The organism is Streptomyces sp. Pv4-95, assembly GCF_045782725.1.
Classification (GTDB): domain Bacteria; phylum Actinomycetota; class Actinomycetes; order Streptomycetales; family Streptomycetaceae; genus Streptomyces.
In genome coordinates, this window is sequence record NZ_CP127172.1 from 6,126,588 (window position 1) to 6,184,258 (window position 57,671).

At 71.6% G+C, this 57,671-nt stretch carries 47 protein-coding genes (2 of these 47 cut by a window edge); 30 read left to right on the forward strand and 17 right to left on the reverse strand.

The window, feature by feature from the left end; translation table 11 throughout:
- The 4 genes from QOM21_RS26815 to QOM21_RS26830 all read right to left on the reverse strand — a co-directional run.
- A protein-coding gene (locus tag QOM21_RS26815; RefSeq protein WP_407553573.1) for a DUF4126 domain-containing protein crosses the window boundary here: on the reverse strand, window positions 1-62 show its start. Its footprint begins 559 nt before the window's first position; the window shows 62 of its 621 coding nt (coding positions 1-62); its start codon is at window positions 60-62; its stop codon lies off the left edge, out of view.
- A 358-nt stretch (window positions 63-420) separates the two neighbouring features.
- Window positions 421-1,035: a TetR/AcrR family transcriptional regulator gene (locus tag QOM21_RS26820; protein WP_407553574.1), complete on the reverse strand. Its 615-nt coding sequence runs from the start codon at window positions 1,033-1,035 to the stop codon at window positions 421-423.
- An 83-nt stretch (window positions 1,036-1,118) separates the two neighbouring features.
- Window positions 1,119-3,326 (reverse strand): YhgE/Pip family protein, encoded by a 2,208-nt coding sequence (locus tag QOM21_RS26825; RefSeq protein WP_407553575.1) that lies wholly within the window; start codon window positions 3,324-3,326, stop codon window positions 1,119-1,121.
- Entirely contained in the window at window positions 3,298-4,209 is a 912-nt protein-coding gene (locus QOM21_RS26830; RefSeq protein WP_407553576.1) for an ATP-binding cassette domain-containing protein, read from the reverse strand. Before QOM21_RS26830 ends, QOM21_RS26825 begins: the two co-directional genes overlap by 29 nt.
- A gap of 193 nt (window positions 4,210-4,402) precedes the next feature.
- Here QOM21_RS26830 and QOM21_RS26835 point away from each other — a divergent pair, with 193 nt between their 5' ends.
- From QOM21_RS26835 to QOM21_RS26845, 3 genes are all read left to right on the forward strand, one after another.
- Window positions 4,403-4,888, forward strand: a complete 486-nt coding sequence (locus QOM21_RS26835) for an SAV_6107 family HEPN domain-containing protein (protein ID WP_407553577.1) — start codon at window positions 4,403-4,405, stop codon at window positions 4,886-4,888.
- Window positions 4,889-6,128: 1,240 nt separating this feature from the next.
- Complete coding sequence (locus tag QOM21_RS26840; protein ID WP_407553578.1) at window positions 6,129-6,884, forward strand: methyltransferase; 756 nt, start codon at window positions 6,129-6,131, stop codon at window positions 6,882-6,884.
- A 258-nt stretch (window positions 6,885-7,142) separates the two neighbouring features.
- Window positions 7,143-7,553: a DUF3040 domain-containing protein gene (locus QOM21_RS26845; RefSeq protein WP_407553579.1), complete on the forward strand. Its 411-nt coding sequence runs from the start codon at window positions 7,143-7,145 to the stop codon at window positions 7,551-7,553.
- Window positions 7,554-8,261: 708 nt separating this feature from the next.
- On the opposite strand, the gene QOM21_RS26850 is transcribed toward QOM21_RS26845, so the two are convergent.
- The 4 genes from QOM21_RS26850 to QOM21_RS26865 all read right to left on the reverse strand — a co-directional run bounded on the left by QOM21_RS26850 (window position 8,262) and on the right by QOM21_RS26865 (window position 14,165).
- A complete protein-coding gene (locus QOM21_RS26850) occupies window positions 8,262-10,697 on the reverse strand; it encodes a DUF3488 and DUF4129 domain-containing transglutaminase family protein (protein WP_407553580.1) in 2,436 nt (811 codons plus the stop codon).
- Window positions 10,694-12,082 carry a DUF58 domain-containing protein gene (locus QOM21_RS26855; RefSeq protein WP_407553581.1) on the reverse strand — a complete coding sequence of 463 codons (1,389 nt, stop codon included), beginning with the start codon at window positions 12,080-12,082 and terminating at the stop codon, window positions 10,694-10,696. Before QOM21_RS26855 ends, QOM21_RS26850 begins: the two co-directional genes overlap by 4 nt.
- The gene (locus tag QOM21_RS26860; protein WP_407553582.1) at window positions 12,082-13,104 is read right to left on the reverse strand and encodes an AAA family ATPase; all 1,023 of its coding nucleotides are present in this window, start codon (window positions 13,102-13,104) and stop codon (window positions 12,082-12,084) included. Before QOM21_RS26860 ends, QOM21_RS26855 begins: the two co-directional genes overlap by 1 nt.
- A 509-nt stretch (window positions 13,105-13,613) precedes the next feature.
- Window positions 13,614-14,165, reverse strand: coding sequence for a beta-class carbonic anhydrase (locus tag QOM21_RS26865; RefSeq protein ID WP_407553583.1), 552 nt, complete (start codon window positions 14,163-14,165; stop codon window positions 13,614-13,616).
- A 418-nt stretch (window positions 14,166-14,583) separates the two neighbouring features.
- Between QOM21_RS26865 and rsmH the strand changes: the two genes are divergently transcribed.
- From rsmH to QOM21_RS26950, 17 genes are all read left to right on the forward strand, one after another.
- Window positions 14,584-15,543 carry a 16S rRNA (cytosine(1402)-N(4))-methyltransferase RsmH gene (gene rsmH / locus QOM21_RS26870; protein ID WP_407553584.1) on the forward strand — a complete coding sequence of 320 codons (960 nt, stop codon included), beginning with the start codon at window positions 14,584-14,586 and terminating at the stop codon, window positions 15,541-15,543.
- Window positions 15,540-16,157 carry a septum formation initiator family protein gene (locus QOM21_RS26875; RefSeq protein ID WP_407553585.1) on the forward strand — a complete coding sequence of 206 codons (618 nt, stop codon included), beginning with the start codon at window positions 15,540-15,542 and terminating at the stop codon, window positions 16,155-16,157. Before rsmH ends, QOM21_RS26875 begins: the two co-directional genes overlap by 4 nt.
- Window positions 16,154-16,309, forward strand: coding sequence for a hypothetical protein (locus QOM21_RS26880; RefSeq protein ID WP_407553586.1), 156 nt, complete (start codon window positions 16,154-16,156; stop codon window positions 16,307-16,309). Before QOM21_RS26875 ends, QOM21_RS26880 begins: the two co-directional genes overlap by 4 nt.
- Entirely contained in the window at window positions 16,306-18,333 is a 2,028-nt protein-coding gene (locus QOM21_RS26885; protein WP_407553587.1) for a peptidoglycan D,D-transpeptidase FtsI family protein, read from the forward strand. Before QOM21_RS26880 ends, QOM21_RS26885 begins: the two co-directional genes overlap by 4 nt.
- 18 nt (window positions 18,334-18,351) lie before the next feature.
- A complete protein-coding gene (locus tag QOM21_RS26890; protein ID WP_407553588.1) occupies window positions 18,352-20,094 on the forward strand; it encodes a UDP-N-acetylmuramoyl-L-alanyl-D-glutamate--2,6-diaminopimelate ligase in 1,743 nt (580 codons plus the stop codon).
- Between the two features lie 62 nt (window positions 20,095-20,156).
- On the forward strand, window positions 20,157-21,602 hold the full coding sequence (gene murF / locus QOM21_RS26895) for a UDP-N-acetylmuramoyl-tripeptide--D-alanyl-D-alanine ligase (protein ID WP_407553589.1): 1,446 nt from the start codon (window positions 20,157-20,159) through the stop codon (window positions 21,600-21,602).
- Between the two features lie 5 nt (window positions 21,603-21,607).
- Entirely contained in the window at window positions 21,608-22,672 is a 1,065-nt protein-coding gene (gene mraY / locus QOM21_RS26900; RefSeq protein ID WP_407555836.1) for a phospho-N-acetylmuramoyl-pentapeptide-transferase, read from the forward strand.
- Entirely contained in the window at window positions 22,654-24,156 is a 1,503-nt protein-coding gene (gene murD, locus QOM21_RS26905) for a UDP-N-acetylmuramoyl-L-alanine--D-glutamate ligase (protein WP_407553590.1), read from the forward strand. Before mraY ends, murD begins: the two co-directional genes overlap by 19 nt.
- Before the next feature lie 64 nt (window positions 24,157-24,220).
- On the forward strand, window positions 24,221-25,570 hold the full coding sequence (gene ftsW / locus QOM21_RS26910; RefSeq protein ID WP_407553591.1) for a putative lipid II flippase FtsW: 1,350 nt from the start codon (window positions 24,221-24,223) through the stop codon (window positions 25,568-25,570).
- A 6-nt stretch (window positions 25,571-25,576) separates the two neighbouring features.
- Window positions 25,577-26,668, forward strand: coding sequence for an undecaprenyldiphospho-muramoylpentapeptide beta-N-acetylglucosaminyltransferase (gene murG / locus QOM21_RS26915; RefSeq protein WP_407553592.1), 1,092 nt, complete (start codon window positions 25,577-25,579; stop codon window positions 26,666-26,668).
- Between the two features lie 21 nt (window positions 26,669-26,689).
- Window positions 26,690-27,517: a cell division protein FtsQ/DivIB gene (locus QOM21_RS26920; protein ID WP_407553593.1), complete on the forward strand. Its 828-nt coding sequence runs from the start codon at window positions 26,690-26,692 to the stop codon at window positions 27,515-27,517.
- A gap of 283 nt (window positions 27,518-27,800) precedes the next feature.
- Window positions 27,801-29,018 (forward strand): cell division protein FtsZ, encoded by a 1,218-nt coding sequence (gene ftsZ / locus QOM21_RS26925; protein WP_393892289.1) that lies wholly within the window; start codon window positions 27,801-27,803, stop codon window positions 29,016-29,018.
- A 12-nt stretch (window positions 29,019-29,030) separates the two neighbouring features.
- Window positions 29,031-29,795 carry a peptidoglycan editing factor PgeF gene (gene pgeF, locus QOM21_RS26930; RefSeq protein ID WP_407553594.1) on the forward strand — a complete coding sequence of 255 codons (765 nt, stop codon included), beginning with the start codon at window positions 29,031-29,033 and terminating at the stop codon, window positions 29,793-29,795.
- Window positions 29,747-30,517 carry a YggS family pyridoxal phosphate-dependent enzyme gene (locus QOM21_RS26935; protein WP_407553595.1) on the forward strand — a complete coding sequence of 257 codons (771 nt, stop codon included), beginning with the start codon at window positions 29,747-29,749 and terminating at the stop codon, window positions 30,515-30,517. Before pgeF ends, QOM21_RS26935 begins: the two co-directional genes overlap by 49 nt.
- A gap of 123 nt (window positions 30,518-30,640) precedes the next feature.
- Window positions 30,641-31,261 carry a cell division protein SepF gene (sepF, locus tag QOM21_RS26940; RefSeq protein ID WP_393892292.1) on the forward strand — a complete coding sequence of 207 codons (621 nt, stop codon included), beginning with the start codon at window positions 30,641-30,643 and terminating at the stop codon, window positions 31,259-31,261.
- A gap of 67 nt (window positions 31,262-31,328) precedes the next feature.
- Complete coding sequence (locus QOM21_RS26945) at window positions 31,329-31,622, forward strand: YggT family protein (protein WP_393892293.1); 294 nt, start codon at window positions 31,329-31,331, stop codon at window positions 31,620-31,622.
- Between the two features lie 49 nt (window positions 31,623-31,671).
- Window positions 31,672-32,793, forward strand: a complete 1,122-nt coding sequence (locus tag QOM21_RS26950; RefSeq protein WP_407553596.1) for a DivIVA domain-containing protein — start codon at window positions 31,672-31,674, stop codon at window positions 32,791-32,793.
- 300 nt (window positions 32,794-33,093) lie between these two features.
- On the opposite strand, the gene ileS is transcribed toward QOM21_RS26950, so the two are convergent.
- On the reverse strand, window positions 33,094-36,231 hold the full coding sequence (gene ileS, locus QOM21_RS26955; protein WP_407553597.1) for an isoleucine--tRNA ligase: 3,138 nt from the start codon (window positions 36,229-36,231) through the stop codon (window positions 33,094-33,096).
- A gap of 604 nt (window positions 36,232-36,835) precedes the next feature.
- Between ileS and QOM21_RS26960 the strand changes: the two genes are divergently transcribed.
- From QOM21_RS26960 to QOM21_RS26980, 5 genes are all read left to right on the forward strand, one after another.
- The gene (locus QOM21_RS26960; RefSeq protein WP_407553598.1) at window positions 36,836-37,714 is read left to right on the forward strand and encodes a TraR/DksA family transcriptional regulator; all 879 of its coding nucleotides are present in this window, start codon (window positions 36,836-36,838) and stop codon (window positions 37,712-37,714) included.
- Between the two features lie 166 nt (window positions 37,715-37,880).
- Window positions 37,881-38,486, forward strand: a complete 606-nt coding sequence (gene lspA / locus QOM21_RS26965; RefSeq protein ID WP_407553599.1) for a signal peptidase II — start codon at window positions 37,881-37,883, stop codon at window positions 38,484-38,486.
- Between the two features lie 98 nt (window positions 38,487-38,584).
- Window positions 38,585-39,526: an RluA family pseudouridine synthase gene (locus QOM21_RS26970; RefSeq protein WP_407553600.1), complete on the forward strand. Its 942-nt coding sequence runs from the start codon at window positions 38,585-38,587 to the stop codon at window positions 39,524-39,526.
- Window positions 39,527-39,542: 16 nt separating this feature from the next.
- A complete protein-coding gene (locus QOM21_RS26975; RefSeq protein ID WP_407553601.1) occupies window positions 39,543-40,028 on the forward strand; it encodes a GNAT family N-acetyltransferase in 486 nt (161 codons plus the stop codon).
- Between the two features lie 72 nt (window positions 40,029-40,100).
- Window positions 40,101-41,696 carry a Na+/H+ antiporter gene (locus tag QOM21_RS26980; protein ID WP_407553602.1) on the forward strand — a complete coding sequence of 532 codons (1,596 nt, stop codon included), beginning with the start codon at window positions 40,101-40,103 and terminating at the stop codon, window positions 41,694-41,696.
- 39 nt (window positions 41,697-41,735) lie between these two features.
- Here QOM21_RS26980 and QOM21_RS26985 read toward each other — a convergent pair whose 3' ends face one another.
- Window positions 41,736-42,827, reverse strand: a complete 1,092-nt coding sequence (locus tag QOM21_RS26985) for a mechanosensitive ion channel family protein (protein WP_407555838.1) — start codon at window positions 42,825-42,827, stop codon at window positions 41,736-41,738.
- Window positions 42,828-42,951: 124 nt separating this feature from the next.
- Between QOM21_RS26985 and QOM21_RS26990 the strand changes: the two genes are divergently transcribed.
- Complete coding sequence (locus QOM21_RS26990) at window positions 42,952-43,563, forward strand: dienelactone hydrolase family protein (RefSeq protein WP_407553603.1); 612 nt, start codon at window positions 42,952-42,954, stop codon at window positions 43,561-43,563.
- A 43-nt stretch (window positions 43,564-43,606) separates the two neighbouring features.
- Here QOM21_RS26990 and QOM21_RS26995 read toward each other — a convergent pair whose 3' ends face one another.
- From QOM21_RS26995 to QOM21_RS27020, 6 genes are all read right to left on the reverse strand, one after another.
- Complete coding sequence (locus QOM21_RS26995) at window positions 43,607-45,250, reverse strand: alkaline phosphatase D family protein (protein WP_407553604.1); 1,644 nt, start codon at window positions 45,248-45,250, stop codon at window positions 43,607-43,609.
- A 114-nt stretch (window positions 45,251-45,364) separates the two neighbouring features.
- On the reverse strand, window positions 45,365-46,294 hold the full coding sequence (locus QOM21_RS27000) for a thioredoxin domain-containing protein (RefSeq protein WP_407553605.1): 930 nt from the start codon (window positions 46,292-46,294) through the stop codon (window positions 45,365-45,367).
- Window positions 46,295-46,386: 92 nt separating this feature from the next.
- Window positions 46,387-47,097: a hypothetical protein gene (locus tag QOM21_RS27005; RefSeq protein ID WP_407553606.1), complete on the reverse strand. Its 711-nt coding sequence runs from the start codon at window positions 47,095-47,097 to the stop codon at window positions 46,387-46,389.
- Window positions 47,098-47,252: 155 nt separating this feature from the next.
- Window positions 47,253-48,098, reverse strand: coding sequence for a thioredoxin domain-containing protein (locus tag QOM21_RS27010; RefSeq protein ID WP_407553607.1), 846 nt, complete (start codon window positions 48,096-48,098; stop codon window positions 47,253-47,255).
- A 97-nt stretch (window positions 48,099-48,195) separates the two neighbouring features.
- Entirely contained in the window at window positions 48,196-48,855 is a 660-nt protein-coding gene (locus QOM21_RS27015; RefSeq protein ID WP_407553608.1) for a hypothetical protein, read from the reverse strand.
- 112 nt (window positions 48,856-48,967) lie between these two features.
- Complete coding sequence (locus QOM21_RS27020; protein ID WP_407553609.1) at window positions 48,968-50,326, reverse strand: DUF2252 domain-containing protein; 1,359 nt, start codon at window positions 50,324-50,326, stop codon at window positions 48,968-48,970.
- Between the two features lie 291 nt (window positions 50,327-50,617).
- Here QOM21_RS27020 and dnaE point away from each other — a divergent pair, with 291 nt between their 5' ends.
- Window positions 50,618-54,160 carry a DNA polymerase III subunit alpha gene (dnaE, locus tag QOM21_RS27025; RefSeq protein WP_407553610.1) on the forward strand — a complete coding sequence of 1,181 codons (3,543 nt, stop codon included), beginning with the start codon at window positions 50,618-50,620 and terminating at the stop codon, window positions 54,158-54,160.
- A 100-nt stretch (window positions 54,161-54,260) separates the two neighbouring features.
- Here the strand turns inward: dnaE and QOM21_RS27030 are convergent, their stop codons facing one another.
- The gene (locus QOM21_RS27030) at window positions 54,261-54,434 is read right to left on the reverse strand and encodes a hypothetical protein (RefSeq protein ID WP_398556169.1); all 174 of its coding nucleotides are present in this window, start codon (window positions 54,432-54,434) and stop codon (window positions 54,261-54,263) included.
- A 272-nt stretch (window positions 54,435-54,706) separates the two neighbouring features.
- Between QOM21_RS27030 and QOM21_RS27035 the strand changes: the two genes are divergently transcribed.
- The 3 genes from QOM21_RS27035 to QOM21_RS27045 form a co-directional block, all read left to right on the forward strand.
- Window positions 54,707-56,011 (forward strand): NYN domain-containing protein, encoded by a 1,305-nt coding sequence (locus tag QOM21_RS27035; protein ID WP_407553611.1) that lies wholly within the window; start codon window positions 54,707-54,709, stop codon window positions 56,009-56,011.
- Between the two features lie 132 nt (window positions 56,012-56,143).
- Window positions 56,144-57,115: an ABC transporter ATP-binding protein gene (locus QOM21_RS27040; protein WP_407555839.1), complete on the forward strand. Its 972-nt coding sequence runs from the start codon at window positions 56,144-56,146 to the stop codon at window positions 57,113-57,115.
- Between the two features lie 73 nt (window positions 57,116-57,188).
- On the forward strand, window positions 57,189-57,671 hold the 5' portion of the coding sequence (locus tag QOM21_RS27045; protein ID WP_407555840.1) for an ABC transporter permease. 348 nt of this gene lie beyond the right edge of the window; only the first 483 of its 831 coding nucleotides appear in the window; the start codon lies at window positions 57,189-57,191; its stop codon lies beyond the right edge, outside the window.

The following is a 57,671-nucleotide window of genomic DNA, read 5'->3' on the forward strand; positions in this document are numbered from 1 at the left end:
ACGGCATAGGCGTTGATCCCGCTCGCCCAGCCACTGGTGAACACCAACGGGAGTACGGACACACGGGCGATCGTAGGGCAGCCCTGGTGCGCGGTGCTCAGCTTTGAGTATCCGTACTCAGGCCCCGAGATGAGTAGGTACGCGGATGGGCCGGCGGCCCCGCGGAAGGAAGAGTGGGGACCACGGAAGGGAAGCGGCGCCGCACCGCCGACACGGGGCGGCGGAACGGCGCGGCTCCCGGACGTGACGGGGGAAGTACGGGGGCTCCACGGGGGAGCACGGGGGAGCACGGGGGAATCGCTGTCCTGGTCGGATCGATGGGGGAACGATCCGCGCCAGGGCAGCGCTCTCTTTTGTGCCGGGCACCCGTACGGTGCGCGCCGTACCTGGCCGTACGGCGCGCACTGGCGTCACCCGCCCTCAGGCGGGGCGGCCGCTGACCCGCCCCTGGAGCAGTCGCGACAGCGACGCGTGGACATCGTCGATCGACCGGTCCGGCTGGTAGGACTGCCAGTCCAGAGCGGCCACCAGCACCATGCCGAACAGCGCGGACGCGGTGAGCGGGATGTCGATGTCCTCGCTCAGCTCCCCACCGGCGACGGCCTCCCGCAGGACGCCCTCCACCACCGTGATGGCCCGCTCACGCACCACCATCAGGGTCGACTGCCAGGCGCGGTTGGTGCGCCACAGCTCCGCGACGTAGAGCTGGGTGAGCGCCGGGTAGCGGGAGATGAAGTCCAGACCGGCCCGGATCATCGCGTCCAGCGCGTCGATCCGGGTGCCGCCCCGGTCGGCGACCTCCTCGGAGGCCGCCTGCAAGGAGGACGCCAGCAGTTCGATGCCGTGCCGGAGCAACTCCTCGAAGAGCACGTTCTTGCTGGCGAAGTTGTAGTAGACGGTGCCCTTCGCGACGCCCGCCCGCTCGGCGATCTCGTCCACCGTGGTGGACGAGAAGCCCTGTTCCGCGATGAGGGTGACCGCGGCGTCGAAGAGTTTGCGCCGGGTGGCATCGCGGCGTGTAGTGGAGCTGTCCATGGGGGCGATTGTGCCGGTCCCCGCGGTGTGATGCGCGCCGCGCGGCTGCTCCGGCAGGGCCGTGGCGGGCGACGGACGGGAGTTCACAGGCTCAACTCCGGGTGCAGATCCTTCATTCGCACGACCTGCCGCCCGCGGGCCGACAGGGACGTCAGCGCGAGCGCCCCGGCGGTGAACGCCAGCAGCACCAGACTGCCCTGCCACACCGGTTCCAGGCCGCCGCCCGTGATGAGCCGGCGCAACCCCTCCACGACGTAACTCATCGGCAGGAAGGGATGGATGGCGCCGAAGAAGCCGGGGCTGGTCTGCACCGGGTACGTGCCCCCGGCCGACGTCAGCTGAAGCATCAGCAACGCCAGCACCAGGATCCGCCCCGCGGGCCCGAACTGGGCGTTCAGCCACTGCACGATCGCCGAGAAGCAGGCCGTCACCAGGACGAGGAAGCCGACCGTGCCGGCCGCCCGCACCATCTGCAGACCGAGCGCGAAGTGCAGCACGGACATCAGGGCCGCGGTCTGCAGCACCCCGAGGGCGAACACCGGCAGCCAGCCGGAGACCGCCACCCTCCAGGAGGACGCGCCCATCGCCAGGGCCCTGCGGTTGAGCGGCTTGATCAGCATGTACGCCACCATCGCGCCCACCCACAGCGACAGCGGGATGAAGTACGGGGCGAAGCCGGTGCCGTAATTCGGCGCCCGGTGGGCGGAGTCGGACGCCAGCTGCACCGGGTCGGCCATCACCCGGGTGCGTGCGTCGCGCTCCTTCTTGTCGTAGTCGGGAATCCGCGCGGCCCCGTCGTGCAGCCCGCCGGCCAGCTTCGACGAGCCGTCGGACAGTTTGAACATGCCGCCGTCCAGCGTCTGCGCGCCGTCCTTGAGCCTGCCCACACCGGAGTCGAGATCGCCCGCACCGGTGGCCGCCCGGCCGGTGCCGTCGTGCAGGTCGCGGGCGCCGTCGGCCACCTTGTCCGCGCCGTCGGCGAGCTTGTCCGTGCCGGCCGCCAGCTTCTGCGCGCCCGCGGAGACCTTGTGCGCACCGTCGTTGAGGTCGTTGATCTTCTTGACCGCGGCGTCCATGTCCGCGCCGAGGGTCGGGCCGTGTGCGGCCAGCTCGGCGGCCAGGGAGTGCAGGGTGTCCAGGTCCTTGCCGAGCCGGTCCAGATTCTTCTGGTCGTGGACGTACCCGCTGACCTCCTCGGCCTTGTCCGCCGCGGTCGCCGCCTGCTCCTTGATCTGCTTCAGCTCGGCGCACGAGACGTCGAGGCTCACCCCGCCCTCGCAGCGCAGGCGGTAGAAGGTGGCCAGGTGATCGGAGATCCCCCGGGAGAGCCTTGCCCCGGAGTCGGCCGCCGCGGGCAGCTTGTCCAGGTGGTCGTTGATCGCCTGCGAGCCGTCGGCGACGAGCTGCGCCGCCTCGCCGATCTCCTTGCCGTGGGCCCGGATGAACGGCCCCACCTTGCCGTCGATGCGGTTGACCGTGTCGGCGAGCTGCTGGGTGCCGTCGGCCACCTGCCCGGATCCGTCGGCGAGCTTGTGCGAGCCGTCGGCCGCCGTGCCGGCGCCGCGGGCGAGATCCGAGCTGCCCCGGGTGAGCCGCCCGGCGCCCGCGTCGAGGTCGCCCAAGCCCTTGACCAGCTCACCACTGCCGTTCTTGGCGGTGCCCAGTCCGTCGGACAGCTTGCCGGTGCCGTCCTTGGCCCGGCCGATGCCGTCCTCCAGCTTGTCGGCGCCGTCCGCGGCCTGTTCGGTCTTGCCGTGCAGCGTGGAGAACGAGACGAAGATCTTGTCGAGGAAGGTGCGGGAGGACTTCGTGGACGCCGCCGAGCGCACCTCGGAGAAGACCGTCCGGGAGATCTGCCCGACGATGTAGTTGTTGGCGTCGTTCGTCCGCACCTTGAGGGCGCCGGTCTCCGGGTTGTCCCCGGAGCTGGAGGCGATCCGCCGGCTGAAGTCCTTCGGGATCGACAGCGAGAGGTAGTACGAGCCCTCCTCGACGCCCTGGTCGGCGTCGTCCGCGTCCGCGGTACGCCAGTCGAAGGTGTCGCTGTCGCGCAGCCCGTCGACGATGCTGTCGCCCGCCGAGATCCGCTTCCCGTCGACCTCCGCGCCCGTGTCCTCGTTGACCAGCGCCACCGGTATCCGGTCCAGCCGGCCGTACGGGTCCCAGAAGGACCACAGGTACAGGGCGCCGTACAGGAGCGGCAGCAGCAGAAGGGCGGCCAGCGCGGCGCGCGGCAGCTTCCCCCGGCCGAACCGCTTCAGCTCAAGAGCGGCGAGCTTCGGCGAGCGCATCGGCGCTGGTCCCCTCGGTGTCGTCGTGTGTGTGGTCCGCGGTGGCGTCGGTGCCCTCGGCCTCCGGGGCCGGGGCGGCGTCCGCCGCCGCGTCGGTGCCGGTGGTGGCACCCGTGCCGGCGGTGGTCGTGCCGGTGTCGGGGGTGACCGGGCCGTCCGCCGGGGCGTTCGGCTCCTGTCGGCCGGTGCGTACCAGCACCAGGCCGGCGGCGTCCTCCGGCGGCTCGCTGCACACCGCGACGACGGTCGTGCCGGCCGCCGCCAGGCTGCCCAACAGCGCCCAGGCCGCCGCCCGGTCGCCGTCGGAGAGCTTCAGGTCGGTGTCGTCCACGGCGAGCAGCCGGGGACCGCCGATCAGCGCGAGCGCGACGGACAGCCGCAGCGCCTCCAGCCGCTCCAGATCACGCACGGACGTCCGGATCCCCTTGGGCAGCGCGTCCAGATCCAGGCCCGCCGCTTCGAGCGCGGCGTCCACCAGGGCACGGGCCTGCGCCCTGCGTTCCTTGCGCGGCCGCAGCAGTCCGCGCAGCGCACCACCGAACCGGCCCTGGAGCAGGGCGCGTTCGCGAAGATGCTCGCCCACCGTCAGCACCGGATCGAGTTCGGCGACCCCCGGCACATGGGCGAGCGCGGTGACGGACCGGACGGCGGCCATCTTCCTGGGCAGCGGCAGGCCGCCGATGTCCGCGGTGCCCGCGGCGGACTTCATCCGGCCGGTGAGTGCGAGCAGCAGGCACGTACGGCCCGAGCCCGAAGGTCCCTGCACCGCGATCAGCGAACCGGGTTCCGCCGCGATGTCGATGCCCTGGAACGCCCATCCGCGGGGGCCCTTTACCCCGAACCCCGCGGCCGTGACCGACGCCCCGTGCGGGGTGCTGTCCACGATCCCCTCCTTGAACTGACTGGTCAGTTCAAAAATATGCACCCCGCACCCACTTCCGCAAGGGGGTGGGGGGAACCTGGCGGGATTCCGTCCCCTTTCCGAAGAAAGGGCAGGTCAGCGCCGATTGTCAGTGCCGTACCCCACGATGGGGTCATACGGTCCCGAACCGGCATGCGACGACAGGAGGTTCGTCATGGCAGCTCGTCCCACAGCGGGCAGCTCCGCTGCGTACGGTCCCCCGAGTGATGTCCACCCCGTCCTGAGGCGGACAACAGCGCCACCCGCCGCTCTCGACCTGCTCACGCAGGCCCAGCACGGTCTCGACGAAGCGCATACCCTCGAATCCGCCAATGAACGGTTCGCCACGGCCCATCTGGCCGCGCTGCGTACCGCGGCCGCCGTTCTCGCCGTGCGCGGCAGGCCCGAGAGCACCATGCGCCGCAGGCAGCGTATCCGCAGCGCTTGGGAGGTCCTCCCCGAGGTCGCTCCCGAACTCTCCGAATGGAGCGCCCTGTTCGCCGCCGGCGCCGCCCGCCGCGCCAAGGCCGAGGCGGGCATAGCGGGCGCGGCGAGCAGCCGCGACGCGGACGACCTGCTGAGGGACGTCGCCATGTTCCTCCGCCTCGTGGAGCGGATGCTCCTCCTCCAGCCCTCCCTGCCACCCCAGCGAGCCGGCTGACGGGGCGGAGCGGTCGGATCGGCCGCATTCGCCGGAGTGGCCGCAGCGGCCGGAGTGGCTGGAGTGGCTGGACTGCGGTTGATGGGGGCTTGGCGGAGGGGGGTGACCGGGGGAGGGGGCGATCGCGGGCGACGTGCGGGGCGGTGCATGGGTCGGCGTCTTGGGGCGTGACGTCCGGCGGCTGAGCGACCGCGGGGTGCGTCGGGGGATCGTCCCCGGTGTACGTCGGCGGGAGCTGACCGACCCTGGCGGTGCGCCGTGCGCGGCTCACCGGCCCGGGTTGGGCGTCCTGCGCGGGGCCGGAGCCTCGGGCACTGAGGTGGGGGACCCGAGGTGCGGGCCCGAGGCCCGAGCCGAGGGGGAGCCCGAGGTGCGAGCCCGCGAGGGGCGGGGCATGCGCGGGGCGCCACGTGCGGGGTACGGCGTGGCGCCTGACGTGGTCTGACGTGGACCGACTCGGTCTGAGAGGGCTGGCATGGGCGCTGGCGTGGGCTGACTCGGCCTGGCGTGGGCCGGGATGGGCCCTGGCAGGGCCTGGCGTGGGCTTCACGCCTTGGCGCGGGCCTGACGCCTCGATGCGGGGCTGGCGTGTGCGCGGGGTCAGAGCGGTGGTGGGGCGGGGTGGGTGGGCGCGGGGGGGAGAGAGGGAGGGGGGAGAAGAGCTAGGGGGGAGAAGAGCTAGGGGGGAGAAGAGCTGGCGGAGGCGGTCCGGCGGGAGGCGTCGCGCGGGGCTTCGAGGTGCCCTGCCCCCACCGCGTGCTCGCCCACTGCCCGCCCGCTCACGTTCGCCCTGCCACTGCCACTGCCACTGCCACTGCCGCTGCCGCTGCCGCTGCCACTGCTCCTGCCCCTGCCCTCTGCCTTCGGGTGTGCCCGCTGCCCGCCGCCCGCTGTTCGGTCTGCCCAGAGGCTGGCCCCGTGGCCCCGTGGCCCCGTGGCCCGGTGGCCCGCAGCGTCGTGGCCCCGCGCCCGATCGCCCGCCACGTCTGCGGGTCACCCGTTCCCCCTGCGGGGCACCCGTTTCCCCTGCGGGTCACCCGCTCCCCCCTGCCGGCCCCCTGCGGGCCACCCGCCCCAGCCGGTCCACCCGGCCCCCGTATGCCCGTCGTCCCTGCTGCCCGTGTCATCCCAGATGGGGGCATGGGCGGCACGGAGGGCGCCCCAGGCGGCGGACGGCGCGGAACGCAATAGGGTGGTGGGCGCCTGGACCGTTCATGCCCCCTCCGAGGAGCCACCCGCCGTGTCTGACCCGCTGCGCCCGCGCGCATCCCTTCGTACCGCCGTGGTCTGGGAGGTCCTCAAGGACGCCCTGGAGGGCCGGGTCAAGGCCGCCGGGCGCGACGCCCTTGACGTCCTCGACACCGGTGGGGGCACCGGCAACTTCGCCGTACCGGTGGCCCGCCTCGGCCACCGCGTGACGGTCGTCGACCCGAGCCCCAATGCTCTCTTCGCCTTGGAGCGCCGGGCCGCGGAGGCGGGCGTCGCCGACCAGGTGCGCGCCGTGCAGGGCGACGCCCACGGGCTGTTCGACGTCGTCGAGCGGGGCGGCTACGACGCCGTGCTCTGCCACGGCGTGCTGGAGTACGTCGACGACCCGGCGGAGGGCGTGCGCAACGCCGTCGCCGCGCTGCGTCCCGCCGGGACCCTCAGCCTCCTCGCCGCCGGCCTCGGCGGCGCCGTCCTGGCCCGCGCCCTTGCGGGGCACTTCGACGAGGCCCGGCAGGCCCTCACCGACCCGGCCGGACGCTGGGGCGAGGGCGACCCGGTGCCGCGCCGTTTCACTGCCGAGCAGCTCACCGACCTGGTCTCCGCCACCGGCCTGCAGGTCGGCGCCGTGCACGGCGTCCGGGTCTTCGCCGACCTGGTCCCGGGGGTGCTCGTCGACACCGAACCGGGTGCCATGGAGGCGCTGCTGAAGCTGGAAGCCGAGGCCGCGGAACAGCCCGCCTTCCATGCCGTCGCGACCCAGCTGCACGTCCTCGCCGAGCGCGACTGATCTACCCGCTCCGCGCGCTCGGCGCGTGCAGTCGGCCACAGGCCACCCGATCAGCCCCTTCTCCCCGTATGATCGGGGTACGACGTTCCGGCATGACGGATAGGCGGGTGGGGAATGCAGGCAGCATCACCACGTGCCGCCGTGGCGGCCCGGACTGTGAAGTGGCGTAGAGGGGCGGGTTTCACGGGGGCGATTCCCTGCCTATCCTGAAAGGGTCGCACCCGGTCGCCCCCCGCGACCGACGAGTAGGAGGACTCCGTGCCGCTCTCGGAGCACGAGCAGCGCATGCTCGAGCAAATGGAGCGAGCGCTGTACGCCGAAGATCCCAAGTTCGCGACAGCGCTTGAGGGAAGCGGGCTGCGTACGTACACCCGGCGACGGGTCTACCAAGCGGTCGCGGGCTTCCTGGTGGGTATCGCGCTGCTCATGGCCGGAATGGTCGCGCAGCAGATCTGGATCAGTGTGGTGGGCTTCCTCGTCATGCTCGGCTGCGCGGTGCTGGCAGTCACCGGATGGCGTAAGGCCCCCAAACCGGGTGAGCAGCAGTCCGGCGCGGGTTCCAAAGGCACGCCCGGCGCGCCCACGGGCCGCCAGGCCAGGCAGCGGCGCTCGATGATGAATCGCATCGAGGACCGCTGGCAGCGTCGCCGCGACGAACAGGGCCACTGACCCCTACTTTTCGCCTTCTTTCGCGCCTCTCAGCTCTACGTGCCGCGGCCGCCCGACAGGATCGGGCGGCCGCGGCACGTTGTTTTGGGCCCGAGGTGTCCCACGCGCCTCCGGGCCCCCGTCCCCGCCAACCGAAACGCTTGTTGGGGCTCACGCGTCCCCGGGAAGGCACCTCGTCGATGGCTACGGGCGGACGGGCGACCGGCGACGGGCTCGGTGGCCGGTCTTGAGCAGCCGGCGGAAGGGCGGGCCTGCAGCAGGCGGCTCGGGGCCTTGTCCCCACCCGTCTGCCTGGTGATCAGCGCAAGCCGCCACGGCCCGCCTCGCACTCGGGCGCAGCCTCGGCTCAGTACGCCCGAGCGGCTCGGCCGGGCCCGTCCCGCTCGGTTTGTAGCACGGCACTCCGGGGGTGCTTCGGCTTGACCGATGTCCCGAACGCGGAGCACCCGGCTTCCCGCCCGCCCGCCCGACCGCCCGCCGCGCCGCCCCGACCGCCCGCCTGTGCCCCGTGCTACCGCCGCTCCCCGTGGAGGCTGCGCGCCCCAGCCCCCAGCACCACCGCCCGCACCCGCGCCAGGCGAACTTGAACGGGACCAGCGCCTGTCACCTGCCGCCCCAGGGGCCACCCCAATCCGACGTCGGGGGGCCGGCAGGGACCTGAATGGCCCCAGGCCGGCCGCCCAGCCTCGTCGCACCCCTTCGCAGCTCCTAGGCCCGCTGCCGGCGCGGACGCAGGGCGGCTGCCGTGCGGCGGGCCCTGGTGACCGGGCGGCTGGTGGCGCAGCGGGCGAGGAGCGTCGTCCAGCGGGCGGATACGGCCCACAGCAGGCGTATCGCGGAGCGCGGGGCGAGCAGGGCGCGCAGGCGCATGCCGCGGCTCGCCTCGGCCCGCAGTCCGGCCCGTACTTCCTCCACGGCCGCGACGAGGCCGGTCGCCGGCAGCGGCTGCGGGGCGTACAGAACCTGTTCGACGGCCGTGGCCACCCGCTGGGCGGCATCGGCCGCGCCGGGTGCCAGCTTCCCGATGCGGACGATCCGGGTGGCCGCTCTGCGCGGGGTCAGGGACTCGTCGGGCAGGATGCCGAAGTCCCACGCGGTGTCGAGCAGCTCCCGCCACGCCGCGAGGGTGCGGGCCGCGATATCTCCGCCGAAGCCGTCCCCCGCCAGCCTCCGCCCCCGTCTGCGCACCCGCCACACGAGCGGGACGAGGGGCAGCAGCAGGGCGAGTGCGGCGCCGATCGCGATACCGATGACCGCCGGGACCGACAGTCCGGAGGACGGCGGGCGGGGGCCCGATTCCGCCGGCACGGTCACACACCCCGTCGTCGCCCCGTTCTGCTCCTGGTCCGGGCCGCAGGACGGCTCGGTGGACGGCTCCTGCGACGGGGCGTCGGACGGGGCCGTGTCGGGGGCCGGGTCGACGGGATCGGCCGCGCCGGAGTTGTCGGGGTAGGTGTAGTCCGGGATGCTGCCCCGGCTCGGGGTCGGCTCGAAGCGGGTCCAGCCGATACCTGCGAAGTAGAGCTCCGGCCAGGCGTGCGCGTCCTTGAGCCCTACGGACGTCGTCCCGTCGGGCTGTTTGGTGCCCGGGGTGAAGCCGACGGCGACCCGGGCCGGTATGCCCAGAGTTCGCGCCATCGCCGCCATCGAGAAGGAGAAGTGGACGCAGAAGCCCTCCTTCTGTTCCAGGAACCGTGCGATGGCCTCGGAGCCGCTGCCGGCACGGACGTCGGTGTTGTAGCTGAAGCCGCCGTCGAGGGAGAACCACTCCTGGAGCTTCACGGCCTTGGCGTACGGCGTCGGGGCGCCCCTGGTGACCTGCCGGGCCGTGGCCCCCACCACGGGCGGCAGGGAGCGCGGCACCTTGGTGTACTCCCGCCGCAGCGCGGCGGGCGGTGACGGCGCGGCGGACAGCTGCCGGGCGGTGGGCCGCACCTGGAGGCTCTCGACCTGATACTGCACGCCTCGGGTGTTCTGGCCGCGGTCGCCGACGAGGGTGCGGCCCGCCGGCTCGAAGCGCCAGCGCCCGGGGATGTCCACCTTGGCCGCCGGGTAGGGGAGCGGCAGCCAGTTCTGCGCGTACCACTCGGCGGTGGAGATGGAGGTGTTGATCCGGTCGACGGTCACCCGGGAGGAGAGTCCGGGCGGGGCGGGCAGCTCGTCCGGGACGTCGGTGACCGTGCGCTCGGACGGCTTCCAGGCCGTGCCGTCGAACTGGTCGAGGGCGACGATCCGCAGATACAGGTCGCTGGTGTTGTCCGCGGTCGTGCGGTAGTTGAGGACTTCTTTGTCCGACGGTTGGTTGAGGCTGTTCTGGAGTGACACCAGGGGATTCACGGCGGAGATCGTGCCTCCGCCGCCTCCGGGGCCCCCGGCGCCGCCGGCCGGGCCGAGCAGCCCCCCGCCCAGTGAGGGCAGCGCGGCGGGCACGACCAGCGAGATGCCGAGCACCAGCGCGCCGATCCGGCGGCCCGTACGGACCGGGGCCGTCGCCGGACCGTCGACCCCGGATACGGGGCCCTGCCTGCCGACCTGGCCGGGCCCGCCCGTCCCGCCGAACACGCGCCCCCACTGCGAGAGCCGGTCGCGGCCCTCGGCGAGAAGCAGCAGCAGATAGCCGGTGGCCGCGACCAGGAACCACAGCCAGCCCGCGCCGCCCTGGGACAAGCCCGCCGCCACCGAATAGAGCGCGAGCAGCGGAAGCCCCGCGGGCGCCGCACTGCGGTAGGTGACCGCCAGGGCGTCCACGATCAGGCCGATCACCAGCACTCCGGCGATCAGCAGCAGCCGGATGCCGGGAGTGACGGGGGCGGGGATGGCGTACCGCCCGACGTCGTGGACGCCGTCCCGCACCAGCTGAGCGAAGGCGGTGACCGCGTCCGGCCCGGGCAGCAGCCCGAGGACCGCCTGGTCGCGGGCGCAGAGCAGGGTCAGCAGCAGCACGCCGACCAGCGCCTGCGCGCCGATGGTCAGGGGCCTGGCCAGGGGCACCCGCCGGGTCAGCGCGCCCACGGCGGTCATGATCGCCAGCAGGATCGCCGCCTGGATCATCCAGGTGACCGGATCCACCAGCGGCAGCAGCGCGCAGGCCGCCGCCAGCGTCGCCACCATCGCGCACAGCGCCAGTCGCGCCCGGCCGCTCATGCCCTGCCCCCTGCCGCCGTCCGCGGAGCCGTCGCCGCGGTGGTGGAAAACCCGGCCTCCGCTCTCGGCTCGGGGTGCACCCCGGCCCGGTCCGCGGACCGCCAGAGGTCGGCCAGGGAGGTTCCCGGGGCCACCGGCAGCGCCGTCCAGCCCGCCTCGCGGAGCATCCGCAGCCGGTCGGCCGACCGTACGCCGCCGTCGGAGAACCGGAATCCGCCCACCCCTCGGGACCAGGCGTCCCCGTCCAGGACGAACGCGACGGCCGTGCCGCTGCGCTGCCGCATCCGCGCGGCGACCGCCGCCTGCTCCTCGTCCAGCTCGCCGAAGAAGCCCACCAGCAGCCCTTCCGTGCCGCCGCGCAGGGCGTCGTAGGCCGCGGAGAGGCCGCCCTCCTCGGATTGCTCCACCATGGCGAGGGTGTCGAGGAGCAGGCCCGCGGCGTCTGCGGCCTCGGTGCCGCCGGCACCGTCCGGGCCGGGCACCGCGGTGCCGGTGTCGGTCAGCAGCCGCACGGAGAACCCGCGTTCCAGCAGGTGCAGGGCCATCGAGGCGGCGCCTGCGACCGCCCACTCGAAGGGCGAGTCGGGCCCGGTCCCCGCATGCGCGCTCAGACGCGTGTCGAGAAGCACCGTGCAGCGGGCCTTCTGCGGCTGCTCCTCCCGGCGGACCATCAGTTCGCCGTGGCGCGCGGTGGACCTCCAGTGGACCCGCCGGAGGTCGTCGCCGTGGCGGTAGCCGCGGGGGATGAGGTCGTCCTCGCCGGTCAGGGCGGGCGAGCGCTGCCGCCCGTCGCCGTAGCCGGCCGCCTCGCCGGCGAGCCCGACCGCTGGCAGCGGCTCGACCCGCGGTACGACCGTGAGGGTGTCGAAGGTGGTGAAGGAGCGGGTCAGTTCGCACATACCGAACGGGTCGGAGAGCCGCAGCTGGAGCGGTCCCAGCTCGTAGCGTCCGCGCAGGTCGGAGCGGACGCGGTAGGAGACCTCGCGGAGCCCGCCGGCCTCGACCCGGTCCAGGATGAAGCGCGGCCGTGGCCCCAGGACGTAGGGGACGCGGTCCTGGAGCATCAGGACGCCGGTGGGCAGCCGCGAGACGTTCTCCAGGCGCAGCCCGACGCGGGTTTCGGACGCCGCGGAGACCCGCGCGGGGGAGAGCGACCGGCTGCCGGCGATGCGGTAGCGGGTGCGGTGCAGCACGACGACGCACACCAGGGGCAGGGCCGCGAGCAGCAGCCCGACCCGCAGCAGATCGGCCTGCCCGAGGAGGTAGGAGCACAGCGCGGCGGCTATGCCCGCCGCCAGGAACGACCTACCGCGGGTCGTCATCCCCCGGAAGGCCGCCCGGAGTCCGCTCCGCTCCGGCATCCCTTCCCTCCCCCCGTCGGACATCACAACCCCCGGGCGCCGGGAGGCTGCTGACCGCGCATCTGCCGCCACGGCTGGGCGGTCGGCTCGGGCACCGGGACCCGCTGCAGGATCTCCAGCACGAGCTGCTCGGCCGTACGGCGGTTCAACTGGGCCTGCGCGGTGGGCAGCAGCCGGTGCGCTAGCACCGGCACCGCCAGCGCCTGGACATCGTCGGGCAGGGCGTACTCCCGGCCGGAAAGCGCTGCCGCGGCCTTCGCCGCCCGCAGCAGATGGAGCGTCGCACGGGGCGAGGCCCCCAGTCGCAGCTCGGGGTGGGTGCGGGTGGCGGCGACCAGGTCGACGGCGTATCTGCGCACCGCCTCCGCGGTGTGGACCGTACGCACCGCGTCGATCAGCTTCAGGATGTCGTGGGCGTGGGCGACCGGCTGGAGGTCGTCCAGGGGCGAGGCGCCGCCGTGCACATCCAGCATCTGCAGCTCGGCCGCCGGGCTCGGATAGCCGATCGACACCCGGGCCATGAAGCGGTCCCGCTGCGCCTCGGGGAGGGGGTAGGTGCCCTCCATCTCCAGTGGGTTCTGCGTCGCGACCACCATGAAGGGGCTGGGCAGCTCATAGGTCTGCCCGTCCATGGTGACCTGCCGCTCCTCCATCGACTCCAACAGGGCCGACTGGGTCTTGGGCGAGGCCCGGTTGATCTCGTCGCCGATCACGATCTGCGCGAAGATCGCGCCCGGCTTGAACTCGAAGTCCTTGCTCTGCTGGTCGAAGATGCTGACACCGGTGATGTCGGACGGCAGCAGGTCGGGCGTGAACTGGATGCGCCGCACCGAGCAGTCGATGGACCGGGCCAGCGCCTTGGCGAGCATGGTCTTGCCCACGCCGGGCACGTCCTCGATGAGCAGATGCCCCTCGGCGAGCAGCACGGTCAGCGAGAGCCGTACGACCTCCGGCTTGCCCTCGATCACAGCCTCCACCGACCGGTGAACCCGCTCCGCCGTGGTGGTCAGATCGCTCAGGCTCGCTCGTTCGTCATACGTCGTCACTCGGCCCTCCTCGGCCCCTTCCCCGAGCTCACCTGGAGCAAAGGGGATTCCCCACTTCCGGGCCGGTGTCCTCTGTGCGGACCCGGCCCGCCCCGAAAGTGCCCGCCGCGCCGGCCTCGGCCGATGCGACGTCACGTACGCATTCTTGCTGTCCATCCGGCCTCGCGTCATGGCCTGTGGACAACTGGGGCGGCGATACCGTCATCTTCCCGGTCAACACGGCGATGGCGGTGCATCAGGTCATACGGGACGAGCGCTCGATGGCGACACCGCCCGGCGGAGTCGCCCGAGATCGCGCCGGGGCCGGTCCGGAGCCCCCCGGCGCCCCCGACAGTGACCCGGACCGATGCGCCGAGGCACTCGGCCGCTCCCCACCACGCCCCCGTTCGGCCCATCCCGTACCGCCGCGACGCCCGCCCCGGCGCCGCAACGCCGACGGGCCGGTGGGGACAGGGCTCTCCGCCCCGCCCACCGGCCCGTCGGCACCAGTTCGGTTCTGCGGGTCCCGTTCAGTCCTGCGGGTCGATCTCCCGCAGCAGCCCGGTCGTCACGTCGAAGACGAAGCCGCGGACGTCGTCCGTGTGCAGCAGGAAGGGGGAGGTGCGCACCCGCTGCATGGACTGCCGGACATCCTCGTCGAGGTCCTTGAACGCCTCGACCGCCCAGGTGGGCCGCTGGCCGACCTCGGCCGCCAGCTCGTGGCGGAAGTCCTCGGTCAGGCTCAGCAGGCCGCAGCCGGTGTGGTGGATGAGGACGACCGACCGGGTCCCCAGCGCGCGCTGGCTGATCGTCAGGGACCGGATGATGTCGTCGGTGACCACGCCGCCGGCGTTGCGGATGGTGTGGCAGTCACCCAGTTCCAGCCCCAGGGCGTCGTGCAGATCGATGCGCGCGTCCATGCAGGCCACCACGGCGACCTCGAGAACGGGCCTGGCATCCATGCCGGGGTCCTTGAAGGCGGCGGCGTAGCGCTCGTTCGCCTCGACGAGGCGGTCGGTGACCGAGGCGCCGGTCCGGTCTGCGGCACGGTCAGTGGGCTGGGGCGAGGCAGGTATGGACATGGCCCAACGGTAATCCGCCGCGGTTCGTCGGGCCGTCTGTGAGGACGGGCATAGGGGTCAACATCACCCCCTGTGAGGTAATCCACACGGGTGGTGGACGGTGCCGCCATCCGGGTGAGAACGCCCTCGCGAAGCCGTCGCGGGACGCGCGGAACCGGTTGATTGACCGAGGCAGCCGGTCGACTAAAGTGGCGCGAAGTGGGAGGCGTGACGCTCTCCTTGGATCCCGAATCCCTTGCGTGCGCGCGTGCGTACGTGCGGCTCGGCCTCCTCCCGCTCCAACGGTCATCCGACGTCACTTCCCCGTCGCCGGAGGGCCACTTCCCCTTCAGAGCGGGCGGGGACCAAGCGGTGCGTGCGGCCTTTCCCCAGCCAGCGGCCGGGGGCCCCACCTGCCGCCCAGCCCATCGGAAGGCGCATGAGCAGCAACACTCGCCACGTCCCCGTCATGCTCCAGCGCTGTCTGGACATGCTCGCCCCCGCGCTCGCCGAGCCCGGTGCGGTCGTCGTCGACTGCACCCTCGGCCTCGGAGGGCACAGCGAGGCGCTGCTCTCCACGTTCCCGGCGGCCCGGCTCGTCGCCCTCGACCGCGACACCTCCGCCCTCCGGCTCGCCGGGGAACGACTGGCCCCTTTTGGGGAGCGCGCCACCCTGGTGCACGCGGTCTACGACGAGCTCCCGGAGGTCCTCGACCGCCTCGGGCTGCCCCGCGTCCAGGGCGTCCTGTTCGACCTCGGCGTGTCCTCCATGCAGCTGGACGAGGCCGACCGCGGCTTCGCCTACGCGCAGGACGCACCCCTGGACATGCGGATGGACCAGACGACCGGCATCAGTGCCGCGGACGTCCTCAACACCTACGCGCCCGGTGAACTCGTGCGGATCCTGCGCGCCTACGGGGAGGAGAAGCAGGCCAAGCGGATCGTCGAAGTCGTCGTACGCGAACGGGCCAAGGAGCCCTTCACCAACAGCGCGCGGCTGGTCGAACTGATCAGGGACGCCCTGCCGCAGGCGGCCAAGCGCACCGGCGGCAACCCCGCCAAGCGGACCTTCCAGGCCCTGCGCATCGAGGTCAACGGCGAGCTCGCCAGTGTCGAGCGTGCCATCCCGGCCGCCGTGAAGTCGCTGTCCGTCGGTGGCCGGATCGCCGTGCTGTCCTACCAGTCGCTGGAGGACCGCCTGGTCAAGCAGGTCCTCGCGGCGGGTGCGACCAACACCGCACCCCCCGGCCTGCCGGTCGTCCCCGAGCAGTACCAGCCCCGCCTGAAGCTGCTCACGCGCGGCGCGGAACTCCCCACCGAGGAGGAGATCGCCGAGAACCGGCGGGCTGCCCCCGCCCGTCTCCGCGGCGCCGAACGCATCCGCGAGGACATCGCGTGAGGGGCCCGGGGCGGTCGCGCGGAGGGCCGGGACGCCTCTCCGCGCTCTTCCCCTCCAGCGCCGGCTCCGCCGCGCGCACGCCCTTCGTGCTTCTCGTCGTCGTGCTGCTCGGCTCCGGGCTGATCACGCTGCTGCTGCTGAACTCCGCCCTCAACCAGGGGTCGTTCGAACTCAGCAACCTGGAGAAGAAGACCGACGAGCTGACGGACGAACAACAGGCCCTCCAGCAGCAGGTGGACGGCTACTCCTCCCCGGGCGCCCTCGAACGGCGCGCCCGGGAGCTGGGGATGGTGCCGGGCGGCAATCCGGCGTTCCTCCTCCCGGACGGCACCGTCCTCGGCAAGCCGGGCAAGGCCGGCGCCGCGATGTCCCCGATGGGAGCCGGTGGCGCCCAGAGGCTCGCCCGGCCCCTCGGTCCCGGCGCGCCCGCGGTGTCCGTCCACCGCACCTCCTCCGCCCCGTCGGGCTCCGTGGCCGCGGCCGGCCGCCTGCTCGCGGAGCCCGCTCCGGGCCCGCCCGCCGCGCACCGCCTCGCGCCCGGAGTCCCGACCGGGGCCGCGCCGGACCGCGTGGCGGCCCCGCCCTCCGACGACCTTCGGCAGGTGAAGCCGTGACGCGCGAGTCCGCCCACCCGTACGACGTCCGCCCTGCCCGAGCCACCACCCCGGCCTCGGCCGCCCGCCCCTGCCCGGCCGCCGGTGCGCTGCGGGCCAGGACCGCCCCGCGGCCCGGCAACGTCGCGCACGCCCCGGAGCACGCCGTATGACGGAGCCCAGGGACCCCCGACGCCGCGTGCCGCGCCCTGTCCAGCGTGGGCAGGCCGGTGGCCGCCCACGGCCAGGACGCCCGGCCGCGCAGTCCGGAGCGGCCAAGCGGCCCGCACCCAAGCCCGGCGCCGCCCGGGCCGGCGCGGGCAGGCAGCCCGCAGCCCGCCGGCCCTCGGGCCCCCGCCCGGCCGTGATCCGCCTGGGCAGTCCGCGGCCCCGTCTCCGCCTGGTCTCCCTGGCGCTGACGCTGGTCATGCTGGCCTTCGTCGTACGGCTCTTCCAGGTGCAGGCGGTCGACTCCGGGGCGTTCGCCGCCAAGGCCAACGAGAACCGCTACGTCCCGGTCAAGCTGGCCGCGGAACGCGGCGCGATCACCGACCGGCAGGGCGTGGACCTGGCCACGACGGTGGACGCCTACGACATCACCGCCGACCCCAGCCTGCTCGCGCCCGACAAGACCGAGATCAAGGACGCCCCGCAGCAGGCCGCGGCCCTGTTGGCGCCGATCCTCGACGAGGACCAGGCCACGCTCGCCGCCAAGCTCGCCAAGCCCAAGGCGCGCTACGTCCTGCTCTCGCGCCAGCAGACACCGCAGGTCTGGAAGCAGATCAGGGACCTCCGCAAGGCCCTCGACGCCAAGGCGGCCGCCGCTCCCCGCAGCGCTCCGCGTCCCAACGTCCTGGTCGGGATCTTCGCCGACAAGCACAGCAAGCGGGTCTACCCCAACAAGAACCTCGCCTCCGGCGTCCTGGGCTTCGTCAACCGCGAGGGCAGGGGCGGCGGCGGCCTGGAGGCCCGGCTCGACAAGAACCTCACCGGCAAGGACGGCAAGCTCGTCTACGCCCAGTCCGGTGGCCGCCGGGTGCCCACCGCCGACGCCCAGGAGCACCCGGCCGTCCCCGGCACCGACGTCCAGCTGACCCTCCACCGCGACATCCAGTGGGCGGCGCAGCAGGCGATCAGCAAGCAGGTCGCGAAATCGCGGGCCGACCGCGGCTACGTCGTCGTCCAGGACACCAAAACCGGCGAGATCCTGGCACTGGCGAACTCTCCCGGCTTCGACCCCAACGACATCTCCGAGGCCGATCCCGAGGCGCTGGGCAACGCCTCGCTCTCCGACGCCTTCGAGCCGGGCTCCACCAGCAAGGTCATGTCGATGGCCGCCGTCCTGGAGGAGGGCGTCGCCACTCCCGCCACCCGCGTCACGGTGCCCAACCGGCTGCACCGCGGGGACCGGCTCTTCGCGGACGACATCGATCACCCGACCTGGCACCTCACGCTCAACGGCGTGCTCGCCAAATCCAGCAATATCGGCACCATCCTCGCGGCCGGCCAGCTGGGCAGGACCCAGCGCGCATCCAACCAGGTGCTCTACTCCTACCTGCGGAAATTCGGGATCGGTAAGCCCACGGGACTCAACTTTCCCGGCGAGACGGACGGCATCCTGGCCAAGCCGCAGGACTGGAACACCTCGCAGCAGTACACGATCCCCTTCGGCCAGGGACTGTCCCTCAACGCCGTCCAGGCCGCCTCCGTCTACTCCACGATCGCCAACGGCGGCGAGCGGGTCGCCCCCTCCCTCGTCCGCGGCACCACCGGGCCCGACGGCCGGTACGTGCCGGCGCCCAAGCCGGCCAAGACCCGCGTCGTCAGCCCGAAGACCGCCACCACGCTCGCCACCATGCTCGAATCCGTGGTGGACGACGAGGAAGGCACCGGCTCCAAGGCGAAGATCCCCGGCTACCGCGTGGGCGGGAAGACCGGCACGTCCAACCGGGTGGATCCCAAGACGGGCAGCTACCGCGGCTACACGGCCTCCTTCGCCGGCTTCGCACCCGCCGACAAGCCACGGATCACCGTCTACTGCGCCATCCAGAACCCCACCAGCGGCAGCTATTTCGGTGGCCAGATCTGTGGCCCCATCTACCAGCAGGTCATGCAGTTCGCACTGAAAACCCTCCAGGTTCCGCCGACCGGCGCCAAGCCCCCGCGGCTGCCGGTCACCTTCAAGCCAGGCGAATGAAATCGAGGCAACCCTGCCGTGACGACGATCACTCCCGACGGCACTCCCGACGGCACGCCGGAAACCGTGAACCGCTACTCCACGCGGCCCTCGCTTCGCCCCGGGCCCGTTCTGCCCGGTACGCTCACCGCCGTGTCACACGCTGATCAGTCCACCCAAGCCCAGAACGCTCAGAAGGGAAGTCCCGGCACTTATCCGGGAGCGCCCCGACCCGAGCGGGTCCGCCCCACCCCCCTGGCGGACCTCGCCGAGCAGCTGGGCACCCCGGCCCCGGCCGGCAGTGCAAGCGATGTTTCGGTCACCGGCATCACGCACGACTCCCGGGCGGTCCGCCCGGGCGACGTCTACGCGGCCCTGCCGGGCGCCCGGCTGCACGGCGCCGACTTCGTCGCCCAGGCCGCCGACCTCGGCGCCGCCGCGATCCTGACCGACCCCTCGGGCGCGGACCGCGCCGCCGAGACCGGCCTGCCGGTCCTGGTGGTCGACAACCCGCGCGCCCGTATGGGCGGCCTGGCGGTGTCGATCTACGGAGCGCCCGGCGAGGATCTTCTCCAGATCGGCATCACGGGCACCTCGGGCAAGACCACCACCGCCTACCTCATCGAGGGCGGGCTGCGCGCCGCCGCCGCGAAGGCGGAGGGCTGGCTGACGGGCCTGATCGGCACCGTCGAGACCCGCATCGGCGACGAGCGGATGAAGTCCGAGCGCACCACCCCCGAGGCGACCGATCTGCAGGCGCTGTTCGGCGTCATGCGCGAGCGGGGCGTCCGCGCGGTCGCCATGGAGGTTTCCAGCCACGCGCTGGTGCTGGGCCGGGTCGACGGCTGCGTCTTCGACGTCGCGATCTTCAACAACCTCAGCCCGGAGCACATGGAGTTCCACTCCGGCATGGAGGACTACTTCCAGGCCAAGGCCCGGCTCTTCACCAAGGCCCGCAGCCGTGCCGGCGTCGTCAACCTCGACGACGAGTACGGCAAGCGGCTGGCCGACGGCGAGTCCGAGGTCCCGGTCACCACCTTCTCCGCCGAGGGCCACCCGGACGCGGACTGGCGGGCGGCGGACGTCGAGGTCGGCGCGCTCGGCTCGACCTTCACCGTGCTCGGCCCGGACGGTCAGCGGCTGCGCGCCGCGTCGCCGATCGCCGGCCCCTTCAACGTCGCCAACGCGCTCGCCGCCATCACCTCGCTGGTGGTCGCCGGCATCGACCCGCAGACCGCCGCCGACGGCGTCGCCGCGGTCCCCGGCGTCCCCGGCCGCCTGGAGCGCATCGACGCCGGCCAGCCCTACCTCGCGGTCGTCGACTACGCGCACAAGACCGACGCCGTCGAATCGGTGTTGCGCGCGCTGCGCAAGGTCACCGACGGCAAGCTGCACGCCGTCCTCGGCTGCGGCGGCGACCGCGACCCGCACAAGCGCGTCCCGATGGGCTCCGCGGTGGCCCGCCTCGCCGACACGGCCGTGCTGACGTCCGACAACCCCCGCAACGAGGACCCGCTCTCCATCCTCGCCACCATGCTCGCGGGCGCCGCCGAGGTGCCCATCCACGAGCGCGGCACGGTGCTGGTCGAGGAGGAGCGGTCCGCCGCCATCGCCGCCGCCGTCGCCCGCGCCGAGCCCGGCGACACCGTCATCGTCGCGGGCAAGGGCCACGAACAGGGCCAGGACATCGCCGGAGTGGTACGCCCCTTCGACGACCGACAGGTGCTGCGCGAGGCCATCGAGGCTTCCTTGACGTCACAGCAGCCGAAACACCAGGGATGACACACCGCCATGCGCGCACAACCCTTTGACTGGCACCACCTGCCTCTTGCCGGGGGTGACCTGTGATCTCCCTGTCCCTCGCCGAGATCACGAGCATCGTCGGCGGGCAGCAGCACGACATACCGGATACCGGCCTCCAGGTCACCGGGCCCGTCGTGATGGACTCCCGCCAGGTGGCCCCCGGGGGCCTGTTCGTCGCCTTCGCGGGTGAACGCTTCGACGGCCACGACTTCGCCGCCGGCGCCGTCGACGACGGCGCGGTGGCCGTCCTGGCCACCCGCCCCGTGGGCACCGAGGACCGCCCCGTCCCGGCGATCGTCGTCGACGATGTCGTCGCCGCCCTCGGCGCGCTCGCCAGGGCCGTCGTCGAACGCCTGGGCACCACCGTCGTCGGGCTCACCGGCTCGGCCGGCAAGACCAGCACCAAGGACCTGATCGCCCAGCTTCTGCAACGGCACGGCCCCACGGTCTGGCCGGAAGGCAACCTCAACAACGAGATCGGGCTGCCCCTCACCGCCCTGCGCGCCGAGAGCAGCACCCGCCATCTCGTCCTGGAGATGGGTGCCCGCGGCGTCGGACACATCCGCTATCTCGCCGAGCTGACCCCACCCGAGATCGGCGTGGTGCTGAACGTCGGCACCGCGCACATCGGCGAGTTCGGCGGCCGCGAGCGGATCGCAGAGGCGAAGGGCGAACTCGTCGAGGCGCTCCCCGAGAACGGCCTGGCCGTCCTCAACGCCGACGATCCGTACGTACGTGCCATGGCCTCCCGTACGAAGGCGCGCACGCTGCTCTTCGGCGAGGCCGCGGACGCCGACGTACGTGCCGAGAATGTCCGGCTCACGGCCCAAGGCCGGCCTGCCTTCACGCTTCACACACCCTCCGGGTGCAGTGATGTGACCATGCGGCTGTACGGTGAGCACCACGTGTCGAACGCGCTCGCCGCGGCCGCCGTCGCCCATGAGTTGGGCATGCCCGTGGACGAGATCGCCGTGGCGCTCTCCGAAGCCGGCACGCTCTCCCGCTGGCGGATGGAGGTCACCGAGCGCGCGGACGGCGTGACGGTCGTCAACGACGCCTACAACGCGAATCCCGAGTCCATGCGAGCGGCGCTGCGTGCGCTGGTCGCGATGGGCACAGCCCACAAGGCGACGGGCGGTCGTACGTGGGCGGTGCTCGGTGAGATGGCCGAGCTCGGCGAGGACTCACTCGCCGAACACGACGCGGTCGGACGGTTGGTCGTCCGGCTCAACGTCAGCAAGCTCGTGGCAGTCGGCGGCAGGGAAGCGGCCTGGCTCGACATGGGCGCCAAGAACGAGGGTTCGTGGGGTGAGGAGTCGGTGCACGTGTCCGACGCGCGGGCGGCGGTCGACCTGTTGCGCAGCGAGCTGCGACCGGGAGACGTCGTGCTGGTGAAGGCGTCCAGGTCGGTGGGGCTGGAGCGGGTCGCATCAGCATTGCTGGACGAGGGCGTACCGGTCGCCGAGGGCGGAGCCGCGACCCGATGAACTCGATGAAGCAGATCCTCTTCTCCGGAATGATCGGGCTCTTCCTGACCCTGATCGGCACCCCGGTACTGATCAAGCTGCTGGCGAAGAAGGGCTACGGACAGTTCATCCGTGACGACGGCCCGCGCGATCACCACAGCAAGCGCGGTACGCCCACCATGGGTGGCATCGCCTTCATCCTGGCCACGATCATCGCGTACGCGCTGACCAAGGTGATCACGAGCAGCGACCCCACCTTCTCCGGTGTGCTGGTGCTGTTCCTGATGGCCGGCATGGGCCTGGTCGGTTTCCTCGACGACTACATCAAGATCGTCAAGCAGCGTTCGCTGGGCCTGCGAGCCAAGGCCAAGATGGCCGGCCAGCTGATCGTCGGTATCGCCTTCGCGGTGCTGTCGCTGCAGTTCGCGGACCTGCGGGGGCAGACCCCGGCGTCCGACCGGCTGTCCTTCACCCAGGACTTCGGCTGGCAGGTCGGCCCGGTGATCTTCGTGATCTGGGCGCTGTTCATGATCCTGGCGATGTCCAACGGCGTGAACCTCACCGACGGCCTGGACGGTCTGGCCACCGGTGCCTCGGTGATGGTCTTCGGTGCCTACACCTTCATCGGCATCTGGCAGTACCAGGAGTCCTGCGCCAACCAGATCACCGCAGGACCCGGCTGCTACGAGGTCCGCGATCCACTCGACCTCGCCGTCGTCGCCTCGGCGCTGATGGGTGCCTGCTTCGGCTTCCTGTGGTGGAACACCTCGCCCGCCAAGATCTTCATGGGCGACACCGGCTCGCTCGCCCTGGGCGGCGCGCTCGCCGGCCTGGCGATCTGCTCCCGCACCGAGCTGCTGCTGGCCATCCTCGGCGGCCTCTTCGTCCTCATCACCATGTCCGTGGTGATCCAGGTCGGATCGTTCCGCCTGACCGGCAAGCGGGTCTTCCGCATGGCGCCACTCCAGCATCACTTCGAACTGAAGGGCTGGAGCGAAGTGCTGGTGGTGGTCCGGTTCTGGATCATCCAGGGCATGTGCGTGATCGTCGCCCTGGGCATCTTCTACGGCGGTTGGCAGGCCGCGAAGTGACCGCGCACGACCCGCAGGACTTCGCCGGCTCGCACATCACCGTCGCCGGCCTGGGCGTGAGCGGCATCAGCGCCGCCCGCGCCCTGGCCGGCCTCGGCGCCCATGTCACCGTCGTGGACGGCGGCGACGGCGAGAAGCAACGCGCCGCCGCCCGCGAGCTGGAGGAAGAAGCAGCCGCGGGCGGGGTGCAGGGGAGCCTCACCGTCCGCCTCGGCGACGGCGCGACGCTCCCCGAGGGCACCGCCCTCGTCGTCACCTCGCCCGGCTGGAAGCCGGACAGCCCGCTGTTCGCGGCGGCCGCCGCGGCCGGTGTGGACGTCGTCGGGGACGTCGAGATCGCCTGGCGCCTGCGCGGATCGCGGGGCGAGACCCCCGCGGACTGGCTCGCCGTCACCGGCACCAACGGCAAGACCACCACGGTCCGGATGCTGGCCTCGATCCTGGAGGCCGAGGGGCTGCACACCGCCGCCGTCGGCAACATCGGCACCCCGATCATCGACCTCGTCCTGGGCCAGGGGCAGCACGGCCAACAGCCCTACGACGTCTTCGCCGTGGAGCTCTCCAGCTACCAGCTGCACTGGGCGCCGTCGCTGCGCGCGCACTCCGCCGCGGTCCTCAACCTCGCCCCCGACCACCTCGACTGGCACGGCTCCATGGAGGCGTACGCCGCAGACAAGGGCCACATCTACGAGGGCAACACCGTCGCCTGCGTCTACAACGTGGCCGACAAGGCGACCGAGGACCTGGTCAGGGCCGCCGACGTCGAGGAGGGCTGCCGCGCGATCGGCTTCACCCTCAACACCCCCGGCCCCTCCCAACTCGGTGTGGTCGAGGGCATCCTCGTCGACCGCGCCTTCGTGGAGAACCGGCAGCAGCAGGCCCAGGAACTCGCCGAGGTCACCGACATCGCCCCGGGCTCCGGCAGCGCGGCCCCGCACAACATCGCCAACGCCCTTGCGGCGGCGGCCCTGGCCCGCGCCTACGGCGTCCGGCCCGCGGCGGTACGCGACGGCCTGCGTGCCTTCCACCCGGACGCGCACCGCATCCAGCACGTCGCCGACATCGACGGCGTCACCTACATCGACGACTCCAAGGCCACCAACACCCACGCCGCCGAGGCGTCCTTGGCGGCGTACGAGCACATCGTGTGGATCGCGGGCGGCCTGGCGAAGGGCGCGACCTTCGACGAGCTGGTGCAGCGGTCGGCGGCGCGGCTGCGCGGCGTGGTGCTGATCGGCGCCGACCGGGCGCTGATTCGCGAAGCCCTGGCGCGACACGCACCCGATGTCCCGGTGGTCGACCTCGACCGGACCGACACTGGGGCGATGCCCGAGGCGGTCCGCGAAGCGACCCGGCTGGCCGAGCCCGGCGATACGGTCCTGCTGGCGCCGGCCTGCGCCTCGATGGACATGTTCGTGAACTACAACAAGCGGGGCGACGCCTTCGCCGACGCGGTCGGTGAACTGACCGCGCGGGATCACTGAGCCAACCGTTTCTCCCCGCTGTCGTCGACAACCGGCGGCGAGCGAACCCGTGGAGGGAACGAGGATGACGGCCCGATCGGCGAAGACGGCGCCGCCGCATCCGGCGCGCCGGACCTCCCCACCCCGCCCGCCGCGCGCGGGCCGCTTCCCGGGCGGCCCGCGACGACTCCACACCCGCGCCAAACGGGCCTGGGACCGGCCCCTGACGGCCTACTACCTCATCCTGGGCGGCAGCCTCCTGATCACCGTGCTGGGCCTGGTGATGGTCTACTCCGCCTCCCAGATCAAGGCCCTGCAGTCCGGCCTCTCCCCGACGTTCTTCTTCCGCAAGCAGCTGCTCGCGGCCGCTCTCGGGGCCGGCCTGCTGCTGCTCGCCTCCCGACTGCCCGTCAAACTGCACCGCGCGCTGGCCTATCCGCTGCTGGCGGTGTCCGTCTTCCTGATGTGCCTGGTGCAGATTCCGGGCATAGGGGTCGCGGTGAACGGCAATCAGAACTGGATCAATCTGGGCGGCCCTTTCCAGATGCAACCGAGCGAGTTCGGCAAACTCGCGCTGGTTCTGTGGGGCGCCGACCTGCTGGCGCGCAAGCACGACAGGAAGCTGCTGGTGCAGTGGAAGCATCTGCTGGTGCCGCTGATCCCGGCGGCCTTCCTGCTGCTCGGGCTGATCATGCTGGGCGGTGATATGGGCACCGCCATCATCCTCACGGCGATCCTCTTCGGGCTGCTGTGGCTGGCCGGCGCCCCCACCCGGCTGTTCGTCGGGGTCCTCGGCGCCGCGGCCGTCATCGGAGCCCTGCTGATCAGGACCAGCGCCAACCGGATGTCCCGGCTGGCCTGCATCGGAGCGACCGATCCGGGCCCCGGCGACCAGTGCTGGCAGGCGGTTCACGGCATTTATGCCCTGGCGTCCGGCGGATTCTTCGGTTCCGGGCTCGGCGCCAGTATGGAAAAATGGGGTGAACTCCCGGAACCGCACACCGACTTCATCTTCGCCATCACCGGGGAGGAACTGGGTCTGGCGGGGACGCTGTCGGTGCTCGCACTCTTCGCGGCTCTAGGCTATGCGGGTATCCGCGTGGCCGGACGCACGGAGGATCCCTTCGTCAGGTACGCCGCGGGAGGTGTGACCACCTGGATCACGGCTCAGGCCGTGATCAACATCGGTGCGGTGCTCGGCCTGTTGCCGATCGCCGGTGTCCCGCTCCCGCTGTTCTCCTACGGAGGCTCCGCGCTGCTGCCGACGATGTTCGCCATCGGGCTGCTGATCGCCTTCGCGCGTGACGAGCCCGCTGCACGGGCGGCGTTGGCGGCGTTGGCCACGCGGAAGCCGGTTTTCGGAAGAAAACCGGCTGGGGTGAGATGGAAGACGATGAGACGGCCCGTCAAGAAGCGGCCGTCCGGAGAGCGGTGAATTTCGGTGCATGTCGTACTCGCCGGTGGGGGGACCGCCGGCCACATCGAGCCCGCGCTCGCCCTCGCGGACGCCCTGCGGAGGCAGGACCCGACCGTGGGTATCACGGCTCTCGGCACGGAGAAGGGTCTGGAGACCCGGCTCGTCCCGGAGCGGGGCTACGAACTCGGTCTGATCCCGGCCGTGCCGCTGCCCCGCAAGCCCACCCCTGAACTGATCACGGTCCCCGGGCGGCTGCGCGGCACGATCAAGGCCGCCGAGCAGATCCTGGAGCGCACGAAGGCGGACTGCGTCGTCGGCTTCGGCGGCTATGTGGCGCTGCCGGGCTATCTGGCCGCCAAGCGCCTCGGCGTGCCGATCATCGTCCACGAGGCCAACGCCCGTCCCGGCCTCGCCAACAAGATCGGCTCGCGGTACGCCAAGTTCGTCGCCGTCAGCACCCCGGACAGCAAGCTGCGCGGTGCCCGCTACGTCGGCATCCCGCTGCGGCGCACCATCGCCACCCTGGACCGCGCCGCGGTCCGCCCCGAGGCGCGTGCGGCCTTCGGGCTCGACCCCAACCTGCCCACCCTGCTGGTGTCCGGCGGTTCGCAGGGCGCGCGCCGCCTCAACGAGGTCATCCAGGCCGCGGTGCCCGCGCTGCAGCGCTCCGGCATCCAGGTGCTCCACGCGGTCGGCCCGAAGAACGAACTGCCGCACGTGGACAACATGCCCGGTATGCCGCCCTATGTGCCGGTACCGTATGTGGACCGGATGGATCTCGCGTACGCGGCGGCCGACATGATGCTCTGCCGCGCGGGCGCGATGACCGTCGCCGAACTGTCCGCCGTCGGGCTGCCGGCCGCCTTCGTCCCCCTGCCCATCGGCAACGGCGAACAGCGGCTCAACGCCCAGCCGCTGGTCAACGCCGGCGGGGGACTGCTGGTCGATGACGCCCAGCTGACCCCCGAGTGGGTGCAGAACAGCGTGCTCCCGGTGCTGGCCGATCCGCACCGGCTGTACGAGATGTCCCGCTCGGCCTCCGAGTTCGGCCGCCGGGACGCCGACGAGCTGCTGGTCGGCATGGTGTACGAGGCGATCGCCCAGCGCGACAAGTAGCCGACGAGGAGAGCAGGGAGCGTGGCCGGACCGACGACCGCCCGGCGCGGCGAGAGAGACCGCAAGAAGTCGCCGTCCGGCCCGCCCTCCTCCGGGGAGCCTTCCGGGGCGCGCGGTTCGCGGTGGCCGCGCCGCCCCTTCCGCGCGCCGGGGCGGCGCGGTCTGATGATCATTCTGGCCCTCCTGGTGCTGCTCGGCGCGTTCGTCGCCTGGGCCCTCTACGGCTCGAACTGGCTTCGCGTGCAGCGCGTGAAGGTCACCGGCGTCACCGTCCTGACGGCCGATCAGGTCACCGCTGCGGCGGACATCCCGATGAACGCTCCGCTGGTCTCCGTGGACGCCGACGAGATGGCGGCCCGGCTGCGCGCGCGCCTGCCGCGCATCAGGACGGTCGCGGTCGTGCGATCCTTGCCGCACACCATCGGTCTGAAAGTGACCGAAAGGAAGCCGGAACTCCTGATGCGATCGGGCGGAAAGTTTGTCGAAGTGGACGCCGAAGGGGTCCGTTTCGCCACCGTGGGCACGGCCCCACGCCATGTTCCGCTTCTGGAAATGGCCGCATCGGACTCCCCGAGTCTGCATCGGTTCGGAATCGACCGGTTGCGTCGTGCCGCGGTCGGCATCGCGCGGGACCTGCCCGAGGCCGTGCGCAAGGACGTACGGCAGATCCGCGTACAGTCCTATGACTCCATCACCCTCGAACTCGCGGGGGGCCGCACCGTCGCCTGGGGGAGCGGCGAACAGGGCGCCCGGAAGGCGAAGGTGCTCACCGCACTGCTGAAAGCGGCGGGTGACGCGCGCCACTTCGACGTCTCGGTGCCCAGTGCCCCTGCGGCATCAGGGAGTTGACGTCCGTAGCCGCAGGCCAGCACCCTGGATGGCTACGGCTATGGGTGATCACATAGGGTGAAAAGAAAAACGGGAGGTTCGGCGTGTTCGTTGAACGCGCGCGCCTTGTCGACTTAGTGTCTCGTTCCAAAGGGACTATGGAACCAAGGAACACAGGCACGGGTAACCCTAAACTTCAACGTTAGGGTTCGGGTCGGCGATACGAACCGTCCCTTCGGCATCAGTCGGCGTCCACACGGAATGTGCGGCGACGACACGTAACTCGAGGCGAGAGGCCTTCGACGTGGCAGCACCGCAGAACTACCTCGCAGTCATCAAGGTCGTCGGCATCGGCGGCGGTGGCGTGAACGCCATCAACCGGATGATCGAGGTCGGGCTCAAGGGCGTCGAGTTCATCGCGATCAACACCGATGCGCAGGCGTTGCTGATGAGCGACGCCGACGTCAAGCTCGACGTCGGCCGCGAAATGACGCGCGGACTCGGCGCGGGCGCCAACCCGGATGTGGGGCGCAAGGCGGCCGAGGACCACCGCGAGGAGATCGAGGAGGTCCTCAAGGGGGCCGACATGGTCTTCGTGACCGCGGGTGAGGGCGGCGGCACCGGCACCGGCGGCGCACCCGTCGTCGCCAACATCGCCCGCTCCCTGGGCGCCCTGACGATCGGTGTGGTCACCCGGCCCTTCACCTTCGAGGGCCGCCGCCGCGCCAACCAGGCCGAGGACGGCATCGCCCAGCTGCGCGAAGAGGTCGACACCCTCATCGTCATCCCCAACGACCGGCTGCTGTCCATCTCGGACCGCCAGGTGAGCGTGCTCGACGCGTTCAAGTCGGCGGACCAGGTGCTGCTGTCGGGTGTCCAGGGCATCACCGATCTGATCACCACCCCGGGCCTGATCAACCTCGACTTCGCCGACGTCAAGTCCGTGATGTCCGAGGCCGGCTCGGCGCTCATGGGCATCGGTTCGGCGCGCGGCGACGACCGCGCGGTGGCCGCCGCGGAGATGGCGATCTCCTCGCCGCTCCTGGAGGCGTCCATCGACGGCGCCCGCGGGGTGCTGCTCTCCATCTCCGGTGGCTCCGACCTCGGTCTCTTCGAGATCAACGAGGCCGCGCAGCTGGTCAGCGAGGCGGCCCACCCCGAGGCGAACATCATCTTCGGCGCGGTCATCGACGACGCGCTCGGCGACGAGGTCCGGGTGACGGTCATCGCCGCGGGCTTCGACGGCGGCCAGCCGCCGGCCCGGCGTGACTCGGCGGCCGCCAAGCGCGAGGAGCCCGCGCCGGCCCCCAGCCGTCCGGCCGCTCCGGCCGAGCCGCGTTCGTCGTCCTTCGGCGGACTCGGTGCGGTGCCCGTACGGGACGAGGAGCCGGTTCCGGCCGAGTCCTCCTCCCCGCTGGGCGAGGTGCCGACGCCCCCGGCCAACGCTCCGCAGGTTCCCCCGGCCCGTCCGTACTCGGACACCGCCGCCGAGGAACTGGACGTCCCGGACTTCCTGAAGTAACCGAAGAACCACGTGATAGGGCAACAGCACCACGAGAGCGGCGCGCACTTCGCCTTCACCGACAGGTGGGGCGGGGTGAGCGCCGCTCCGTATGACCAGCTCAATCTGGGCGGCGCGGTCGGCGACGACCCGCGGTCGGTGGGGGCCAACCGCGAACTCGCAGCCAAGGACCTCGGGCTCGACCCGGCCGCGGTGGTCTGGATGCAGCAGGTCCACGGCCGGGACGTCGCGGTGGTCGACGGTCCGTGGCGCATGGCGGACATCCCTTGTGTGGACGCGGTGGTGACCGCGCGTCGGGGCCTGGCGCTCGCCGTTCTGACCGCGGACTGCACTCCCGTTCTGCTCGCCGACCCGGTCGCCGGGATCACCGGGGCCGCACACGCCGGACGTCCGGGACTGGTCGCCGGCGTCGTGCCGGCCGCGGTCGAGGCGATGACCGAACTCGGCGCGGAACCGGCCCGGATCATCGCCTTCACCGGGCCCGCGATCTGCGGACGCTGCTACGAGGTCCCCGCGGACATGCGGGACGAGGTCGCCGCGGTCGTGCCGCAGGCGCGGTCGACGACCAGCTGGGGAACCCCGGCGGTCGACGTCACCGCGGGAGTGCGGGCCCAACTCGCCGCCGCAGGTGTACCGGTTCGTGAGGATTCCCACATGTGTACGCGGGAATCGGCGGATCATTTCTCTTATCGGCGCGACCGCACCACGGGGCGGCTCGCGAGTTATGTATGGCTCGGGGAGACTCCCGGCCGGGGCACGGGGGAGGCCGAGCTGTGACCGAGGACCGCAAGACGCAACTGGCCGGGAACCTCGCGCGGGTGCAGGACCGTATCTCCACCGCCTGCGCCAAGGCCGGCCGCCCTCGGGACGACGTCACGCTGATCGTGGTCACCAAGACCTACCCCGCGAGCGATGTCCGGCTGCTCGCGGAGCTGGGGGTGCGGCATGTCGCGGAAAACCGCGATCAGGATGCGGCACCCAAGGCCGATGAATGTGCCGATCTGTCCCTTACTTGGCACTTCGTCGGTCAATTGCAGACCAACAAGGTGCGGTCGGTCGCCGGGTACGCGGGAGTGGTGCAGTCGGTCGACCGCGCCAAGCTCGCCACCGCGCTGTCCAAGGAAGCCGTTCGCTCCGGGCGTGAGTTGGGCTGCCTGATCCAGGTGGCCCTCGACGCGGAGCCGGGGGTCGCCAGGGGGGACCGCGGAGGGGTCGCACCGGAGGGCGTCGAGGCGCTCGCCGAGGTGATCGCCGGGGCCCAAGGTCTGCGGCTGGACGGAGTGATGACCGTCGCGCCGCTGGCCGGGCCCTACGCGGGGCGCCAACTCGCCGCTTTCGAGCGATTGATGGAAATCTCATCCGACCTGCGCGCAACCCATCCTGCTGCCAACATGGTGTCAGCAGGTATGAGCTCGGACCTCGAGGACGCGGTGGCGGCCGGGGCGACACATGTGCGCGTCGGCACTGCGGTACTCGGAGTCCGACCACGGCTCGGGTAACGTCGCCAAGCAAGTCGGACCACAGCACAAAATATGGTCATTTCCGCAAAAAGCGGGCAGACCGAGTGGATCCAAGGCACCTGCTGACGGAGCCGATCCACCACAGAGCGGAGGACGCAGAGAATGGCCGGCGCGATGCGCAAGATGGCGGTCTACCTCGGCCTCGTGGAGGACGATGGGTACGACGGCCGGGGTTTCGACCCCGACGACGAGTTCGAGCCCGAGCTTGACCCGGAGCCGGATCGGGGGCGGCGCCCACAGCACCAAGTACCCGCTGAAACGCGCCCGGAACGGGACGAACCAGTCCGAGCTGTCCAGCCTCCGGCGCAGCGTGAACCAGCCCCTCTCGCCACGGAAAACGGACGACCCGCGCGAATCGCCCCCGTGGCATCCATCACACCCGAACGCCCGAATTTGGAGAAGAACGCCCCGGTGATCATGCCCAAGGTTGTGTCCGAGCGGGAGCCCTACCGCATCACCACGCTGCACCCCCGGACGTACAACGAAGCCCGTACCATCGGGGAACACTTCCGTGAGGGCACTCCGGTGATCATGAATCTCACGGAGATGGATGACACCGACGCGAAGCGACTTGTCGACTTTGCGGCCGGTCTGGTCTTCGGTCTGCACGGCAGCATTGAACGGGTGACGCAGAAGGTGTTCCTGTTGTCGCCTGCTAACGTCGACGTCACGGCGGAGGACAAGGCCCGTATCGCAGAGGGCGGGTTCTTCAACCAGAGCTGAGACGCAACACCGGGCACACCAGGGCCGCGAGGTCCGACACGGAGCAAGGGGAGAGGGACGCGCGAAGATGAGTGTCGCTGGTCAGGTGATCTATATCGCGCTGTACTGCTTCCTGATCGTGTTGATCTTCCGGTTGGTGATGGACTATGTGTTCCAGTTCGCCCGTTCATGGCAACCCGGTAAGGCGATGGTGGTCGTTCTTGAGGCCACCTACACTGTCACTGATCCGCCACTCAAGCTTCTGCGGCGGGTCATTCCGCCGCTGCGTCTCGGGGGCGTGGCGCTCGACCTGTCCTTCTTCGTACTGATGATCATCGTCTACATCTTGATCACCGTCGTGAGGTCGGTGTTGTTGGTGTGAACGAGACGGTCTTGCCGATTGCCGACGACTACGTTGAGGTGAAGTAGAGATGCCGTTGACCCCCGAGGACGTGCGGAACAAGCAGTTCACGACCGTCCGCCTCCGAGAAGGCTATGACGAGGACGAGGTCGATGCCTTCCTCGATGAGGTCGAAGCCGAACTGACCCGTCTTCTGCGGGAGAACGAGGACCTGCGCGCCAAACTTGCCGCTGCCACGCGCGCTGCCGCGCAGAACCAGCAGCAGCAGGGCATGCGCAAGGGTCCGGACCAGCAGGACCAGCAGCAGCAACAGCAGCGACCGGGTGCACCGGTGCCCGCTGCCATATCGGGCCCGCAGCCGGTCCCGCCGCAGCAGCAGCAGGGGATGGGTGGCCCTCCCCAACTGCCCGGTGGTGCACCGCAGCTGCCTCCCGGCCCCGGCGGTCACGGACCGCAGGGTCCGCACGGCCCCGGTCCCATGGGCCCCGGCGGCCCGCTGGGTGGCCCGATGGGCGGCCCCGGTGGTCCGCAGCAGCAGCTGCAGCAGGCGCAGCAGCAGCAACAGCAGCAGGGTGGCCCCGGCGGCGACAGCGCCGCGCGCGTTCTGTCGCTGGCACAGCAGACCGCCGACCAGGCAATCGCGGAGGCCCGTTCCGAGGCCAACAAGATCGTCGGCGAGGCGCGCAGCCGCGCCGAGGGCCTGGAGCGGGACGCCCGCGCCAAGGCCGACGCGCTGGAGCGGGACGCGCAGGAGAAGCACCGCGTGGCGATGGGTTCGCTGGAGTCGGCCCGCGCCACCCTGGAGCGCAAGGTCGAGGATCTGCGCGGCTTCGAGCGCGAGTACCGCACGCGGCTGAAGTCCTACCTGGAGAGCCAGCTGCGCCAGCTGGAGAACCAGGCCGACGACTCGCTGGCCCCGCCGCGGACGCCCGCGGCCGCCTCGCTGCCGCCGTCGCCCTCGATGGCGTCGGCCGGTGCGGGCACCATGGGCGGCAACCACACCATGGGTGGCGGTCAGTCGATGGGCGGCCACGGCGGCCCCTCCAACGGTGGTCCGTCCTACGGCGGCCAGCAGCAGATGTCGCCGGCGATGACCCAGCCGATGGCGCCGGTGCGGCCCCAGGGCCCGCAGCCGATGCAGCAGGCACCGTCGCCGATGCGTGGCTTCCTCATCGACGAGGACGACAACTGACGCCCGTGTAGGCGCCCAGTCGGCAAGGGCCGGGCCCCGAGGGAGATTTCCCTCGGGGCCCGGCCCTTTTGCCTTTGTGTCCCGGTTGGCAGCTTTCTTACGGTTCGGGTGTTTTGGGTACGGCGTTGGGGCGGTGTCGGGCGTGGCGTGGCTGCGGCCCCGCGAGCGATGCCCGGCGTCCACGGCCCCCGGTACGGGAGTCTCGATACGAGCGTCCCGCCAAGCGAGTCCCCGCCATGAGAAAGCCCCCCGGCGCGGGTGCGCCGGGGGGCTCGGTGCGGCGGGTGCCGCGGTGGTCGCTCAGGCCTTGCGCAGCAGGAAGGTGAGGGACAGGCTCTCGTCCGTGAACGGTTCGCCGTAGCCGTCCGCGGCCTCGCCCTCGGCGAAGTCGGTGGCGAGCACCTCGTCGGAGATCAGTCCGGCGTGGTCGGCCAGCGCGGTGCGCACGTCGGCGTCGGTGGACTGCCAGCGCAGCGCGATCCGGTCGGCGACGTCCAACCCGCTGTTCTTGCGGGCCTCCTGGATCAGCCGGATGGCGTCGCGGGCCAGGCCGGCCCGGCGCAGCTCCGGGGTGATCTCCAGGTCCAGGGCGACCGTGGCTCCGGAGTCGGAGGCCACCGACCAGCCCTCGCGCGGGGTCTCGGTGATGATGACCTCGTCGGGGGCCAGCGCCACGGTCTCGCCGTCGACCTCGACGCTCGCGGTGCCGTTGCGCAGCGCCAGCGACAGGGCCGCGGCGTCCGCCTCGGCGACGGCCTTGGCGACCGCCTGGACGCCCTTGCCGAACCGCTTGCCCAGGGCACGGAAGTTGGCCTTGGCGGTGGTGTCGACCAGCGAGCCGCCCACGTCGGAGAGCGAGGCCAGCGAGCTGACGTTGAGCTCCTCCGCGATCTGCGCGCGCAGGTCCTCGGTGAGGTCCGCGAAGCCGGTGGCGCCGACCAGCGCCCGGGACAGCGGCTGGCGGGTCTTCACCCCGGACTCGGCGCGGGTGGCGCGGCCCAGCTCGACCAGGCGGCGCACCAGCGCCATCCGGGCCGACAGCGTCGGGTCGATGCGGTCCTGGTCGGCGACCGGCCAGTCGGAGAGGTGGACGGAGTCCGGGGCGTCCGGGGTGACCGGGACGATCAGGTCCTGCCAGACCCGCTCGGTGATGAACGGCGTGAGCGGGGCCATCAGCCGGGTGACGGTCTCGATGACTTCGTGCAGGGTGCGCAGCGCGGCGGCGTCGCCCTGCCAGAACCGCCGGCGCGAGCGGCGGACGTACCAGTTGGACAGGTCGTCGACGAAGGCGGAGAGCACCTTGCCGGCCCGCTGGGTGTCGTAGGCCTCCAGGGACTCGGTGACCTGCTCGACCAGGGTGTTGAGCTCGCCGAGCAGCCAGCGGTCCAGCAGCGGGCGGTCGGCGGGGGCCGGGTCGGCGGCGGACGGCGCCCAGCCGGTGGTGCGGGCGTACAGCGCCTGGAAGGCCACGGTGTTCCAGTAGGTCAGCAGCGTCTTGCGGACGACCTCCTGGATGGTGCCGTGGCCCACCCGGCGGGCGGCCCAGGGCGAACCGCCGGCGGCCATGAACCACCGGACGGCGTCGGCGCCGTGCTGGTCCATCAGCGGGATCGGCTGGAGGGTGTTGCCCAGGTGCTTGGACATCTTCCGGCCGTCCTCGGCGAGGATGTGGCCCAGGCAGACGACGTTCTCGTAGCTCGACTTGTCGAAGACGAGGGTGCCGACCGCCATCAGCGTGTAGAACCAGCCGCGGGTCTGGTCGATGGCCTCCGAGATGAACTGCGCCGGATAGCGCTTCTCGAAGAGCTCCTTGTTGCGGTGCGGGTAGCCCCACTGCGCGAACGGCATCGAACCGGAGTCGTACCAGGCGTCGATGACCTCCGGGACGCGGGTGGCGGTCTCCTGGCAGGTCGGGCAGGCGAAGGTGATGTCGTCGATGAACGGGCGGTGCGGGTCGAGGCCGGACTGGTCGGTGCCGGTCAGCTCGGTCAGCTCGGCGAGCGAGCCGACGCAGGTGAGGTGGTCCTCCGCGCAGCGCCAGATGGGCAGCGGGGTGCCCCAGTAGCGGTTGCGGGAGAGGGCCCAGTCGATGTTGTTGTTGAGCCAGTCGCCGAACCGGCCGTGCTTGACGGAGTCCGGGTACCAGTTGGTGTTCTCGTTCTCCCGCAGGAGGGCGTCCTTGACCGCGGTGGTGCGGATGTACCAGGACGGCTGGGCGTAGTACAGCAGCGCGGTGTGGCAGCGCCAGCAGTGCGGGTAGCTGTGCTCGTAGGCCAGGTGCCGGAAGAGCAGGCCGCGGGCCTGCAGGTCGGCGACCAGGGCCTCGTCGGCCTTCTTGAAGAACTGGCCGCCGACGAGGTCGAGGTCCTCCTCGAAGGTGCCGTCCGGGCGGACCGGGTTGATCACCGGCAGGTCGTACGCCTTGCAGGTCTTGAGGTCGTCCTCACCGAAGGCGGGGGCCTGGTGGACGAGGCCGGTGCCGTCCTCGGTGGTGACGTACTCGGCGTTGACGACGATGTTGGCGCCGTCGAGCTCGACGAGGGCGAAGGGGCGGCGGTAGCTCCAGCGCTCCATCTCGCGGCCGGTGAACGACTGACCGGTGGCGGTCCAGCCCTCGCCGAGGGCCTTCTCCAGCAGCGGCTCGGCGACGACCAGCTTCTCGGTGCCGTCGGTGGCGACGACGTAGGTGACGTCGGGGTGGGCGGCGACGGCGGTGTTGGACACCAGGGTCCAGGGCGTCGTCGTCCAGATCAGCAGGGCGGCCTCGCCGGCCAGCGGCCCGGAGGTCAGCGGGAGCCGGACGAAGACCGAGGGGTCGACGACCGTCTCGTAGCCCTGCGCCAGCTCGTGGTCGGACAGGCCGGTGCCGCAGCGGGGGCACCACGGGGCGACGCGGTGGTCCTGGACCAGCAGGCCCTTGTCGAAGATCTCCTTGAGCGACCACCACACCGACTCGATGTAGTCGGGGTCCATGGTGCGGTACGGGTCGTCGAGGTCGGTCCAGTAGCCCATGCGGGTCGTGAGCGCGGCGAAGGCGTCGGTGTGGCGGGTCACCGACTCACGGCACTTGTCGTTGAACTCGGCGATGCCGTACGCCTCGATGTCCTGCTTGCCGTTGAAGCCCAGCTCCTTCTCCACGGCGAGCTCGACCGGGAGGCCGTGGCAGTCCCAGCCGGCCTTGCGGCCGACGTGGTAGCCCTGCATCGTGCGGAACCGGGGGAAGACGTCCTTGAAGACGCGCGCCTCGATGTGGTGGGCGCCGGGCATGCCGTTGGCGGTCGGGGGACCTTCGTAGAAGACCCACTCGGGCCGTCCCTCGGACTGCTGGAGGGTACGGGCGAAGACCTTCTGCTCCTGCCAGAACTCGAGCACGGCGTGCTCAAGGGCGGGGAGGTCTACCTGGGCGGGCACCTGGCGGTACTGGGGCTGCGGACTCATCGGGGGTTTCCTCCGGCGGACACCTGCTGCGTTCTCCGTCCGGAGGGACGAGAGCGTGCTCCCGCGGTACCACCCTCCTTGGCGGCGCTTGCGCACCGCCCCCTCATTGGGGTCGCGCTGCCGGTTCTACTCGCCCTGGGACACTGCGGGCTTTCTTCCGGCGGCTCCGGGCTGATCTTCGCGTCGCGCACGCCCCCGGGCTCGCACCGTCCCCGGGTCGCTCCTGGCTGCGTACGACGCTACTCGTCCCATCAATGCCTCTCGCTGGGGCCAGTGTACGGGCCCGCGGCGACAGCGGCCGACCGGTTTTCCGCTGCCCGCGGGGACGGACCGGCGCAGCGCGCGCCGTACGTGACCCGAATGGCGATAGGCCGGGTGCCGCAGTGGGCGGGTCGGGTGCTCCCGTCGTCGTGCCCGCGCCCGGTCGCGGGCTCACCAGGCGGATTAGGGGCTGCGGAGAGGGGCACAACCGGGACACACCGGAGTTCCGGGCGGTGCGGCCGCGCATGCCCGGCGGTGCGTCCCGTTGCCGCAGGCCCTGCGGCGATTTATCGTTCCCGTCACGATTCGCGAACAAGATCACATATGTGAAGGGGTCGCGGCCATGGTGGCGAAGAAGACCGCCGCGGAGAAGAGCACGGCGCCTGCCGGCGAGGCCGTCGCGAAGCAGCCCGAGCCCGAGCAGCACGCGCCGACCCCGGAAGCGGCGGAGAAGGCCGCGCCCGGGAAGACCGCGCCCAAGAAGGCCGCGGCGAAGAAGACGGCCGCGAAGAAGACGGCCGCGAAGAAGACGGCGGCGAAGAAGACCGCGGCCAAGAAGACCACGGCGAAGAAGACGGCGAAGAAAGCCCCGGCCGAGAAAGCCCCGGCCAAGAAGGTCGCCACGCATGCCGCCGGCACCGCGGCGGCCACGGAGACGAGGGCCGCCGATGTGACGGCCGCAGAGACGACCGCGGTCAAAAGGGCCGCGGAGCCCGCGAAGAAGACGGGAGCCAAGACGGTGGTGGGGAAGAAGACCGCGGCGGTGCACGCCGGGGCACACGACCAGGACTCCGCGGTGCCCAAGGCCCGCAAGGCCGCGGCGCCGGACGAACTCGCCGTACGGCCCGGCGAGGACCCCTGGACCCCGCAGGAGGTCGCGGAGGCCCGGTCCTCGCTGATGGGTGAGGTGGAGCGGCTGCGGAGCGAGATCACCGCGTCCGAGGACGCCATCGCCGGGCTGATGCGGGACTCCGGAGACGGAGCCGGCGACGACGAGGCGGACACCGGCAGCAAGAACATCACCCGCGAGCACGAGCTGTCGCTGGCCTCCAACGCCCGGGAGATGCTGTCGCAGACCGAGCGGGCGCTGGGCCGGCTCGACGCGGGCACCTACGGCCTCTGCGAGAACTGCGGCAAGCCGATCGGCAAGGCGCGGATGCAGGCGTTCCCCCGGGCGACGCTGTGCGTGGAGTGCAAGCAGAAGCAGGAGCGGCGCGGCTGACGTCGGCGGATCGGTCGCGGGGGCGGACCGGGACCGCCCCCGCGACCGTACGGGTGTGCCGTACCCTCGTGCGCAGAGCCTGTCGTGGCCCCGGCCGGGGCTCCGCGACAGGCTCTCAGCCAGGCGTGGCCTGGCCGCGGATTCGAACGGGCTGAGGGACTCACACGTGGCAGAGGCGGAGCGCATCACCGGTACGCCGGAATCCGAGCCGGGTTCCGGAGCGGATCCCGCTGCGGGATCCGAAGGGGGAGAGCCGGCGGTGGAGCCGGAGCAGGGCGCGGGCCGGGGCAAGCGGCGGATCGTCGCGCTGCTGGTCGTGGCCGCCGTGGTCTATCTGCTGGACCTCGGCAGCAAGCTCCTGGTGGTGGCGAAGCTGGAGCACCACGCCCCCATCGAGGTCGTCGGGACGCTGCTGCAGTTCGAGGTGATCCGCAATCGCGGCGCCGCGTTCGGCCTGGGCGAGGCCCTGACGATCTTCCTGACGATCATCGCGGCGGCCGTGATCCTGGTGATCGCGCGGATCGCGCGCAAGCTCTACAGCCTGCCCTGGGGCATCGCCCTGGGGCTGCTGCTCGGCGGTGCCTTCGGCAACCTCACCGACCGGATCTTCCGCTCGCCCGGCGTCTTCGAGGGCGCGGTGGTCGACTTCATCGCCCCGGCGCACTTCGCGGTCTTCAACCTCGCCGACTCCGCGATCGTCTGCGGCGGCATCCTGATCGTCATCCTGTCCTTCCGCGGCCTGGACCCGGACGGCACGGTCCACAAGGACTGAGGGGCCCGTGGCCCGCCCCGCAGGCCCTGTGGGCCCGGCCGCGGGGCGGGGGACCGCCGCCGGGCAGGGGACCGTGGCGGGACTGCCATACTCGTGGGGTGAGCACCATTCCCGAGATCCGCACCCTGCCCGTACCGGACGGCCTGGAGGGCGAGCGCGTCGACGCCGCGCTGGCCCGCATGTTCGGCTTTTCCCGTACGAAGGCGGCCGAGCTCGCCGCGGCCGGAAAGGTCCGGGTCGACGGATCCGAGGTGATGAAGTCCGAGCGGGTCCACGGCGGGGCCTGGCTGGAAGTCGAGATGCCCCGGGCCGCGCCGCCGGTGGAGATCGTCGCCGAGCCCGTCGAGGGCATGGAGATCGTGCATGACGACGACGACATCGTCGTGATCGTCAAGCCTGTCGGCGTCGCCGCGCACCCCAGCCCCGGCTGGAGCGGCACCACCGTCATCGGCGGCCTCGCCGCCGCCGGCTACCGCATCTCCACCTCCGGCGCCGCCGAGCGGCAGGGCATCGTGCACCGCCTCGACGTCGGCACCTCCGGGCTGATGGTCGTCGCCAAGTCCGAGCGCGCCTACACCCTGCTCAAGCAGCAGTTCCGTGAGCGCACGGTCGACAAGCGCTACCACGCCCTCGTACAGGGCCACCCCGACCCGATGAGCGGCACCATCGACGCCCCCATCGGCCGGCACCCGCAGCACGACTACAAGTGGGCGGTGACGGCCGAGGGCAAGCCCTCGGTGACGCACTACGACCTCATCGAGGCGTTCCGGGCGGCCAGCCTGCTCGACATCAAGCTGGAGACCGGGCGCACCCACCAGATCCGGGTGCACATGTCCGCCCACCGCCACCCCTGCGTCGGCGACCTCACCTACGGCGCCGACCCGACGCTCGGCAAGCGGCTCGGCCTCACCCGTCAGTGGCTGCACGCCATGCGGCTGGGCTTCGAGCACCCCTCCGACGGCCGGTGGGTCGAGTTCGAGAGCGCCTACCCCGAGGACCTGCAGCGCGCCCTGGACACGGTCCGCGACGAGAGCGCGTGAGGCGGGGCGGCAGCGTATGAACGGGTATGCCATCGAGGTCGTCGCGGACGGCGACCTGGCGGGCTGCCACGCCGTCCGCCGTGAGGTCTTCGTCGGCGAGCAGGGCGTCCCGCTGGAGATCGAGATGGACGCCTACGACGCCTACGCCGTCCATCTGCTCGCCACCGCGCCCGACGGGCGGCCGGTCGGCACGGCCCGCTTCCTGTACGGCCCGGCCGCGCGGAAGAAGTACGAGACCTTCGGCATCGACGACGACCTGACCGCGGTGCTCGGCCGGCTCGCCGTCGGCGCGGCCGCCCGCGGCACCGGCCTCGGCGCGGCCCTGGTGCGCGCGGTCGAGGCCGAGGCGCTGCGCCGGGACCTGGCCGAGGTCTATCTCCAGGCCCAGAGCCACGCCCTCGGGTTCTACGAGCGGCTCGGATACACCGCCTACGGCCCCGAGTTCGACGAGGGCAGCGGGATCGCCCATCGCGCGATGCGCAGGCGGCTGCGGTCCGGCTGAGCGGGCAACGGATCGCGTCGTGGCAGGCTTGGGGCGGAAAGTGATCGAAACCGACCCCGGAGCGTAGCCACCGTGGACCAGCTGGCTCTGCTGTTCGTACTTCTTCTCGGGGCCGTGGTCATGGTTCCGGTCGGCAACCGGCTGGGGATGCCCCCGCCGGTGCTGATGACCCTCGGCGGGGCCGTCCTGGCGCTGCTGCCGTTCGTGCCCAACGTCGAGGTGCCGCCCGAGTTCATCCTGCCGCTGGTGCTGCCGCCGCTGCTCTACGCCGCGGTGCAGCGCACCTCTTGGCGGCAGTTCACCGCGAACCTCCGGCCGATCTTCCTGCTCGCCGTCGCCCTGGTCTTCGCCACCACGGCCGCCGTCGCCGCGGTCGCGCAGGCCGTGGTGCCCGGTCTGCCGCTGGCCGCGGCCGTGGTGCTCGGTGCGCTGGTCGCGCCGCCGGACCCGGTCGCCGCGACCGCCGTCGCCGGCCGGCTCGGGCTGCCCCGCCGCATGGTGTCGATCCTGGAGGGCGAGGGGCTGTTCAACGACGTCACCGCGATCGTCCTCTACCACGTCGCGCTGGCCGCGGCGGTCAGCGGATCCTTCTCCCTGCCCGCCGCGCTGGGGTCGCTGGTGCTGTCCGCCGTGGTCGCCATAGCGGTCGGTCTGGTGATCGGCTGGGTCGCCAACAAGCTGATGGGGCTGCTCGACGATCCGACGCTGCAGATCGGCCTGACCCTGCTGCTGCCGTTCGTCGCCTACGTCATGGCCGAGGAGTTCCACGGATCCGGCGTGCTGGCGGTGCTGACCACCGCGCTCTTCCTCGCCGAGTACGCCGTGGACGCCGACGACGTGATGGGCCGGCTCGCCGGATACACCTTCTGGGAGGTCGTCGACACGCTCGTCACCGGCGTCGCCTTCGGCCTGATCGGGCTGGAGCTGCACAACATCTTCGGCACCGCCTCCGGCCGGTGGGGTGAGATGCTCGGCGCCGGCGCCGCCGTCGTCGGGGTGGTCGTCGCCGTCCGCCTGCTGTGGCTGCTGCCCGCCGCCTGGCTGGCCAAGCGGATGCACAAGCGCCGCGACTACGACGAGGACATCCCGATGAGCTGGCGGGAGACCCTCATCATGTGGTGGTCCGGTATGCGCGGGGTCGCCTCGGTCGCGCTGGCCCTGGCCATTCCGTACACCATCGACGGGGGCGGGGACTTCCCCGCCCGTGACGAGATCCTCTTCATCGCCTTCGCGGTGGTGCTCACCACGCTCGTCGTGCAGGGCCTGACGCTGCCCTGGCTGGTCCGCAGGCTGCGGGTGCGTGCCGACTCCGAGGCGGAGGACGCCCTGGAGCGGGAGCTGGCGGTCCGGGTGATCAAGGCGTCCAAGCGGCGTCTGAAGGAGATCCTGGAGGTCGAGGAGCTGCCCGAGGAGATCAGGGACCAACTGGCGCGCCGTGCCCATGACATCGGTGCCCGCATCGCGCCGGACATCGTCGACGACGAGCGGCGCGAGCACTTCGAGAAGCGCATCACCCGCATGAAGAAGGTGCAGCGCATCCAGGGCGAGATGCTCTCCGCGGCCCGGCACGAGGTGCTCTCCGCCCGCAGCGAGCCCGGCGCGGACCCGGAGGTCGTGGACCGGGTGCTGCGGCATCTGGACATGCGCAGCCTCCGCGGGACGCCGTGACGGCCGGCTGCAACGGCGGTGACGGCGGTGCCCGGGCTGTCAGTCGCCCGGCTTGCGCAGGTCCGGCGCCTCGTCCCGACGGGCCGGGGCGCGCCCGTCCGGCGCGGTGGTGGTGCTGATCCGGGGCAGCGCGTAGGCGTGCTCGGCCTGCAGCCACTCGACCATCTGCTCGCGGACCTGGCAGCGCACCGTCCAGAGGGTGTCCGCGTCCCGGGCGGTGACCAGGGCACGCACCTCGATCGTCGTCGGCGTGCTGTCGGTCACCACCAGGCTCCAGGAGCGGCCGTCCCAGTCCGGGCAGTCCTGCAGGATCTCGTGGAGCCGCTGGCGCATCTTCTCCATCGGCGCGGTGTGGTCGAGGTGGAAGAAGACCGTGCCGGTCATCTGCGCGCCGCCGCGCGACCAGTTCTCGAACGGCTTGCTGGTGAAGTACGACACCGGCATGGTGATCCGGCGCTCGTCCCAGGTGCGGACGGTCAGGAACGTGAGGGTGATCTCCTCGACGGTGCCCCACTCGCCGTCTACCACGACGGTGTCGCCGATCCGCACCATGTCGCCGAAGGCGATCTGCAGACCGGCGAAGAGATTGCCCAGGGTCGACTGGGCGGCGACACCGGCGACGATGCCCAGCAGTCCCGCCGACGCCAGCACGGACGTGCCGACCGCCTGCATCTCGGGGAAGGTCAGCAGCATCGAGGCCGCCGCCACCACGATCACCACGGCGGTCACCACCCGCTGGATCAAGGTGACCTGGGTCCTGACCCGGCGCACCCGTGCCGCGTCCCGCGCGCCCGAGGCGTAGCGCGAGTACGACGACTCGACGATCGCCGCGGAGGCCCGGACCGCGAGCCAGGCGGTGGCCGCGATCAGCACCAGGGTCAGCGCCCGGCCGATTCCCGCGGTGTGCGCCTCGACCAGTTCGAGCTTCGTCTCGTCGTACGAGCCGCGCAACAGTGCCGTGCACAGCACCACTTGCAGCGGCATCCGGCAGCGCCGCAGCAGGCCCCACAGCGGGGTCTCCGGGTGTGCGTTGTCGATACGGATCAGAGCCCGGTCGGCGAGCCGGACCAGGATGAGCGTGACCACGATCGACCCGCCGACGACGGCGATCGGGCGCAGCACGTCCTCCAAGGACACGGGATCCCCTCCTCGATGTGATGCCCGGGTGCTTCGGGCGCGTGTGATGTGCTCGTACCCGGTACCGCCGACCGTAACTGGCACGATGGGGGCAGTGCGATCCAACTCCAGGGAAGTGATGTCTGTGCCGGCCTCCGCCGAGTCCTCGACCAGCGGGTCTTCGACGATTGTCCTGTTTCATTCGGTGTGCGGGCTGCGGCCGGCGGTGCACGCGGCGGCCGACCGGCTGCGTGCCGCAGGACATGAGGTGATCGTCCCGGACCTGTTCGAGGGGCGGACCGCCGACTCCGTGCCGGAGGGCATCGTCATCAAGGACGACATCGGCAAGGAGGAGCTGCTCAAGCGCGCCATCACGGCCGCCGCGCCCTACTCCGAGCGCGGTCTGGTCTACGCCGGCTTCTCCTTCGGCGGCGCGGTGGCGCAGAATCTCGCGCTGGGCGACGAGAAGACCCGCGGGCTGCTCCTTCTGCACGGTACGTCCGACATCGCGGAGGGGGCCGAGGCCGACGACCTGCCGGTGCAGTTGCATGTCGCCGACCCCGACCCGTACGAGCCGCATGACTGGCTGAACGCCTGGTACCTCCAGATGCGCCGGGCCGGCGCGGACGTCGAGGTCTTCCGTTACGCCGGCGCCGGCCACCTCTTCACCGACTCCGAACTGCCGGATTACGACGCGGAGGCGGCGGAGAGCACCTGGAAGGTCGCGCTGGGCTTCCTCGCCGTGCTCTGAGCCGGGCACGGCGGCCCCGGCCCGGCTCACGGGCCCGCCGGGGTCAGCCCACCGGCCGGTCCGCCCGCTCCAGCAGCTGGGTGCCGGACCGCGTGCGGTAGGAGCGCAGCAGTTCGCTGGTGGCGTTCGGGTCCGTCTTGTCGGAGATGCCGAAATAGTCCATCTGGGTGCGCTGGGCGTCGACGTCCAGGACGCCGTAGCCGTGCGAGTCCATGTCCAGCCACTTCACATGGCGGTTGGCGGCCTTGAGGGCGGCGACCCCGACGAGCGAGACGGTGTGCGGGGCGACGTGCAGGAAGTCGTCCACGTTGTCGGAGGTGACGGAGGTGACCACGAACTCCGTCGCCACCGGGCGGGTGGCGGGGTAGGTGGCCGCCTTGAGCGGCACCTCGTTCGCCCAGGCCATGTGGATGTCGCCGGTGAGGAACACGGTGTTGTCGATGCCGCGGTCGCTGAGGTGGCCGAGCAGCTCGCGGCGGTCGTCGGTGTAGCCGTCCCACTGGTCGGTGTTGACGGCCAGGCCCTCCTTGGGCAGGCCGAGGATCTCGGCGAGCGGGCCGAGCAGATGCGCGGGCAGCGCCCCGAACGCCACCTGCGAGATCATCACCGACGTGCCGACCAGCCGCCAGGCGGTGTCGGAGCGCTCCAACCCGGCCTTGAGCCAGTCCAGTTGGGCCCGGCCGGTCAGCGTGCGGCCGGGGTCGTCGACCGCGCCGCTGCCGGGCGTGGCCTGCTCGTCGCGGAACGACCGCAGGTCCAGCAGATGCAGATCGGCGAGGTTGCCGAAGCGCAGCCTGCGGTAGGTGGTGCCCGCGATGGACGGGCGGACCGGCATCCACTCGAAGTAGGCCTGCTTCGCCGCCGCCATCCGCGCGCTCCAGGCGCCCTCGGAGTCCGGCGTGTGGTTCACCGCGCCGCCCGACCAGGCGTTGTCGGCGAACTCGTGGTCGTCCCAGATGGCGATGACCGGGTGCGAGGCGTGCATGGCCAGTGCGTCCGGGTCGGTCTTGTGCACGCCGTGCCGGGTGCGGTAATCGGCGAGCGTGAGCAGCTCGTGGGCGGGGGAGTGCGGGCGCACGACGTACGCGAAGTCCGGGTACTCGCCGGACTTGTACTCGTAGAGGTAGTCGCCGAGGTGCAGCACCGCGTCCAGGTCGCTGCGGGCCGCCAGGTGGCGGTAGGGAGAGAAGTAGCCGGACTCCCAGTTGGCGCAGGAGACCACGCCGAAGCGGACGTTGCCGGCCGCCGCGTCGTGGGCGGGAGCGGTGCGGGTGCGGCCGACGGGGGAGTGCTCCCCGTCCACGGTGAAGCGGTAGTAGTAGGCGGTGGCGGGCCGCAGGCCGCGGACGTCCGCCTTGACGGTGTGGTCGGCGGCGACCGAGGCGGTCACGCTGCCGCGGGCGACGACGGTCCCGAACTCCCGGTCCGTCGCCACCTGCCACCCCACCTCGGTGGCGGGCCCGCGGCCGGAGCCCGGGGTGGCCTCGGGTATCGGAGTGACGCGGGTCCACAGCAGGACCCCGTCCGGGAGCGGGTCGCCCGAGGCCACCCCGTGCCGGAAGAACCGGTCCTCTTCCGGGGCCTCTTGGGCACGTGCGGGGGCGGCAGCGGCGAACGGCAGCAGGGCGGCGGTGGCGGCTACGGCCGTGACGGCAGTGCGGCGCGAGATCTGGTCATGATCGGTCACGGCCGATCACCTTACTGGCCGGTAGGTGGGACCGGGAGGGCACTGACTACTCTTCCTGAGAATTCGCCCGCCCGTTCCCCGTACGGCGTTCACCGCACGCCGCGAAGGCGCTTCCTACGGAGTCTTCTCCCCTTCGCGGATACCGTTGCCGGTGCCGCCCGCCCCGCCCTGGTCCGTGCCCTTGTCGCCGCCGGCGCCGCCGCCCTTCGCCGGGCCGAACTCCTTGTCGATCATCTTCTTGAAGTTGGCCAGGGCGAGCTGGTTGTACTGCGCCTGCGTCATCTGCTGCTGGGGGATCTCGGCCATCACGAGCTTCTTGTCGCCGTGGAAGAAGGTCGGTGTGCCCTTGACGCCCTTGCGGCCGAACAGGGCCGTCATCTCCATCGCCCAGCGGTCGTAGGTGCCCTTCTTGACCGCCGTCGTGAAGGACTTGTTGCCCTTGAGCGCGGGCACGTCACCGGCGACCTTGAGCAGCTCGGCGTCCTTGGCGTAGACGTCCTCCCGCTCGTCGGGGTGGTACTTGGTGGAGTACAGCGCCGCCTTGAACTTCAAGAACGCCTCGGGGCTGACGTCCAGCGCCGCGCCGAGCGCGCTGAGCGCGTTCTTCGAACCCTCGCCGTTCGCCATGCCGTCGATGAACGAGTACATCGTGAAGCGGACCTTGTACCGGCCGTCCTCGACGTCCTTGAGCAGCGCCTCGCCGGAGCTCTGCTCGAACGCCGCGCAGGCCGGGCAGCGGATGTCCTCGAAGACCTCCAGGGTCTCCTTGGCGCCCTTGTCACCTATCAGGATCTCGGTGCCGTTCTCGCCCTGTGTGTGCGCCGGCTTGGTGAGCTCGGCTTCCTTGGCGGCCTCCCAGCCGGTGGGCTCGTTGGCCTTCATGACGGCATAGCCGACGCCCCCGGCCAGCGCGAGAACGCCGACCACCGCGCCGGCCACGACGAGTTGGCGGCGCAGCCGGTCCTTCTTCTTCTGGCGCTCGCGCTCGGCGCGGATCCGTTCGCGGGCTGCCGACTTGTTGCTCTGGCTGTTGCGGTTGCTCATGGGTGTGTCCCGGTCCCCTCAGGTGCTGCGGCTGACTGGATGGCTGTGCGACGTGCGCGGACGGCGGACGGCGGGGAGCGCCGTCGCCGCCGTCAGGCCGTGGCGTGGGGCGGGCCGCGCCGCAGTACGCAGTGGCCGAGGAGGGGGAGCGGGCGCGCCGGGATTCCCGGGTGCGGCGGCCGGATGCGACGGCGGAGGGGCGTGAGCGCGGCGTCGGCGAACGTGGCCGCGGCCAGCAGGGGCCCGAAGGCGAAGGCCGCCACCGCGCGCAGCAGGTCGTCCAGCGCGGCGTCCCCGCGGTGCAGCCAGGCGGCGGCCAGCAGGCCGACCGCCAGATGGGCGCCGAGCAGCAGCCACGGCGCCGCCCCGGGGGAGACCGGTGGCAGCGGGCCGTCAGGGTGGGCCGCGACCCGGGCCAGAGGGGTGCCCCATTCCCCGCCCCGGCACAGCAGGTCGACGCCGACGGAGCGCAGCGGCCCGGTGAGCGGGCCGCCGGCCTGGCCGTAACAGGTGTGCTGTCCGGCGGTGAAGGCGGTGTCGGCGGCCAGTTCCAGCGGCAGCAGGAGCGCGGCGATCGGGCCGTAGCCGCGTGGCCGGCCGGTCAGTGCGTACGCCGCGGCGAAGATCCCGGCGCAGAGCGCGACGACCGTCACCGGGGGCAGCGGTTCCCGGGAGAGCAGGACATGGGAGGCCGCGGAGAGAGTGACGCACAGGGCGGTGAAGAGCGCCGCCCGCACCGCCCTCAACTGCCCGTCCACGCCGGCCGCCGGTCGGGCGTCCGGGCCAACTCCCGTCCCCTGCATGCCGGGAGTCTGCCATGGGCACGGCAGGAGGCCGGGTCAAGATTTGGCATCGGCCGGCGCGCGGAGCCGCGCGCCGGCCGTGGGTTCGCGGTGTGTCCCGTGGCGGGTGCCGTGCCCGTGTCCGCCCGGGGCGGCACGGGCGGGACGTCACCCGGTCAGGACTTGAGGCCCTTGTCGACCATGGAGTTGAAGGCGCCCACGGTGGACGGGGCGACCTTGCCCTGTCCGCTGTCCGTGCCCAGCACGGTGTTGTTGAGCTTGATGGTCGGCGTGCTCGTGACGTCCTTGACCGAGTTGAAGGCGTCGGACATCTCCAGCGCCCACCGGTCGTAGGTGCCGGCCTTGACCGCCTTCTGGAAGGCCGCATTGCCCTTGAGCTCGGGGACCGTGTCGGCGACCTTGATCAGGTAGCTGTCGTCGGCGAACTTGTCCGGCCCGGTCTCCTCGGGGTGGAACTCCTTGGAGAACAGCGCCTCCTTGTACTTCAGGAAGGCGTCCGGGCCGACGTTCAGTGCGGCGCCCATCGCGCTGAGCGCGTTCTTGGAGCCGGTGCCCTTGAGGTTGCCGTCGAGGAACGTACCGAGGTGGAAGGACGCCTTGTACTTGCCGTCCTTGATGTCCTTCTGGACCGTCTCGCCGACGTTCTGCTCGAAGTTGGCGCAGCCGGGGCAGCGCGCGTCCTCGAAGAGTTCCAGGGTGTTCTTGGCGTCCGGCTTGCCGATGACGACGGTGGTGCCCTCGGCGCCGGTGGTGTTCGCGGGCTTGACGAGCTTGGCCTTCGCGGCCTTCGCCCAGGCGTCGCCGCCGCCGGCGCCGCTGTCGTCGCCGCCCAGATTGGCGACCGCCACGCCGATACCGCCGGCGACCGCGAGCACCGCGACGATCGCACCGCCGACGATCAGCTGGCGGCGCATCCGCTCCTGCTTCTTCTGCCGCTCGCGCTCGGCGCGCAGCCGCTCGCGGGCTGCCTGCTTGTTGGCCTGGCTGTTGCGGTTGCTCATGGCTGTTCCTGCTCCGTGGTGTCCGTGGGGAAGGGTGCGTGCTGTCGGGAGGCGTACGCGCGTGTTGACCGGCGCCTACGCGGGCCGAGGCCGAGCCTCAGGCCGCGAGCGCGCAGGGCGGTCCACGGCGCACGACGCAGTGCACGAGCAGGGGCAGGTCATGGGCCGGCGGCCCCGGCCGGAGGGGAGCGGGCGCCGGGCGGCCCGGCTCCGCCGCCCCGGTGGTCACCGCGACGGCGATCAGCAGGGGCCGGAAGGCGAAGCCCGCGACCGCGCTCAGCGTCTGCGTCAGCGCGGCCTCGCCGCGGCGCAGCCAGCCGGCGGCCAGCAGGCCGACGAGCAGATGCGCCCCGAGCAGCAGCAGCCAGGTGGAGGCGGAGGAGGTGTGCTCCCCCGACAGCCGCACCAGGGGCGCGCCGACCTCGCCACCGCCGCAGAGCAGGTCCACGCCCAGGGACCGCAGCGGGCCGGTGACCGGACCGCCGCCCTGTCCGTAGCAGGTGTGCTGGCCGAGGCTGAAGACCGTGTCGGCGGCCAGCTCCAGGGGGAGCAGCAGCGCAGCGATGCGCCAGTAGCCGCGCTCCCGGCCCGCCAGCGCGTAGGCGAGGGCGAAGACGACGGCCGAGAGGGCGGCGACGGTGGTCAGCGGCAGCGGCATGCGGGACAGCAGCACGTGGGACGCCGAGGACAGCGTCACGCACAGCGCAGTGAAGAGCGCCGCGCGCAGTGCCCGCAGGTGTGCCGCCGAGATGTCCATTCCTGCGAGTGTGCCACGGTCCCGGATAAGCACCGCCTAAGAGGGGACGAAAAGGCGCGTACCAGCCCATACCGCCCATGCGGAAGATAGGGGTGACGTCACCGGGGCGCTGTCAGAGGCCGGGGATCCGCCCGTTGCGGAAGAGGTCCACGAAGATCTGGTGATCGGCGCGGGCGCGGGCGCCGTAGGAGTGCGCGAAGTCCACCAGGACCTCGGCGAAGCCCTCCTCGTCGGCCGCGATGGCCGCGTCGATGGCGCGCTCGGTGGAGAACGGCACCAGGGAGTGGCCGCTCTCGTCGTCCGCCGCGGCATGCATGGTGGCCGTCGCCCGGCCCAGGTCGGCCACCACGGCCGCGATCTCCTCCGGGTCGTCGATGTCCGACCAGTCCAGATCGACCGCGTACGGCGAGATCTCGGCGACCAGCTGCCCCGCGCCGTCCAGCTCGGTCCAGCCCAGCCACGGATCGGCGTGCGCCTGCAGGGCGCGCTGCGAGATGACCGTGCGGTGGCCCTCGTGCCGGAAGTATTCGCGCGCCTCCGGGTCGGTGACGTGCCGGGAGACGGCGGGGGTCTGGGCCTGCTTCATGTAGATGACGACATCGTTCTCCAGGGCGTCGCTGTTGCCCTCCAGCAGGATGTTGTACGACGGCAGCCCGGCCGAGCCGATGCCGATGCCGCGCCGCCCCACCACGTCCTTGACCCGGTAGGAGTCCGGGCGGTTCAGGCTCGACTCCGGCAGCGTCTCCAGATAGCCGTCGAAGGCCGAAAGGATCTTGTAGCGGGTCGCCGCGTCCAGCTCGACGCTGCCGCCGCCCGGCGCGAAGCGCCGCTCGAAGTCGCGGATCTCCGTCATGGAGTCGAGCAGCCCGAACCGGGTCAGCGAGCGGGCGTCGCGCAGGGCACCCAGCAGGGCGCCGTCGGCGGTGTCCAGGGTGAAGGGCGGCACCTCGTCGTCCTTGGCGCCGGTGGCCAGGGCGCGGATGCGCTCGCGGTAGGCGGCGGCGTAGGTGCGCACCACGTCGGTGATCTGCTCGTCGCTGAGCGCCTTGGCGTAGCCGATCAGCGCGGCCGAGGCGGCGAACCGCTTGACGTCCCAGAGGAAGGGGCCGACGTAGGCCTCGTCGAAGTCGTTGACGTTGAAGATCAGCCGGCCGGTGGAGTCCATGTACGTGCCGAAGTTCTCCGCGTGCAGATCACCGTGGATCCAGACCCGGGAGGTCCGCTCGTCCAGATACGGACCGCGGCTCGCACCGCCGTCCGTCCGCCCGTCGCCCGCCGCCTCCAGGTCGCGGTAGAACAGGCACGCCGTCCCCCGGTAGAAGGCGAAGGCGGAGGTGGCCATCTTGCGGAATTTCACGCGGAAGGCCGCGGGGTCCGCGGAGAGCAGCTCCCCGAAGGCGGTGTCGAAGACGGCGAGGATCTCCTCGCCGCGCTGCGCGGCGTCCTGTGCCGGGGCGTACGGGGACGACATCGCTGGGTGCCTCCTGAGGTGCGCGGACGACGCGGCGGTCCGTGTCGTGAGGACGTGATGCGGTGACGCGGACCGGCGATCCCGGGCGACGGCGAGCGCTCACCCGGACCGGTCACGACGACCTGTCACTGACAACGGGCGAGGCTACTCGCGAGTGCCCGGCGGGCGTGAGGGGGGATGCGGGGGCGCCTGTGTTGTCAGTGGGGAGTCGTAGACTTCGAGACCGTCTCACCCGTCCCTCCGGCTGCTGCCGGAGGGGCCCGCCGACCCGTCTCCCGGAGGTCTTCCGCCGTGGCCAAGCCGCCCTTCACGCACCTGCACGTCCACACCCAGTACTCGCTGCTGGACGGTGCCGCGCGGCTGAAGGACATGTTCGCGGCGTGCAACGAGATGGGGATGTCCCACATCGCCATGTCCGACCACGGCAACCTCCACGGCGCCTACGACTTCTTCCATTCCGCGCAGAAGGCCGGTGTGACGCCGATCATCGGGATCGAGGCGTATGTGGCGCCGGAGTCGCGGCGCAACAAGCGCAAGATCCAGTGGGGCCAGCCGCACCAGAAGCGCGATGACGTCTCCGGTTCCGGTGGTTACACCCACAAGACGATCTGGGCGGCCAACAAGACCGGTCTGCACAACCTCTTCCGGCTGTCCTCGGACGCGTACGCCGAGGGCTGGCTGACGAAGTGGCCGCGGATGGACAAGGAGACCATCTCCCAGTGGTCCGAGGGCCTGATCGCCTCGACCGGCTGTCCCTCGGGTGAGCTGCAGACCCGGCTGCGGCTCGGCCAGTACGAGGAGGCCCGCAAGGCCGCGGGGGAGTACCAGGACATCTTCGGCAAGGACCGGTACTTCCTGGAGCTGATGGACCACGGCATCGAGATCGAGCGCCGGGTCCGCGACGACCTGCTGAGGATCGGCAAGGAACTCGGCATCCCGCCGCTGGTGACGAACGACTCGCACTACACCTACGCCCACGAGTCCACGGCGCACGACGCGCTGCTGTGCATCCAGACCGGCAAGAACCTCTCCGACCCCGACCGCTTCCGCTTCGACGGCACCGGCTACTACCTCAAGTCCACGGACGAGATGTACGCCATCGACTCCTCGGACGCCTGGCAGGAGGGCTGCGCCAACACCCGCCTGGTCGCCGATCAGATCGACGTCACCGGGATGTTCGAAAAGCGCGACCTGATGCCGAAGTTCGACATCCCGGAGGGCTTCACCGAGGTCACCTGGTTCCAGGAGGAGGTCCGGGTCGGCATGGGCCGCCGCTACCCGGGCGGTGTCCCCGAGGACCGGCAGAAGCAGGCCGAGTACGAGATGGACATCATCATCCAGATGGGGTTCCCCGGCTACTTCCTCGTCGTCGCGGACTTCATCATGTGGGCCAAGAACAACGGCATCGCGGTGGGCCCGGGCCGAGGCTCCGCGGCCGGCTCGATCGTCGCGTACGCCATGGGCATCACCGACCTCGACCCGATCACCCACGGGCTGATCTTCGAGCGGTTCCTCAACCCCGAGCGCGTCTCCATGCCCGATGTCGACATCGACTTCGACGAGCGCAGGCGCGTCGAGGTCATCCGGTACGTCACGGAGAAGTACGGCGCCGACAAGGTCGCCATGATCGGCACCTACGGCAAGATCAAGGCCAAGAACGCCATCAAGGACTCGGCGCGCGTGCTGGGCTACCCGTACGCGATGGGCGACCGCCTCACCAAGGCCATGCCCGCCGACGTCCTCGGCAAGGGCATCGACCTCAGCGGCATCACCGACCCCCAGCACCCGCGCTACAGCGAGGCCGGCGAGATCCGGGGGATGTACGAGAACGAACCGGACGTGAAGAAGGTCATCGACACCGCCAAGGGCGTCGAGGGCCTGGTCCGGCAGATGGGTGTGCACGCGGCCGGCGTGATCATGTCCAGCGAGCCCATCGTCGACCACGCCCCGGTCTGGGTCCGGCACACCGACAACGTCACCATCACGCAGTGGGACTACCCGCAGTGCGAGTCGCTCGGCCTGCTGAAGATGGACTTCCTGGGCCTGCGCAACCTCACCATCATGGACGACGCCGTCAAGATGGTGCGGAAGAACAAGGGCGTCGAGCTGGAGATGCTCAACATCCCGCTGGACGACCCCAAGACCTACGAAATGCTCTGCCGCGGTGACACGCTCGGCGTCTTCCAGTTCGACGGCGGCCCGATGCGCTCGCTGCTGCGGCTGATGAAGCCCGACAACTTCGAGGACATTTCCGCCGTATCGGCCCTGTACCGCCCGGGCCCGATGGGCATGGACTCGCACACCAACTACGCACTGCGCAAGAACGGCCTCCAGGAGATCACCCCGATCCACCCGGAGCTGGAGGAGCCCCTCAAGGAGGTCCTCGGCCTGACCCACGGCCTCATCGTGTACCAGGAGCAGGTGCAGAAGGCCGCCCAGATCATCGCCGGGTACTCCCTCGGCGAGGCCGACATCCTCCGCCGCGTGATGGGCAAGAAGAAGCCCGAGGAGCTGGCGAAGAACTTCGTGCTCTTCCAGGAGGGCGCACGCAAGAACAACTTCTCCGACCAGGCCATCCAGGCCCTGTGGGACGTCCTGGTCCCCTTCGCCGGCTACGCCTTCAACAAGGCGCACTCCTCCGCGTACGGCCTGGTCACCTACTGGACCGCCTACCTCAAGGCCAATTACCCGGCCGAGTACATGTCCGCGCTGCTCACCTCGGTGCGCGACGACAAGGACAAGTCGGCGGTGTATCTCAACGAGTGCCGCCGCATGGGCATCAAGGTGCTGCCGCCCAACGTCAACGAGTCCGAGGCGAACTTCGCCGCCCAGGGCGACGATGTGATCCTCTTCGGCCTCACCGCGGTCCGCAACGTCGGCCAGAACGTCGTCGACTCGATCATCCGCAGCCGCAAGGCGAAGGGGAAGTACCTCTCCTTCCCCGACTACCTCGACAAGGTCGAGGCCGCCGCCTGCAACAAGCGCACCACCGAGTCGCTGATCAAGGCGGGCGCCTTCGACGAGATGGGGCACACCCGCAAGGGCCTGACCGCGCACTACGAACCGATGATCGACAACGTCGTGCAGGTCAAGCGCAAGGAGGCCGAGGGGCAGTTCGACCTCTTCGGCGGGATGGGCGACGACACCGCCGACGAGGGCCCCGGCTTCGGGATGGACGTCGAGTTCTCGGACATCGAATGGGACAAGGCATACCTGCTCGCCCAGGAGCGCGAGATGCTCGGCCTGTACGTCTCCGACCACCCGCTCTTCGGCCTGGAGCATGTCCTGAGCGACAAGGCCGACGCGGCCATCTCCCAGCTGACCGGCGGTGACTACTCCGACGGCTCGATCGTCACCATCGGCGGCATCATCTCCGGCCTGCAGCGCAAGATGACCAAGCAGGGCAACGCCTGGGCGATCGCCACCGTCGAGGACCTCGCCGGCTCCATCGACTGCATGTTCTTCCCGGCCACCTACCAGCTGGTCTCGACCCAACTCGTCGAGGACACCGTGGTGTTCGTCAAGGGCCGGCTCGACAAGCGCGAGGACATCCCGCGGCTGGTCGCCATGGAGATGATGGTTCCCGACCTCTCGGAGGCGGGCACCAACGCTCCCGTGACGATCACCATCCCGACGGTCAAGGTCACCCCGCCGATGGTCGAGAAGCTCGGTGAGGTGCTCAGCAGCCACCGCGGCTCCACGGAGGTGCGGATCAAGCTGCAGGGGGCGCGGAAGACTACGGTGCTGCGGCTCGACCGCCACCGCGTCACACCCGACCCGTCGCTGTTCGGCGATCTGAAGGTGCTGCTCGGCCCGTCCTGCCTGGCGGGCTGAGGCCGCGGGGCCGGGGCGGGGACGCCCTGATCGGTCACCACCGCATGCCCGAGGGGCGCGCCCACTGCGGGCGCGCCCCTCAACTCATGTCTGCAACACGTCAGTTGTGGCCGAAGCGGCGCTGATGCCGCCGGGCGACGTCTGCCGGGCTGCCCTGTGCCGGCTGCTGCGGCTGCGAGATGGCCTCGATGGCCGACTTCTGTGCCTGCTCGTGGCCGCGCTCGGCCTGGCTGGCTTTCTGCTGCTTACTTCGGTCCTTCTTGCTCTTGGCCATGGCCGTGCCTCCTGAGGGGGATCCTGGGATCGGGGCCGGGACCAGACTTACACGCCGGACAGAAGGCTGCATTTCGGACAATTACCCTGCGTGACAGGGGTGCTCGCGACCTGAGCCCTGACACCCCGCCGAATCCGCCACGCCGATGATCGAGTTCGGGCAGATAACCCCCGTACGGTCGGGCAGACTCGAAGGCAAGCCGAAGGAAACTCGTGCCACAGGCCGAGCCGGGGGGCGACCGGACTTCAGCACCTCAGGGAAGAGGGTGGAACGTGGATCGCTGCGTCGTCCTGGTGGACGCCGGATATTTGCTCGGCGCCGCGGCGAGTCTGCTCGCCGGAGAGCCCGCCCGGTCCCGGATCACCGTCGATCACGCCGCCCTCATCCAGGGGCTGCGCCAGCGCGCGGAAGGCGACACCGAACAGCCGCTGCTGCGCATCTACTGGTTCGACGGCGCCCCCGACCGCGTCCCCCAGCCCGAGCACCGCCGGCTGCGCGTCATGCCGCGGGTCACCGTCCGGCTCGGCGCTCTGACCCGCAGCGACGGGCGCTGGGCGCAGAAGGGCGTGGACGCCGCGATGCACGCCGAGCTGACCGAACTCGCCCGCAACCGCGCCTGCTCCGACATCGTGCTGGTCACCGGCGACGGCGATCTGCTCCCCGGCCTGATGTCGGCCAAGGAGCACGGCGTCGCGGTCCACCTCTGGGCCGTGCAGGCCGCCGACGGCGACTACAACCAGTCGGAGGATCTCGTCGCCGAGGCCGACGAGCGGCGGGTGCTCGACCGGGCGTGGATCACCCGCGCGGTGCGGGCCAAGGAATTCGGCGGGCCCTGCGCGCCGCCGCCGGTGCCCCGCCCGGAGATCGCGGCGATCCTCTCCGCACCGCTGCCGGAGTCCGCGGTCGCGGCGGCCGCGGCGGCCGCCGCCTCGGCCACCGGATCGGACGGCGCCGAGCGCCCCCACGAACACAACGGCTCCCACGACGCCGCCGCGCCCGGCGCCGACGGCGACGCGGATGCCGACCGGGAGCCGGGTGCGGGCACCAAGGTCGTCCCCACCCCCAAGGATCTCGCCGGGCTGGGCCGCGCCCACGCCGCCGGCCAGGGCCCGGCCGCCCCGCAGAACGGCGCCCAGCAGGCGCCGGCCGCCGGCGCCACCCTGCGCTGGTCCTCCGACAAAGGGTGGGTCGAACGCGGCGGCGGTCCGGTGGGCGAGCCGTCCGAGACGGCGTCCCTGCCGACCCTGGCCCTGCTGACCAGCGCCGAGCAGCGCTGGGCCGACCGCGAGGAGGACATCACCGCGGTCAGCGGCGACCCCTTCGAGGTCGGCCAGGTCTTCGCCCGCCGCTGGACCGAACGGCTCTCCGACGCGGCGCATCTGCAGCAGCTCTCCACGGAGTACCCGCGCATTCCGCACCGTATCGACGGCGAACTGCTGCGCTACGCCGCCAGGTTCGGGCTGCTCGCCCACAAGGACGACCAGATCGACGAACACGACCGCTATGCGATCCGGGCCGGGTTCTGGCGCGAGGTGGATCTGCGCACGGCCGCGGAGCACGCACCGGCCGGCAGCTGACGGCCCGCCGCCCGGACCCCGTGCCCCCGTCGCGTCCGGCCCGTGGAGCCCCGCGGGCCGGGGGCGGCCCGAGGGCGCGTACCCTCATAGCTCGTGAGGACGGGCGCAAAACAGGTGGAGCACGGCGGGACGGTGTGCGCCGTGCGGGACCTGGTCAAGACGTACCCCGCGACGCGCGGGCGCCGCGGCGCGGCGCAGGCGCCTGCCGTACGGGCCAGTGACGGCATCACCCTGGACGTACACCGCGGCGAGATCTTCGGGCTGCTCGGCCCCAACGGAGCCGGGAAGTCCACCCTGGTCCGTCAGCTGACGGGACTGCTGCGGCCGGACTCCGGCAGCGTCTCGGTACTGGGCCACGACCTGGTGCGCCATCCCGAGAGGGCCTCCAGGCTGCTCGGCTACCTCGGCCAGGAGTCCACCGCGCTGGACGAGCTGACGGTCGCGCTGGCCGTCGAGACCACCGGCCGGCTGCGCGGCCTCGGCGTACGCGAGGCGCGGGCGGAGCGGGACGCCGTGGTCGACGAACTGGGTCTCGCCGACATCGCCGGGCGGCCGCTGAAGAAGCTGTCCGGCGGACAGCGCCGGCTGGCGTGCTTCGCCACCGTCCTGATCGGCGAGCGGCCCCTGCTGGTGCTGGACGAGCCGACCACCGGCATGGACCCGGTCGCGCGGCGCGCGGTGTGGGCCGCGGTGGACCGGCGCCGCGGCGAGCGGGGCGCCACCGTGGTGCTGGTGACGCACAACGTGCTGGAGGCCGAGAGCGTGCTGGACCGGGTCGCGGTGATCGACCGGGGACGCGTCATCGCCTGCGACACGCCCGGCGGGCTGAAGGACATGGTGGGGGAGGAGGTCCGGCTGGAACTGGTGTGGCGCGACCAGCCTCCGCTGCACGTCCCCGAGATCGCCGGCCTGCACACCTCCGCGCATGTCTCCGGCCGCCGCTGGACCCTGCGGCTGCCCGCCGACCGGGCCCGCGCCGCCGTGGCGACGGTCACCGCGGGACCGGCGTTCGCCGCCCTCGACGACTTCACGCTCGCGACGCCCAGCCTGGAAGATGTCTACCTGGCCCTCGGCGGGCGCGCGGAGGGACTGGTCAAGGCGTGAGGCAGGTCGGGCCCGGAGACGGGCCGAGGCGTACGCGGGACATGACGAGGAAGTCTGGGGTGAAGGCGTGAGTGTGGTTCCCGCGCAGGCGGTGACCGGGGACGGGGCGGCAGCCCCCGACGCCGGGGCATGGCCCGAGGGCGCCCCGGCCGCCCCGCTGGCGCCCCGCGCCCGCCTGCTGCCCGCACTCGCCGCCGTCTACCGCGCCCAGCTCTCCCGGGCCAGGGTCGCGCGTATCCCCCTGCTCTTCGTCGCCACCTTCCAGTCCGTCGGCATCATGGTGCTGATGCGCGGCGTCGTCGACGGCGGCGACGAGGCGCGGGCCGTGGTGTCCGGCTCCAGCGTGCTGGTCGTGGCCTTCGTGGCGCTCAACCTGCTGGCGCAGTACTTCGGCCAGCTGCGGGCCGGCGGCGGCCTGGACCACTACGCGACGCTGCCGGTGCCGCCCGCCGCCGTGGTGCTCGGTGCGGCCGCCGCGTACGCCTCGTTCACCGTGCCGGGCACGGTGGTCACCGCCGTCACGGGCTGTGTGCTCTTCCAGCTGCCGATGGCCAAC

Bases quoted from the DNA above. Each gene is read 5' to 3' on its own strand.
- QOM21_RS26855 (WP_407553581.1), bottom strand. From the start codon at position 12,082: ATGTCCGACGGGGGGAGGGAAGGGATGCCGGAGCGGAGCGGACTCCGG.
- QOM21_RS26960 (WP_407553598.1), top strand. From the start codon at position 36,836: ATGGTGGCGAAGAAGACCGCCGCGGAGAAGAGCACGGCGCCTGCCGGC.
- ileS (WP_407553597.1), bottom strand. From the start codon at position 36,231: ATGAGTCCGCAGCCCCAGTACCGCCAGGTGCCCGCCCAGGTAGACCTC.
- QOM21_RS26945 (WP_393892293.1), top strand. From the start codon at position 31,329: ATGAGTGTCGCTGGTCAGGTGATCTATATCGCGCTGTACTGCTTCCTG.
- QOM21_RS26825 (WP_407553575.1), bottom strand. From the start codon at position 3,326: ATGCGCTCGCCGAAGCTCGCCGCTCTTGAGCTGAAGCGGTTCGGCCGG.
- QOM21_RS27010 (WP_407553607.1), bottom strand. From the start codon at position 48,098: ATGAGCAACCGCAACAGCCAGGCCAACAAGCAGGCAGCCCGCGAGCGG.
- QOM21_RS26935 (WP_407553595.1), top strand. From the start codon at position 29,747: ATGGCTCGGGGAGACTCCCGGCCGGGGCACGGGGGAGGCCGAGCTGTG.
- QOM21_RS27020 (WP_407553609.1), bottom strand. From the start codon at position 50,326: ATGTCGTCCCCGTACGCCCCGGCACAGGACGCCGCGCAGCGCGGCGAG.
- QOM21_RS26850 (WP_407553580.1), bottom strand. From the start codon at position 10,697: ATGAGCGGCCGGGCGCGACTGGCGCTGTGCGCGATGGTGGCGACGCTG.
- QOM21_RS26950 (WP_407553596.1), top strand. From the start codon at position 31,672: ATGCCGTTGACCCCCGAGGACGTGCGGAACAAGCAGTTCACGACCGTC.
- ftsW (WP_407553591.1), top strand. From the start codon at position 24,221: ATGACGGCCCGATCGGCGAAGACGGCGCCGCCGCATCCGGCGCGCCGG.
- mraY (WP_407555836.1), top strand. From the start codon at position 21,608: ATGAAGCAGATCCTCTTCTCCGGAATGATCGGGCTCTTCCTGACCCTG.
- QOM21_RS26990 (WP_407553603.1), top strand. From the start codon at position 42,952: ATGTCTGTGCCGGCCTCCGCCGAGTCCTCGACCAGCGGGTCTTCGACG.
- QOM21_RS27030 (WP_398556169.1), bottom strand. From the start codon at position 54,434: ATGGCCAAGAGCAAGAAGGACCGAAGTAAGCAGCAGAAAGCCAGCCAG.
- QOM21_RS26835 (WP_407553577.1), top strand. From the start codon at position 4,403: ATGGCAGCTCGTCCCACAGCGGGCAGCTCCGCTGCGTACGGTCCCCCG.
- QOM21_RS26820 (WP_407553574.1), bottom strand. From the start codon at position 1,035: ATGGACAGCTCCACTACACGCCGCGATGCCACCCGGCGCAAACTCTTC.
- QOM21_RS27005 (WP_407553606.1), bottom strand. From the start codon at position 47,097: ATGCAGGGGACGGGAGTTGGCCCGGACGCCCGACCGGCGGCCGGCGTG.
- QOM21_RS27015 (WP_407553608.1), bottom strand. From the start codon at position 48,855: ATGGACATCTCGGCGGCACACCTGCGGGCACTGCGCGCGGCGCTCTTC.
- QOM21_RS26865 (WP_407553583.1), bottom strand. From the start codon at position 14,165: ATGTCCATACCTGCCTCGCCCCAGCCCACTGACCGTGCCGCAGACCGG.
- rsmH (WP_407553584.1), top strand. From the start codon at position 14,584: ATGAGCAGCAACACTCGCCACGTCCCCGTCATGCTCCAGCGCTGTCTG.
- QOM21_RS26885 (WP_407553587.1), top strand. From the start codon at position 16,306: ATGACGGAGCCCAGGGACCCCCGACGCCGCGTGCCGCGCCCTGTCCAG.
- sepF (WP_393892292.1), top strand. From the start codon at position 30,641: ATGGCCGGCGCGATGCGCAAGATGGCGGTCTACCTCGGCCTCGTGGAG.
- QOM21_RS27000 (WP_407553605.1), bottom strand. From the start codon at position 46,294: ATGAGCAACCGCAACAGCCAGAGCAACAAGTCGGCAGCCCGCGAACGG.
- QOM21_RS26975 (WP_407553601.1), top strand. From the start codon at position 39,543: ATGAACGGGTATGCCATCGAGGTCGTCGCGGACGGCGACCTGGCGGGC.